At 73.1% G+C, this 56,890-nt stretch carries 53 protein-coding genes (1 of these 53 cut by a window edge); 29 read left to right on the forward strand and 24 right to left on the reverse strand.

The genetic code is table 11. The features are described 5' to 3' along the window. Together BM339_RS52895 and BM339_RS40660 are read left to right on the forward strand one after the other, a co-directional pair. The coding region (locus BM339_RS52895; RefSeq protein ID WP_143118795.1) for a transposase at window positions 1–320 on the forward strand (320 nt) is incomplete at its 5' end. Between the two features lie 95 nt (window positions 321–415). After that, a complete protein-coding gene (locus BM339_RS40660; RefSeq protein WP_143118796.1) occupies window positions 416–3,259 on the forward strand; it encodes an ATP-binding protein in 2,844 nt (947 codons plus the stop codon). Window positions 3,260–3,387: 128 nt separating this feature from the next. On the opposite strand, the gene BM339_RS40665 is transcribed toward BM339_RS40660, so the two are convergent. Beyond that, window positions 3,388–4,416, reverse strand: a complete 1,029-nt coding sequence (locus tag BM339_RS40665) for a PHP domain-containing protein (protein WP_075024315.1) — start codon at window positions 4,414–4,416, stop codon at window positions 3,388–3,390. Between the two features lie 83 nt (window positions 4,417–4,499). Here BM339_RS40665 and BM339_RS40670 point away from each other — a divergent pair, with 83 nt between their 5' ends. From BM339_RS40670 to BM339_RS40715, 10 genes are all read left to right on the forward strand, one after another. Continuing rightward, window positions 4,500–5,777, forward strand: coding sequence for a sensor histidine kinase (locus BM339_RS40670; protein WP_021597628.1), 1,278 nt, complete (start codon window positions 4,500–4,502; stop codon window positions 5,775–5,777). Next, window positions 5,774–6,439: a response regulator gene (locus BM339_RS40675; protein WP_021597627.1), complete on the forward strand. Its 666-nt coding sequence runs from the start codon at window positions 5,774–5,776 to the stop codon at window positions 6,437–6,439. The genes BM339_RS40670 and BM339_RS40675 overlap by 4 nt, the downstream gene beginning before the upstream one ends. Window positions 6,440–6,590: 151 nt before the next feature. Beyond that, the gene (locus BM339_RS40680; RefSeq protein WP_075024316.1) at window positions 6,591–7,541 is read left to right on the forward strand and encodes an alpha/beta hydrolase; all 951 of its coding nucleotides are present in this window, start codon (window positions 6,591–6,593) and stop codon (window positions 7,539–7,541) included. Beyond that, window positions 7,534–8,790, forward strand: a complete 1,257-nt coding sequence (locus BM339_RS40685) for an acyltransferase family protein (protein WP_256255761.1) — start codon at window positions 7,534–7,536, stop codon at window positions 8,788–8,790. The genes BM339_RS40680 and BM339_RS40685 overlap by 8 nt, the downstream gene beginning before the upstream one ends. Then, window positions 8,790–9,716, forward strand: coding sequence for an alpha/beta hydrolase (locus BM339_RS40690; RefSeq protein ID WP_075024383.1), 927 nt, complete (start codon window positions 8,790–8,792; stop codon window positions 9,714–9,716). The genes BM339_RS40685 and BM339_RS40690 overlap by 1 nt, the downstream gene beginning before the upstream one ends. 71 nt (window positions 9,717–9,787) lie before the next feature. Further along, window positions 9,788–10,957, forward strand: coding sequence for a PucR family transcriptional regulator (locus BM339_RS40695; protein ID WP_024936643.1), 1,170 nt, complete (start codon window positions 9,788–9,790; stop codon window positions 10,955–10,957). Window positions 10,958–11,071: 114 nt separating this feature from the next. Next, window positions 11,072–11,986, forward strand: a complete 915-nt coding sequence (locus BM339_RS40700; protein WP_021599356.1) for an ACP S-malonyltransferase — start codon at window positions 11,072–11,074, stop codon at window positions 11,984–11,986. Beyond that, window positions 11,983–12,951 (forward strand): beta-ketoacyl-ACP synthase III, encoded by a 969-nt coding sequence (locus BM339_RS40705; RefSeq protein ID WP_021599355.1) that lies wholly within the window; start codon window positions 11,983–11,985, stop codon window positions 12,949–12,951. Before BM339_RS40700 ends, BM339_RS40705 begins: the two co-directional genes overlap by 4 nt. A 56-nt stretch (window positions 12,952–13,007) precedes the next feature. Beyond that, complete coding sequence (locus BM339_RS40710; protein WP_021599354.1) at window positions 13,008–13,262, forward strand: acyl carrier protein; 255 nt, start codon at window positions 13,008–13,010, stop codon at window positions 13,260–13,262. Window positions 13,263–13,342: 80 nt separating this feature from the next. Then, window positions 13,343–14,650, forward strand: coding sequence for a beta-ketoacyl-[acyl-carrier-protein] synthase family protein (locus BM339_RS40715; RefSeq protein WP_021599353.1), 1,308 nt, complete (start codon window positions 13,343–13,345; stop codon window positions 14,648–14,650). A gap of 238 nt (window positions 14,651–14,888) precedes the next feature. On the opposite strand, the gene BM339_RS40720 is transcribed toward BM339_RS40715, so the two are convergent. Then, a complete protein-coding gene (locus BM339_RS40720) occupies window positions 14,889–15,383 on the reverse strand; it encodes a DUF3145 domain-containing protein (protein WP_075024318.1) in 495 nt (164 codons plus the stop codon). A gap of 331 nt (window positions 15,384–15,714) precedes the next feature. Between BM339_RS40720 and BM339_RS40725 the strand changes: the two genes are divergently transcribed. Genes BM339_RS40725 through BM339_RS40740 form a run of 4 tightly spaced genes read left to right on the forward strand, consistent with a single transcriptional unit; the run spans window position 15,715 to window position 20,419 of the window. After that, window positions 15,715–16,902, forward strand: coding sequence for a S8 family peptidase (locus BM339_RS40725; protein ID WP_244938394.1), 1,188 nt, complete (start codon window positions 15,715–15,717; stop codon window positions 16,900–16,902). Window positions 16,903–16,935: 33 nt separating this feature from the next. Beyond that, complete coding sequence (locus tag BM339_RS40730) at window positions 16,936–17,460, forward strand: RNA polymerase sigma factor (protein ID WP_111829738.1); 525 nt, start codon at window positions 16,936–16,938, stop codon at window positions 17,458–17,460. Continuing rightward, window positions 17,457–17,906 (forward strand): hypothetical protein, encoded by a 450-nt coding sequence (locus BM339_RS40735; RefSeq protein WP_083598454.1) that lies wholly within the window; start codon window positions 17,457–17,459, stop codon window positions 17,904–17,906. Before BM339_RS40730 ends, BM339_RS40735 begins: the two co-directional genes overlap by 4 nt. Further along, window positions 17,903–20,419, forward strand: a complete 2,517-nt coding sequence (locus BM339_RS40740; RefSeq protein ID WP_256255763.1) for a CHAT domain-containing protein — start codon at window positions 17,903–17,905, stop codon at window positions 20,417–20,419. The genes BM339_RS40735 and BM339_RS40740 overlap by 4 nt, the downstream gene beginning before the upstream one ends. Window positions 20,420–20,434: 15 nt before the next feature. On the opposite strand, the gene BM339_RS40745 is transcribed toward BM339_RS40740, so the two are convergent. The 3 genes from BM339_RS40745 to BM339_RS40755 form a co-directional block, all read right to left on the reverse strand. Then, window positions 20,435–21,265 (reverse strand): sulfurtransferase, encoded by an 831-nt coding sequence (locus tag BM339_RS40745; RefSeq protein WP_075024319.1) that lies wholly within the window; start codon window positions 21,263–21,265, stop codon window positions 20,435–20,437. Window positions 21,266–21,335: 70 nt separating this feature from the next. Further along, entirely contained in the window at window positions 21,336–22,472 is a 1,137-nt protein-coding gene (locus tag BM339_RS40750) for an alkaline phosphatase family protein (protein WP_256255764.1), read from the reverse strand. Between the two features lie 177 nt (window positions 22,473–22,649). Continuing rightward, window positions 22,650–23,231, reverse strand: coding sequence for a DUF5998 family protein (locus tag BM339_RS40755; protein ID WP_024936637.1), 582 nt, complete (start codon window positions 23,229–23,231; stop codon window positions 22,650–22,652). Window positions 23,232–23,316: 85 nt separating this feature from the next. Here BM339_RS40755 and BM339_RS52380 point away from each other — a divergent pair, with 85 nt between their 5' ends. After that, on the forward strand, window positions 23,317–23,622 hold the full coding sequence (locus BM339_RS52380; protein ID WP_143118799.1) for a hypothetical protein: 306 nt from the start codon (window positions 23,317–23,319) through the stop codon (window positions 23,620–23,622). A 2-nt stretch (window positions 23,623–23,624) separates the two neighbouring features. Here the strand turns inward: BM339_RS52380 and BM339_RS40760 are convergent, their stop codons facing one another. Beyond that, window positions 23,625–26,063 (reverse strand): bifunctional acetate--CoA ligase family protein/GNAT family N-acetyltransferase, encoded by a 2,439-nt coding sequence (locus BM339_RS40760; RefSeq protein WP_075024321.1) that lies wholly within the window; start codon window positions 26,061–26,063, stop codon window positions 23,625–23,627. Window positions 26,064–26,230: 167 nt separating this feature from the next. Here BM339_RS40760 and BM339_RS40765 point away from each other — a divergent pair, with 167 nt between their 5' ends. Beyond that, window positions 26,231–27,154, forward strand: coding sequence for a carbohydrate kinase family protein (locus BM339_RS40765; RefSeq protein WP_021599641.1), 924 nt, complete (start codon window positions 26,231–26,233; stop codon window positions 27,152–27,154). 149 nt (window positions 27,155–27,303) lie between these two features. After that, window positions 27,304–27,492, forward strand: a complete 189-nt coding sequence (locus BM339_RS40770; RefSeq protein WP_021599642.1) for a hypothetical protein — start codon at window positions 27,304–27,306, stop codon at window positions 27,490–27,492. Between the two features lie 45 nt (window positions 27,493–27,537). On the opposite strand, the gene BM339_RS40775 is transcribed toward BM339_RS40770, so the two are convergent. Then, a complete protein-coding gene (locus BM339_RS40775) occupies window positions 27,538–28,563 on the reverse strand; it encodes a LysR family transcriptional regulator (protein WP_218163892.1) in 1,026 nt (341 codons plus the stop codon). 470 nt (window positions 28,564–29,033) lie between these two features. On the opposite strand from BM339_RS40775, the gene BM339_RS40780 reads away from it, so the two are divergent. After that, window positions 29,034–30,152: a serine hydrolase domain-containing protein gene (locus BM339_RS40780; RefSeq protein WP_075024323.1), complete on the forward strand. Its 1,119-nt coding sequence runs from the start codon at window positions 29,034–29,036 to the stop codon at window positions 30,150–30,152. 6 nt (window positions 30,153–30,158) lie between these two features. Continuing rightward, the gene (locus tag BM339_RS40785; protein ID WP_075024324.1) at window positions 30,159–30,665 is read left to right on the forward strand and encodes a pyridoxamine 5'-phosphate oxidase family protein; all 507 of its coding nucleotides are present in this window, start codon (window positions 30,159–30,161) and stop codon (window positions 30,663–30,665) included. A gap of 183 nt (window positions 30,666–30,848) precedes the next feature. On the opposite strand, the gene BM339_RS40790 is transcribed toward BM339_RS40785, so the two are convergent. Next, window positions 30,849–32,942, reverse strand: coding sequence for a RecQ family ATP-dependent DNA helicase (locus tag BM339_RS40790; RefSeq protein WP_075024325.1), 2,094 nt, complete (start codon window positions 32,940–32,942; stop codon window positions 30,849–30,851). A gap of 196 nt (window positions 32,943–33,138) precedes the next feature. On the opposite strand from BM339_RS40790, the gene BM339_RS40795 reads away from it, so the two are divergent. From BM339_RS40795 to BM339_RS40805, 3 genes are read left to right on the forward strand one after another with little or no spacing between them, the layout of a single operon-like run. Continuing rightward, complete coding sequence (locus BM339_RS40795) at window positions 33,139–34,467, forward strand: threonine/serine exporter family protein (RefSeq protein ID WP_021595623.1); 1,329 nt, start codon at window positions 33,139–33,141, stop codon at window positions 34,465–34,467. Window positions 34,468–34,506: 39 nt separating this feature from the next. After that, a complete protein-coding gene (locus tag BM339_RS40800; RefSeq protein WP_021595624.1) occupies window positions 34,507–34,833 on the forward strand; it encodes a hypothetical protein in 327 nt (108 codons plus the stop codon). Window positions 34,834–34,843: 10 nt separating this feature from the next. Next, window positions 34,844–35,995, forward strand: a complete 1,152-nt coding sequence (locus BM339_RS40805; RefSeq protein ID WP_075024388.1) for a DUF6745 domain-containing protein — start codon at window positions 34,844–34,846, stop codon at window positions 35,993–35,995. A gap of 82 nt (window positions 35,996–36,077) precedes the next feature. On the opposite strand, the gene BM339_RS40810 is transcribed toward BM339_RS40805, so the two are convergent. The 10 genes from BM339_RS40810 to BM339_RS40855 form a co-directional block, all read right to left on the reverse strand. Then, on the reverse strand, window positions 36,078–36,464 hold the full coding sequence (locus BM339_RS40810) for an ATP-binding protein (protein ID WP_033333332.1): 387 nt from the start codon (window positions 36,462–36,464) through the stop codon (window positions 36,078–36,080). Between the two features lie 140 nt (window positions 36,465–36,604). After that, window positions 36,605–37,459, reverse strand: coding sequence for an STM4011 family radical SAM protein (locus BM339_RS40815; protein ID WP_021595627.1), 855 nt, complete (start codon window positions 37,457–37,459; stop codon window positions 36,605–36,607). After that, entirely contained in the window at window positions 37,459–38,754 is a 1,296-nt protein-coding gene (locus tag BM339_RS52010) for an STM4012 family radical SAM protein (protein WP_256255766.1), read from the reverse strand. Before BM339_RS52010 ends, BM339_RS40815 begins: the two co-directional genes overlap by 1 nt. Continuing rightward, window positions 38,751–39,551: an STM4013/SEN3800 family hydrolase gene (locus BM339_RS52015; protein WP_075024326.1), complete on the reverse strand. Its 801-nt coding sequence runs from the start codon at window positions 39,549–39,551 to the stop codon at window positions 38,751–38,753. Before BM339_RS52015 ends, BM339_RS52010 begins: the two co-directional genes overlap by 4 nt. Then, entirely contained in the window at window positions 39,539–40,621 is a 1,083-nt protein-coding gene (locus BM339_RS40830; RefSeq protein ID WP_075024327.1) for an STM4014 family protein, read from the reverse strand. Before BM339_RS40830 ends, BM339_RS52015 begins: the two co-directional genes overlap by 13 nt. Then, on the reverse strand, window positions 40,618–41,571 hold the full coding sequence (locus tag BM339_RS40835) for an STM4015 family protein (RefSeq protein ID WP_075024328.1): 954 nt from the start codon (window positions 41,569–41,571) through the stop codon (window positions 40,618–40,620). Before BM339_RS40835 ends, BM339_RS40830 begins: the two co-directional genes overlap by 4 nt. Next, window positions 41,568–42,539 carry an STM4015 family protein gene (locus BM339_RS40840; RefSeq protein WP_021595632.1) on the reverse strand — a complete coding sequence of 324 codons (972 nt, stop codon included), beginning with the start codon at window positions 42,537–42,539 and terminating at the stop codon, window positions 41,568–41,570. Before BM339_RS40840 ends, BM339_RS40835 begins: the two co-directional genes overlap by 4 nt. An 87-nt stretch (window positions 42,540–42,626) precedes the next feature. Beyond that, on the reverse strand, window positions 42,627–43,442 hold the full coding sequence (locus tag BM339_RS40845) for a MetQ/NlpA family ABC transporter substrate-binding protein (protein WP_075024329.1): 816 nt from the start codon (window positions 43,440–43,442) through the stop codon (window positions 42,627–42,629). A gap of 20 nt (window positions 43,443–43,462) precedes the next feature. Beyond that, entirely contained in the window at window positions 43,463–44,119 is a 657-nt protein-coding gene (locus BM339_RS40850; RefSeq protein WP_075024330.1) for a methionine ABC transporter permease, read from the reverse strand. Further along, window positions 44,116–45,120, reverse strand: coding sequence for a methionine ABC transporter ATP-binding protein (locus tag BM339_RS40855; protein WP_075024331.1), 1,005 nt, complete (start codon window positions 45,118–45,120; stop codon window positions 44,116–44,118). The genes BM339_RS40850 and BM339_RS40855 overlap by 4 nt, the downstream gene beginning before the upstream one ends. A gap of 544 nt (window positions 45,121–45,664) precedes the next feature. Between BM339_RS40855 and BM339_RS40860 the strand changes: the two genes are divergently transcribed. The 4 genes from BM339_RS40860 to BM339_RS40875 all read left to right on the forward strand — a co-directional run bounded on the left by BM339_RS40860 (window position 45,665) and on the right by BM339_RS40875 (window position 48,408). Continuing rightward, the gene (locus BM339_RS40860) at window positions 45,665–46,240 is read left to right on the forward strand and encodes a hypothetical protein (protein WP_021595638.1); all 576 of its coding nucleotides are present in this window, start codon (window positions 45,665–45,667) and stop codon (window positions 46,238–46,240) included. Between the two features lie 33 nt (window positions 46,241–46,273). Further along, window positions 46,274–46,855 (forward strand): TetR/AcrR family transcriptional regulator, encoded by a 582-nt coding sequence (locus BM339_RS40865; RefSeq protein WP_075024332.1) that lies wholly within the window; start codon window positions 46,274–46,276, stop codon window positions 46,853–46,855. 76 nt (window positions 46,856–46,931) lie between these two features. After that, the gene (locus BM339_RS40870; protein WP_075024333.1) at window positions 46,932–47,681 is read left to right on the forward strand and encodes an SDR family NAD(P)-dependent oxidoreductase; all 750 of its coding nucleotides are present in this window, start codon (window positions 46,932–46,934) and stop codon (window positions 47,679–47,681) included. A gap of 37 nt (window positions 47,682–47,718) precedes the next feature. After that, window positions 47,719–48,408, forward strand: coding sequence for a class I SAM-dependent methyltransferase (locus BM339_RS40875; protein WP_021595641.1), 690 nt, complete (start codon window positions 47,719–47,721; stop codon window positions 48,406–48,408). 558 nt (window positions 48,409–48,966) lie between these two features. On the opposite strand, the gene BM339_RS40880 is transcribed toward BM339_RS40875, so the two are convergent. The 5 genes from BM339_RS40880 to BM339_RS40900 form a co-directional block, all read right to left on the reverse strand. Beyond that, window positions 48,967–49,572 (reverse strand): response regulator transcription factor, encoded by a 606-nt coding sequence (locus BM339_RS40880; RefSeq protein ID WP_021595642.1) that lies wholly within the window; start codon window positions 49,570–49,572, stop codon window positions 48,967–48,969. Further along, the gene (locus tag BM339_RS40885) at window positions 49,569–50,693 is read right to left on the reverse strand and encodes a sensor histidine kinase (protein WP_075024334.1); all 1,125 of its coding nucleotides are present in this window, start codon (window positions 50,691–50,693) and stop codon (window positions 49,569–49,571) included. The genes BM339_RS40880 and BM339_RS40885 overlap by 4 nt, the downstream gene beginning before the upstream one ends. Before the next feature lie 42 nt (window positions 50,694–50,735). Continuing rightward, complete coding sequence (locus tag BM339_RS40890) at window positions 50,736–51,380, reverse strand: ABC transporter ATP-binding protein (RefSeq protein WP_021594750.1); 645 nt, start codon at window positions 51,378–51,380, stop codon at window positions 50,736–50,738. 92 nt (window positions 51,381–51,472) lie between these two features. After that, complete coding sequence (locus BM339_RS40895; RefSeq protein WP_075024335.1) at window positions 51,473–52,750, reverse strand: alpha-amylase family glycosyl hydrolase; 1,278 nt, start codon at window positions 52,748–52,750, stop codon at window positions 51,473–51,475. A gap of 35 nt (window positions 52,751–52,785) precedes the next feature. Then, entirely contained in the window at window positions 52,786–53,949 is a 1,164-nt protein-coding gene (locus BM339_RS40900; protein ID WP_075024336.1) for a lactate 2-monooxygenase, read from the reverse strand. 147 nt (window positions 53,950–54,096) lie between these two features. Here BM339_RS40900 and BM339_RS40905 point away from each other — a divergent pair, with 147 nt between their 5' ends. Then, a complete protein-coding gene (locus BM339_RS40905) occupies window positions 54,097–56,586 on the forward strand; it encodes a DNA gyrase/topoisomerase IV subunit A (protein WP_075024337.1) in 2,490 nt (829 codons plus the stop codon). Between the two features lie 193 nt (window positions 56,587–56,779). Here the strand turns inward: BM339_RS40905 and BM339_RS40910 are convergent, their stop codons facing one another. Then, a protein-coding gene (locus BM339_RS40910) for a flavoprotein (protein WP_075024338.1) crosses the window boundary here: on the reverse strand, window positions 56,780–56,890 show its 3' end. Its footprint extends 438 nt past the window's final position; 111 of the gene's 549 nt are visible here — the last part of the coding sequence; the start codon falls outside the window, past its right edge; the stop codon is at window positions 56,780–56,782.

Consider the following 56,890-nt stretch of genomic DNA (forward strand, 5'->3'; position numbering starts at 1 on the left):
CCTGCCGGTTTGTGTTCGCCGACGCCGGTTTCGCCGGACGGCTGGTCGGCTGGTCCGCCCAGACCCTCCGCACCACCATCGACATCGTCCGCAAACCCGCTGATCAGAAAGGGTTCGCCGTACTGCCCAGACGGTGGGCGGTAGAGCGGACTCTGGCGTGGTTGACCGCGCACCGGCGGCTGGCCCGCGACTACGAACGCGACCCCGCCACCAGCGAAGCCATGATCCGCTGGGCCGCCATCGGCCTCATGACCCGCCGCATGGCCCGCGGCGGGCAGCCCGCCGTCCGTCAACGCCGGCGCCCCCTCGAATACCTATAACAAGATCCTTCTCAAACACGCACTCACACCTGACCCACGCCGGGGCGCTGCTCTTCTCCGAGGACCCGACCGGAACCAGCCCCACCGCAGTGGTCATGTGCACGCGCTACCACGGCCCCGACCGTGCCGCCGACCGGGAGCCGCTGACCGTCACAGGGACAGTGATCGAGCAGATCCTTGGCGCCTACATGTTCGTGGCCGAACACGTTCGCGCGGGGGAGGCGCCGACCGCCGGCCAGGCTCAGACCACTGACCTCTATCACTTCCCCATGGTGGCGGTGCGGGAGACCATCGCCAATGCGCTGGCACACCGCGACTACACGGCCGCCAATAGATGCGTTCACGTGCGGCTGTTCCCCGAACGCCTGGAGGTCACCAGCCCTGGTGAGTGGCTCGGCCGCAGCCTTAAGGACGGTGTCGAGTATTCGCTGTCGGCCCTGGAGAGCCACTCCATCAAGCGCAATTTTAGGTTGGCGCACGTACTGTCCTGGATACGGCTCGTAGAGGGCGAAGGCAGCGGCATCCCGTCGGCGTTGAAAGATTGCCGTTCCGTGCGTGCACCAGAGCCGACCGTGGTCCAAAATCAGGGTTTCGTCACGGTCACCCTGCGGCGCCGGGAATCCGATCCGCAGACCGGCCCGGCCCGGCTGCCGATCCCCATTCAGCTTCCGCCCAACATCTCCGACTATGTCGGACGTGACTATGCGCTGGCAATGCTTGACGCCTTGCTCCCCGATGCGTCGAAAGAAACGGCCGGCCCGCGAATCCAGCTGATCTCAGGGCTCGCGGGCGTCGGGAAGACGGCCACGGCCGTCCATTGGGCGCACCGCGTCCGCGACAGGTTCCCCGACGGGATCCTCTTCGCGAACCTCGGGGGCGCCCGTTCCGGCTCTCCGGCCGAGCCGACCGAAACGATGCGCCGCTTCTTGCACGCTTTCGGCGTGCGACCGGACGACGTCCCTGGCGACCTCGACACGATGACGTCGCTCTACCGCTCCCTGCTGCACGATCGACGAGTCCTCATACTTCTTGATGACGCGGTCTCCATCGATCAAGTACGGCCGCTGATCCCGGCAGGCCCGGGGTGCGCGGCACTGGTGACCAGCCGCGGCCCACTGGACGAACTGGTGGTGCGTGACGGCGCCCAGGTGTTGCCCCTCGGGACGCTGAGCATGGAGGAGGCGAAGGAGTTCCTGGCACGGCGGCTCGGCCGGGACCGGGTCGCCGCCGACCCCGAAGCGGCCGCGACGCTGGTCCGCTTCTGTGCAGGGCTGCCGTTGGCCATGGCCGTCGTCGCGGCCCGCGCGACCCGCCATCCCAGGCGCCCGCTCGGCGAGTTGGCCGGGGAACTGGTCGACGCCACTGACCGGCTGGACGTGCTGAGCCTCAGTGACGGCGCCCTGAGCCTCCGGACGGTGTTCAACCAGTCCTACGGTGAGCTTTCCACTCGGGCAGCAGCGGTGTTCAGACTGCTGGGCGTGCATCCCAGCCCCAACATCGGGCTCGGCGCGGCGATCGCGCTGACGGGCCTGAACCTGCGGGAGGCGCGGGACTCGCTCGACGAGCTCGTCACCGCGGGCATGCTGGACGAGCCGGTCCCGCTTCGCTACCGATCACACGATCTTCTCCATGATTACGCGGCCGAGCTCGCGGCGCAGACCGAGAGTCAGGAGGTCACGCAGGAGGCGATCCGCCGGGTCGTGGACTACTACCTCCAGGCGGGAACCGAGGCGGCCAGGCTCCTCAACCCGCGCCGGGAGCCCATCGTCACAGCGCCGCCAGCCGTGGACGTCCTTGTCGATACGATCGAGGACTACGACCAAGCGATGGGCTGGTTCAGTGTCGAGGTCTCAGGCCTGGCGAGCATTATCGAATGCGCCTCCCAGGCTGGGCTCGAACGGCACGCCTGGCAACTGGCCTGGGTACTCGCCCCCTTCCTGGACGTGCGAGGTCACTGGACGCTCATGCTCGACTGCCAGCGCACAGCCCTCGCCTTGGCGGAACAATTCGACGACCTGGCTGCGCAGGCTGCATCGCACCGGCTTCTCAGCCGCGCTTACAGCCGTATCGACCACGACCGGGAGGCAATCGACCATCTCGCCAGAGCGCATGACCTCTACCGAGACCTCGACGACCTCAACGGCCAGGCCAACACCGCCTATGACCTCGCCGAGATCCATCACTTGAGACGCCAGTACCCCGAGGCTGTGGGGCACGCTCGCCGCGCGGTGGGTCTGTACGAGCGCATCGGAGATACCTCAGGCGTCCGCGACGCCCTGCAACTAGTGGGCCAGATCACCTACGAGCGGGTGGGCCATGAGGGCGCTCCGCGTGATGCATCCCCAAGCGACTCGCACACTTCCCTGCCGACTGTACACCGTACGATCGTGATCGCTGATGTCGTCGGATTCAGCTCCCGCCGCCGCACCAGCCATGATCGAAGCCTGCTGCGGACCGAGACGTACCGGGCGCTTCACGATGCCTTCGTAAAAGCGGGCATCCCGTGGGACAGCTGTTACATCGAAGACCGGGGAGACGGGGTCTTGATCCTGGCCCCGCCGGAAGTCCCGAAGTCGTTCTTCGTAGAACGTCTCCCGGAGACCCTCTCCCGAGAACTGATCAAGCACAATCAGGTACATCCGTCCGCGCAAGAAATCCGGCTACGCGTGGCATTGCATGCGGGCGAGGTCCATGCCGATCAGCACGGCGTCGCCGGCAGTTCCCTGAACCACGCCTTCCGCATACTCGAAGCGTCCGAGCTCAAGGAGGCCGTCGCCACGTCGCCGCCGGCGCCTTTGGGGCTCATCACGTCGGATTGGTTCTACCGCGAAGTCGTTCAGCCCAGCGAGGCCGTCGATTCAGAGAGCTTCCGTCGCGTCGATGTGCATGTCAAGGAAACGCGAAGCCAGGCGTGGATCAGGGTGTTGCACGAACCCTAGCGACCCCACCAATGAACGACCACGCAGGTCTCGGCCGAGCAGCGCGCCGGAGCCGCCGTGCCTACTTATCGTCACCGAGGCCGTCGAGTCCCTGCCCCGGTGACCCTCGCCCGGACCGTCGATCAGGCTCAGAGCTTCGCGCGTGTCCAGGCGAGCAGGGCGTCGGCCGGGAGCGTGTTGACGATCTGCGATTCGGGGACGCCGCACCGGGCGGCTCGCTCGCAGCCGAAGGGCTGCCAGTCGAGCTGCCCGGGCGCGTGGGCGTCGGAGTCGATGGAGAACCGGCAGCCCGCCTCGACGGCGAGGCGCAGCAGGCGCTTCGGCGGGTCGAGGCGCTCCGGGCGGGAGTTGATCTCGACGGCGACGTCGTAGGCGGCGCAGGCGTCGAAGACGAGGGCGGCGTCGAACTCCGACTCCGGCCGCAGGCCGCCGCGCTTGCCGCCGGCTTTGACGATCCGCCCGGTGCAGTGGCCGAGGACGTTCACGCGCGGGTTCGCGATCGCGGCGACCATCCGCTTGGTCATCGCGACGCGGTCCATGCGGAGCTTGGAGTGGACGCTCGCGACGACGACGTCCAGGCGTTCGAGCAGGTCGGGGTCCTGGTCGAGGGTGCCGTCCTCCAGGATGTCGACCTCGATGCCGGTGAGGACGCGGAAGGGCGCGAGCTCCTCGTTGAGCTCGGCGACCTTGTCGAGCTGGCGGCGGAGGCGGTCGGCCGACAGGCCGTTGGCGACCGTGAGGCGGGGCGAGTGGTCGGTGAGCGCGAGGTACTCGTGGCCGAGGGAGCGGGCGGTCTCGGCCATCTCCTGGATCGGGGACCCGCCGTCCGACCAGTCGCTGTGGGTGTGCAGGTCGCCCTTCAGCGCGGCGCGGAGCGCGGCCGTCGTCTCGTCCAGCGGGTCGCCCTCGGTGGCCTCCAGGCGCCGCAGGTAGACGGGGGTCTCGCCGCGCAGCGCCTCCGCGATCACCAGGGCGGTCACCTTGCCGATGCCGGGCAGGGCGGTCAGCGTCCCGTCGCGGGCGCGGCCGGCCAACTCATCGGGGGACGTCCGCTCGACGAGGTCCGCGGCGCCGCGGAACGCCCGGACTCGATAGGTCGGCTCATGGGCGCGCTCCAGCAGGAACGCGATGCGGCGCAGCGCTTCGACGGGCTCCACGCCTCGCACCGTACCCAGGTATGACCCGGCTCGTCCTACCGCGGTGGCATCCGGGCGGGGTCGCGCTTCTCTAGCCTGGGGTCATGGCCGGGGAGAACCTCACGCTGCGGAGCGTGCTGCGGGACGTGCTCCTGGCCGCCGCGCTCACCGGGCGAGCGGACCCGGCCCCGCTGAACCGGCCGTGGCCCCTCCTTCTGCGCTGGACGCGCTACATCGGTGTGGGGCGGCTCCCCTACGGCATCGTCACGAACCTGGTCGGGCTCGCGCTCACGGTCGGGCTCATCGCCGGGACGGTGTCCCTGCTGACGACCGAGACCCTGCGGCGCGGCATCATCGTGTCCGACGGGACGAAGCTGTTCATCGCGATCGCGGTGACGGCGCCGCTCGCGCTGCGGGACCGGCATCCGCTCGGCGCGTGGCGGCTGAGCTTCCTTGCGATGGCGCTGATCAACGTCGACGGCTGGCTGACGGTCCCGTACGTCCCGGCGGGCACGTTCGTGGCGATCGTGTGCGTGTACACGGTCGCGGTCCGCTGCTCCCGCGACATCACGCTCGGCGTCGGGATCATCTCGTTCGCGGGGGTGTGGCTCAAGGACCCGGAGACCGGGCCCGCCGCGTCGGTGCTGCTCCTGCTGCCGCTGACCATCGGCTACGCCGTCCGGGTGCGGCAGACGGCGCGGCGCGAGCTGGCCGAGCAGGAGCGGCGGCACCTGGACGCCGAGGCCGTGCTGACCGAGCGGCAGCGCATCGCGCGGGAACTGCACGACGTCGTCGCGCACCACATGTCGATGATCGCGATCCAGGCGGAGGCGGCGCCGTACAAGGTGGAGGCCGTCCCGGACGAGACGCGCCGGGATCTCGCGGAGATCCGCGCGACGGCGCTGGACGCGCTGACGGAGCTGCGCCGCATCCTCGGCGTCCTCCGCGCCGAGGACGGCGCCGAGACAGCGCCGCAGCCGAGCCTGGAAAGGATCGACGAACTGGTCGCCAACGCGCGCGGTGCGGGCCTGCGCGTGGAGACGCGGTTCAGCGGTGACCTGGGCGGGCTTCCACCGGGCGTGGGCCTCACCGCCTACCGGATCCTGCAGGAGGCGCTGAGCAACGCCATGCGCCACGCGCCCGGTTCCCGAGTGGACGTCGAGGTGTCCCGCGACGACGGTCTAGTGTGGCTCGGCGTCGTCAACGGCCCGCCCGGCGACGGCCAGGACGCCGGCTCCCCCCTTCCGGGCGGCGGCCACGGGCTGGTCGGGATGCGGGAGCGGGCCGCCGCGCTGGGCGGCGAGCTGACCGCCCGCCCCACCCCCGAGGGAGGATTCGCCGTGACCGCGACGCTGCCGGTGAAGGCGCGGGAGGCGACGTGACCATCCGGGTCGTGATCGTCGACGACCAGGGGATGGTGCGGACCGGGTTCGGTGTGCTGCTGAACGCCCAGCCCGACATCGAGGTCGCCGGCGAGGCCGGCAACGGCGAGGAGGGGCTGCGCCGCGTCGCCGAGCTGCGGCCCGACGTGGTGCTGATGGACGTCCGGATGCCGGTGATGGACGGCCTGGAGGCGACCCGGCGGCTGCTCGCGGGCGCCGCGGACGGCGCCCCGAAGGTCCTCATGCTGACGACGTTCGACCTGGACGACTACGTCTACGAGGCGCTGCGGGCCGGGGCGAGCGGTTTCCTGCTGAAGGACGCGTCCGCGACGGAGCTGGCGGACGCGGTGCGGGTCGTCGCGGCGGGCGACGCGCTGCTGTCCCCGTCGATCACGAGGCGGCTGATCGCGGAGTTCTCCCGGCTGGGCGCGCCGCGGGCGCCGTCCCGCAAGCGGCTGGACGAGCTGACCGAGCGGGAGACCGAGGTCCTCGCCCTGGTGGCGCGGGGGCTGTCCAACGGCGAGATCGCCGAGCGGCTGGTGGTCGCCGAGCAGACGGTCAAGACGCATTTCGGGCGCATCCTGATGAAACTCGGGCTGCGCGACCGCCCGCAGGCGATCGTCTACGCGTACGAGGTGGGGCTGGTCCGGCCGGGTGACTGATGCCCGGGGCGCCCTTCGTCACTCCAAGGTCGCACCTCGTCGCCCCCAGGTCGCACCCTGAAGACCGCTCCGCCGGTTGATCTGCGCTACAGCCTCCGATCCCTACCTTCCTGATCAGTGCCCCACTCGCTGACCAGGAAGGACGCCCCGGATGCCCAGCGTCCGCAAGACCGTCGCCGTCGTCGCGGTGCTGGCCGCGGCCGGTTCGACGGCCGGCGCGGCGGGCCGCGCCGATGTCTACGCGCCTCCGTCTCCGGTGCCCGCGCTGTCGGCGTCCACGCTGGACGCCCGCTACCAGGCCACCGCGCGGGACATCACGCGCGCCCTCGGCATGGCGCGGCACTTCGATGACCCGGAGCGGGCGCGGGCGCTCTCCGCCCTCCTGGCGCCGGGCCGGCGGTTCCTGTCGTTCGACGCGCGAGGCGCCGGGCGGGCGGTCGAGGTCCTGGGCGACCTGGAGCACGCCGAGCGGATCGCGGTCGTGATCCCCGGCGCGGACAACTCGCTGAGCAACTTCGACTCGCCCAAGTTCGTCGGCGGTGGCAGCCGTGCCCTCTACCGGCAGGCCCGCGCCGACGCACCGCGCGCACGGATCGCGGTGATCGCCTGGCTCGGCTACGGCTCGCCCTCGACGCGGAGCACCGCCGTCCTGACGAGCGGGCGCGCCCAGCATGGCGCCCGCGACCTCGGACGGCTCCTCGCCGGCGTGCACCGCATGAACGCGCACGCCCGGTTCGCCCTGCTCTGCCACAGCTACGGCACCGTCGTGTGCGGGAAGGCCGCGCGGCGGCTCGCGCCCCTGCCGGTGGACGAGATCGCGCTGTTCGGCAGCCCCGGCACCGGCGCCGGGCACGCGGCCGGCCTCGGGACGCCCGCGCGCGTCTGGGCGGGACGGAGCAAGGGCGACTGGATGCGGTACGTCCCGAACGTCGGCTTCGCCGGTGTCGGGTTCGGCCCCGATCCCGTCTCCCGCGACTTCGGCGCGCTGCGCTTCGACGCCGGGACCGGCCCGCACAGCGGCTACCTCAAGCCCGGTTCCCTCGCGCTGCGCAACCTCGCCCTGATCGCCCTCGGGCGGGACGCGGAGGTCACCCGTGTCTGAGCCGCAAGGGCGGGACCGCGCCGTGGACGCCCTGCGCGCCCTGGCGATCCTCGGCGTCGTGCTCGGCCACTGGCTGGTCACCGCGTTCGTCGCGGACGGCCCGGCCCACCACCTGCGCGTCACCAGCCCGCTGAAGGCGATGCCGGAGCTGGCTCCTCTCTCCTGGGTCCTCCAGACGCTCGCCGTGTTCTTCTTCGTCGGCGGCTACTCGGCCGCGCGCGGACTGCGTCACGGCGAGCCGTGGACGCCCCGCCTGCGACGGCGCCTGGTGCGGCTCGCGCGCCCCCTTCCCGTCCTGGTGCTCGCGTGGGTCCCGGTCGCCGCGGCCCTGTCGTGGGCCGGGTTCCCGGCGGACAGCGTCCGGGCGCTGATCAAGCTCGTGCTGAGCCCGCTCTGGTTCCTCTGCGTGTACGTGGCGCTGACGTCCCTCACCCCGCTGGTCGCCGCGGCCTGGAACCGGCTGGGGCTCTGGGGCGCGGTGCTCCTCACGGGCGCGACCGCCGCGATCGACCTCGGCCGCTTCGCCCTCGGCGCTCCCGGCTGGACGGGCTGGGCCACCGTCCTCACCGCCTGGCTCGTGCCGTTCTACCTCGGCATCGGGTGGGCGGACGGGGCGCTGCGCTCGCGCCGGGCCGGGCTCGTCCTGCTGGCCGGGGGCGGCACGGCGACCGCCCTGCTCGTCCTGCTCGCCGGATACCCGGCGAGCATGGTCGGCGTCCCCGGCGCCGCCGTGTCCAACCTCAGCCCGCCCACGCTCGCGGCGGTCGCGTTCGGGCTCGCCCAGACGGGACTCGCGGTGCTTCTCCACGGGCCGCTGACCCGGTGGACGCGCCACGCCGGCGCCCGGTCGGTGGTCTCGGCGGCCAACCGCTCCGCGATGACGATCTTCCTCTGGCACCAGACCGCGCTCATGACCGTCACCGTCGGCGCGCTCCTGACGCTCGGACCCGTGAACGGCCTGCACGGCAGCCCCGGACGGCCAGAATGGATCTTGGCGCGACTCCCCTGGCTGGCGGTGTTCGCCGGCGTGCTCGCCCTCCTCGGGCTCGTGGCCGCCTTGGGCGGACGTCCGAGGCGTCCCGTCTGGGGAGGTGTCCCGGGACTGGTAGAAAGGCGACAATGCCGCCGCTCCTCACGACGACCTCGCCGCCTTCTCGACGACCGCTTCCCCGGCCACCCCGTTCCCGGAGGCCGCGCACCCGACGTCTCCGAAGGGCCGTGGCCTGCGCCGCGTCCATCGGCGTGGTGATGCTGACGACCGCGGGAACCGGGCACGCCGACCCCTACGCCCCGCCGGTCGCCGTCCCCAAGCTGTCGCCGTCGACGCTGGACGTCCGGTTCGCGGCCGAGCGCCGCTCCATCGAGCAGGCGCTCAAGACCGCGCAGGAGGTCGGCGACGCCGACCGCAGGAAGGCGCTCGGCGACTTCCTCCAGCCCGGACGCCGTTTCCTCTACTTCGACCCGCGCGGCGGCGGGCGCGCCATCGAGGTCATCGGCGACATCACCAGGGCGCGGCGCGTCGCGATCCTCGTCCCAGGCGCAGACACCACGCTGTCCACGTTCGACCGGCGCGGCGGCAAGCCGTGGTCGACTCCGGGCGGAGGCGCACGCGCCGTCTACGCACAGGCCCGCTCCGTGTCGCCGGACCCGGGGCTGGCCGTCGTCGCCTGGCTCGGCTACCCGGCGCCCAAGACGTTCAGCAGCGACGTCCTCACCGACGAGAAGGCCGCCGAGGGCGCCGTCCGGCTGCGCCACTTCATGACGGGCGTCCGCAGCGTCAACCCCCGCGCGAGCGTGGGCCTGCTGTGCCACAGCTACGGCTCGGTCGTCTGCGGTAAGGCTGCCTCGGACGGCCCAGACAACGCCGCCTGGCGCCAGGTCACCGACATCGCCCTGTACGGCAGTCCCGGAACGACCACCTGGTCGGCGTTCGCGCTGGGCGCCACCGCCCGCGTCTGGGCGGGGCGCGGCGCCACTGACTGGATGGAGGACGTCCCCCACGTCCGCATCTTCGGACTGGGACTCGGACCCGACCCGGTCTCCCCCTCCTTCGGCGCGCGGGTCTTCGACGCGGGGCCCGGCGGGCACAGCGACTACCTCGCCCCGGGGTCGGTCTCCCTGCGCAACCTCACCGCCATCGCGCTCGGACGTCCCACCGGGGTGACGCCGGGCTGACGCCCGGGTGATCGGGGACACGATGCATGCTTTCGGGCGGGCCACCGCCGGGGTGGTGGCACTCTGGGGAGGTGAACACCGCGAACGAGGCCGAGATCCGCGAGCAGACCACCCAGCGCCTGGAGAAGGCCATGGGGACGTTCGGCACGGCGGCGCTGAGCCGGATGGAAGAGCAGCTCCCCTGGTTCCGGCGCATGCCCGCCGACCAGCGGTCCTGGATCGGCCTCGTCGCCCAGGCCGGCATCGCCGCGTTCGTGGAGTGGTTCAAGAGCGCCGAGCGGTCCCGGCCCGCCATCGCCGGCGAGGTGTTCGGCACCGCGCCCCGCGAGCTGCTGCGCTCGGTCAAGCTCCAGCACACCATCGACATGATCCGCGTCATCATCGACGTGGTGGAGACCCGGCTGGACGAGCTCGCCGCGCCCGGCGGCGAGGCCCAGCTGCGCGAGGCCATCCTGCGCTACACGCGGGACGTGGCGTTCGGCGCCGCCCAGGTGTACGCGCGCGCCGCCGAGACGCGCGCCGCCTGGGACGCGCGGCTGGAGGCCCTCGTCGTCAACGCCGTGCTGCGCGGCGAGGTCGACGACGGCATGCACTCCTGGGCCGCCGCGCTCGGCTGGACCTCCAAGCCCGTCACCGTCATAGCGGGGATGACCCCGGAGGACGAGGAGCCCGAGGTCACCATCGACCAGATGCAGCTGGCCGCCCGCCGCGCCCGCTCCGACGTCCTGGCCGGCGTCCAGGGGCACCGGGTCATCGTCATCGTGGGCGGCGACACCGACCCCATGGAGGCCGCGCGGCCGATCGCCGCCAAATGCGGCCCCGGGCCCGTCGTCGTCGGCCCGCAGGTCGCCGACCTCTACGACTCCACCCGCTCCGCGCGCGCGGCCGTCGCCGGCCTGCGCGCCGCCGCCGGCTGGCCGGACGCGCCCCGCCCCGTCCAGGCCGCCGAGCTCCTCCCCGAGCGCGCCCTGGACGGCGACGCCGAGGCGCGCCGCCACCTCGTGGAGGACGTCTACAACCCGATGCTCGCCGCCGGCGCCCCGCTCCTCGACACGCTCACCACCTACCTCGAACAGGGGTCGTCGCTGGAGGCGACCGCGCGGCTGCTGTTCGTCCACCCCAACACCGTCCGGTACCGGCTGCGCCGCGTCACCGAGCTGACCGGCCTGGCCCCCACCGACGGCCGCAACGCCTTCACCCTGCGCATCGCCCTGGCCCTCGGACGCTTCCAGGCCCGCTGAACCGGCCGGTACGCCTGACCAGCGCGGCTTGTAGAGGTCGTACAAACCGCCCTGACCAAAGTTGGTCGCGATCCGCATCGTGGCGGAAGGGACGATCACGGCAGGCTGGTCGCTGTGATACTCCTCGCATCGCCCGGCCAGGGCGCCCAGACCCCCGGCTTCCTGCAGCCATGGCTAGAGATACCCGGAGTCGCCGACCGTCTCGCCTGGTGGTCGGCCGTCACGGGTCTCGACCTGGCCCGCTACGGGACGACCGCGGACGCCGAGGAGATCCGCGACACCGCGGTGGCGCAGCCGCTGCTGGTCGCCGCCGCGCTCGCCGCCTGCGAGGTGCTGTACGAGGACGCCGTCCCGGACGCGGTCGCCGGGCACAGCGTGGGCGAGCTGGCCGCCGCCGCCATCGCCGGGGTGCTGACCCCCGAGGCCGCGCTGGTCCTCGTCCGGGAGCGGGGGCGGGCGATGGCCGAGGCCGCCGCCGTCACCGAGACCGGCATGACCGCCGTCCTCGGCGGCGACACCGAGGAGGTCCTCGCCTCCATCGACAAGCACGGGCTCACCCCCGCCAACGTCAACGGCGCGGGCCAGGTCGTCGCCGCCGGAACGCTGGAGCGGCTCGCACGGTTCGCCGACGAGCCGCCCGCCAAGGCCCGGCTCCGGCCGCTGCAGGTCGCGGGCGCGTTCCACACCGAGCACATGGAGCCCGCCGTCGGCACCCTCGCCCGGCTCGCGCCCGGCGCGCCCGTCGCCGACCCCCGGGCGACGCTGCTGCAGAACCGCGACGGCGCCGTCGTCACGTCCGGACGCGACTTCCTCGCCCGGCTCGTCGACCAGGTCAGCGCCCCCGTCCGCTGGGACGCGTGCATGGCGACGATGCGCGACCTCGGCGTCACCGCGATCATCGAGCTGCCGCCCGCCGGGACGCTCACCGGCCTCGCCCGCCGCGAGCTGAAGGGCGTCGAGCTGGTCGCCCTCAAGACCCCCGCGGACCTGGACAAGGCCCGCGAGCTGATCAAGGCGCACGCGTCATGACCGCCGCACTGCGCATCCCCGAGGCCGCGCCCGGCGCCCGCATCCTGGCCTTCGGCGACTACCGGCCCGCCCGGATCGTCACCAACGACGAGCTCGCCGAGACGGTCGACACCGACGACGAGTGGATCCGCACCCGCGTCGGCATCGCCGAGCGCCGCATCGCCGGCGACGACGAGGGCATCGTCGAGCTCGGCGTGCACGCGGGCGGCAAGGCCCTCGCCAACAGCGGCCTCGACCCGTCCGACATCGACCTGGTCATCCTCGCGACCTGCTCCGCGGAGTCGCCGATGCCGGGCCACGCCGCGCAGGTCGCGCACCGGCTCGGCATCGACGCGCCGGGCGCCTTCGACCTGAACGCCGCCTGCGCCGGCTTCTGCTACTCCCTCGCCACCGCCAGCGCCGCCGTCCGCGCCGGGAGCGCCCGCAACGTGCTGGTCATCGGCTCGGAGAAGATGTCCCAGTGGATCGACTGGACCGACCGGTCCACCTGCATCATCTTCGCGGACGGGGCCGGCGCGGCGGTCGTGGCGGGCAGCGAGACGCCCGGCATCGGACCGGTCGTGTGGGGCAGCGCCGGCGACAAGTACGACAAGATCATCATCGAGGACCGCAACTCGTTCATCCGGCAGGAGGGCCAGGCGGTGTTCCGCTGGGCCACCACCGCCATCGCGCCGATCGCGGCGGAGGCGTGCGAGCGCGCCGGGATCACGCCCGCCGACCTCGCCGCCGTCGTCCCGCACCAGGCCAACCTGCGGATCATCGAGGCGATCGCCCGCAAGGTGAAGGCCACCAACGCCGTCGTGGCCGACGACATCGTGCAGTCCGGGAACACCTCGGGCGCCTCCATCCCGCTCGCCCTGTCCCGCATGATCGAACGCGGCGACGTGCCGTCCGGCGCCCCGGCCCTGCTGGTCGGGTTCGGCGCCGGGCTGTCCTACGCTGCCCAAGTCATCCAGATCCCGTAGGCCGTCACGCCTGCTCGCAGGCTCTGGACCAACCCACCGAAGGAGAAAGCGGAACCATGGCAGACGTCGCCACCGAACAGCAGATCCTGGACGGCCTCGCCGAGATCATCGACGAGATCGTCGGCATCGACAAGTCCGAGGTCACCCCGGAGAAGAACTTCATCGACGATCTCGACATCGACTCGCTGTCGATGGTGGAGATCGCCGTCGCCGCGCAGGACCAGTTCGGCGTCGAGATCCCCGACGACGAGCTGCGCAACCTGAAGACGGTCAAGGACGTCGTCAACTTCGTCCAGAACCTCCAGAGCTGAGCCGCGGGGACGGCGCGCCGCCCGCCCGGGAGGCGGCGCGCCCGACCCTCCCCCCTCACAGTCCGCAAGGAGAGCCCACCATGAGCAAGAGCCAGACCAGAGTCGTCGTGACGGGTCTCGGTGCAACGACGCCACTCGGCGGAGACCTCCCGTCGACCTGGTCCGCCCTGCTCGCCGGAGAGTCCGGCATCCGCCCGCTGGACTGGGAGGGCGTCGAGGACCTGCCGGTCCGCTTCGCCGCGACGCTCAAGGTCGACCCGTCCGAGGTGATGCCGCGGCAGAACCTGCGGCGGCTCGACCGCAACCAGGCGATCGCGCTGATCGCCGCCCGCGAGGCGTGGAACGCCGCCGGGTTCGCCCCGCCGACCGGCGGCAAGCCGCAGAAGGGCATGGACCGGGCCGGCGTGGACGGCGGCTTCACCGTGGACGGCGAGCGCCTCGGCGTCGTGTTCTCCAGCGGCATCGGCGGCCTGCACACCGCCCTGAACAGCTACGACGTCTTCCGGGAGAAGGGCTGGTCGCGGGTCTCGCCCTTCACCGTCCCGATGCTGATGCCGAACGGAGCGTCCGGGCACGTCGGCATCGAGTTCGGCGCGATGGCCGGCTCGCACGCCCTGGTCAGCGCCTGCGCGTCCAGCGGCGAGGCGGTCGGCTACGCCATCGACATGATCCGCGCCGGCCGCGCGGACGTGGTGATCTGCGGCGGCACCGAGTCGTGCATACACCCGCTGCAGATGGCCTCGTTCGGCGCGATGCGCGCGATGTCGACCCGCAACGAGGAGCCCGCGCGGGCGTCCCGGCCCTACGACAAGAACCGCGACGGGTTCGTGCTCGGCGAGGGCTCCGCGGTCATGATCCTGGAGTCGGAGGAGCACGCGCGCGCACGCGGCGCCCAGATCCACGGCATCGCGGCGGGCTGCGGCTACTCCGGCGACGCCTACGACATCGTGCTGCCCGACCCGTCCGGCGCGGGGCAGGCCAAGGCGATGCAGCGGGCGCTCAAGGACGCCGGGCTGGAGCCCGCCGACCTCGTGCACATCAACGCCCACGCCACCTCGACCCCGGCCGGCGACGTCGCGGAGCTCGCGTCGATCAAGGCGGGGCTCGGCGAGGACGCGGCCCGGCAGGTGGTCATCACCGCGACCAAGTCGATGACCGGGCACCTGCTCGGCGGCGCCGGCGCGCTGGAGTCGATCTTCACGGTGCTGGCGCTGCGGGACGGCATCGTCCCGTTCGTCGCCAACCTGGAGGACCTCGACGACGACGTCGACCTGGACATCGCGCGCGACGAGCCGCGCAAGCTGCCGGACGGCCCCGCCGCGGCGCTGAACAACTCGTTCGGGTTCGGCGGCCACAACGTGTCGGTGGCCTTCCAGCGCGCCCTCTGATCCCCCGTACGGCGACGGCCCGGTGAGCCTCTCGGCTCACCGGGCCGTTTCGCGTCCGCCGCCGCGCCGCGACCACCGGCGGGCGCCATGACCACCGCCGCACGCCGAGACCACCGGCGGGCGCCGTGACCGCGGGTGGGCGCCGTGACCGCGGGTGGGCGCCGCCCGGGGGCGAAGCGTGCGAGTTGCGGGACGGGCATGCTCCACGCCGGCGGCTTCCGGCCGCGCGGGCGGACGGTCACACAGCAGCGTGGAGCCAGCGGACGGGCGCGCCGTCGCCCGCCCTGCGGAAGGGCTCCAGCTCGTTGTCCCACGGGGTGCCGAGCAGGCGGTCGAGCTCGCTCTCCAGGCTGGTCTTGCCGACGGCGGCGTTGGCCATCACGGCGCGGAGCCGGTCCTCGGGGACCATGATGTCGCCGTTGGCCCCGATGACCCCGGTGAACACCCCGAGCGACGGGGTGAAGCTGAAGCGGACGCCGTCGGTGCCGGGCGTCGGGTCCTCGGTCGCCTCGAACCGCACCAGTTTCCAGTTCCGCAGCGCGGAGGTGATGCCCGCGGCGGTGCCGGGCCGTCCCTCCCAATGAAGCTCGGCGCGGAGCGTTCCCGGCGCCGCAGGCTGATCGGCCCACTCAAGGGAAACGGGCACCCCAAGGACACCTGCGGCGGCCCACTCGATGTGCGGGCTCAGCGCAGGTGGCGCGGAGTGGACGTAGAAGACGCCACGTGCGGTCACCGGACCTCCTGGATCTGTACCGAGGCTCGTCTTCCCCTACGGCCTCGTACGTCCCAAGTCGGCGTCCGCGTCCCTCATTGTGCATCATCGGCCCGTGTCGCACCACCGTGGATTCGCTGTTTGTCGAACACTTGATCACGGGATGCTCGCCGTTCACCCGGCTCGCGCGACAAGGGTAGGCCTTCGCGGGCCGGCCGCGGGCGCAAAGCGCACAAGGCGACCTCATCTTTCGCGCGACCGCAACTGAATACTTTCGGTTGATCCCTTGTCACGCACCGTCGCCGATCCGGCACCATGGGCGCAGGGACGGTCCGGGGAAGGCAGGGACTCAATGTTCGACCAGCAGGCACGGCTGGACCGGATGCTCGCGCGGCACGCGGACGCGGTCGTGGTGGAACCGCTGCCGGGACGGCCGGCGCTGATCCGCCGCGACGAGATCCTGGTCGCCGGGCGGGACGCCGCGGCCGCCGAGGACCTGGTCCGCCGATGGTGCGACTCGCGGCACGACGGCCGCGGCACCACCCGGCTGCGGCTGCGTCCCCCGGCCAAGGTGGACGTGTGCGAGCTCGCGTCCGCGCTCGGCTCCGGTGGACGGCACCGCCGGCTGAGCGCCTCGCCGAACCATCTCGTCCTCGGGCAGCCGATGTGGTGGAGCGGGCCCGCGGACCGGCCCCGTCCGGCACCGCCCGTGCCCGCCCCCGAGGCGGTCGCGGCACGGCGGGACGTGACCGTCGCGATCCTCGACACCGGCCTGGCGCCGCATCCCTGGTACGCGGAGACCGAGTGGTACCGCGAGCAGCGCGCCGAGGTGGCGGAGGTCCTGGACGCCGACCTGGACTTCGACCTCGACGCGCAGGCGGGGCACGGCACGTTCATCGCGGGCGTCGTCCTGTCGCAGGCCCCGTCCGCCGAGCTGTGGGCCCGGCGCGTCATCGGCGGTGACGGGGTCGGCGACGAACTCGACGTGATCCGGGCGCTGGAATGGCTCGCCGAGCGGAAGCGCGCCGACGTCGTCAACATCTCGCTCGGCTGCCACACCTATGACGACCGGCCGTCGCCCGTGCTGGCGCAGGCGGTCGCCGCGCTCGGCCGCCGCACGGTGGTCGTGGCGTGCGCGGGGAACGCGGCGACGGACCGCCCGTTCTGGCCCGCCGCCATGAAACCGGTCATCGCCGTCGCCGCGCTGGACGACGCCGACCGGGCCTGGTTCTCCAACTACGGCTGGTGGGTGGACGCGTGCGCGCAGGGCGTCGGGGTGGCCAGCACCTTCGTGCGGTTCGACGGACGGCGGACGGCCGAGGGCGGGATCGACCCGGACCGGTTCGACGGCTACGCGACCTGGAGCGGCACCTCGTTCGCGGCGCCGGTCGTGGCCGGGCGGATCGCCCGTCTCGCCGCGGTGGAGGGCATCGACGCCGCCGCGGCGGCCGATCGCGTCCTCGATCCGGCGCGGCATCGGGTTCGCGCGGATCTCGGCACCGAAGTTCACGCTTCGTCAGTGTCCGATGCCCTAGGGTGAACGAGGAGCGGGGGGCCTCGGGAGGAGACTTCGGTGGCCCACAGGGACGGTACGGACGAGCTGGTGGTCCGGGCACGCGACGGCGACGGTGACGCGTGGGCCCGGCTGGTCGAGCGGCACAGCGGGCTGTTGTGGTCGATCGCCCGCTCGCACGGGTTGAACGACGCCGATTCGGGCGACGTGGTGCAGACCACCTGGCTGCGGCTGGTGGAGCGGATCGACGGCCTGCGCGAGCCCGCCGCTACGGCGTGCTGGCTGGCCACGACCGCGCGCAACGAGTGCCTGCGGCTGCTGCGCCGGCGCGGCCGGGAGCTGCCGGCGGTACCCGCGCCGCGCGCGCCCGAGCCCGGCCCCGACCGGGTCGTCGCGGCGCGCGAGCGGCTCGGCCTGGTCGGCGCGGCGCTGGAGGCGCTGCCGCGGCGGTGCCGCACGCTGCTGCGGCTGTTCGCGCTCGCGCCGACGCACGCCGAGCTGGCCGCCGCCCTCGGCATCCCCCTCGGCAGCGTCGGGCCGACACGGGCGCGCTGCGTGGAGGCGCTGCGGAGGCTCGTCCCGTGAACGACGACGAGCTCATGGCGCAGGTACGGGACGCCTTCGAGATCCTCGACCCGGTGCCCGCGGACGTCCTGGCGGCGGCTCGCGCGTCGATCGCGTGGCGGACGCCGTCCGCGGCGCTCGCGGAGCTGGCCCTCGACCGGGGCGGGCGCGCGGCGGCCGGGGTCCGAGGCGGCGCGGGCCGCACGCTGACGTTCGCGTGCCCGGACCGCACGGTGGAGATCGAGGTGACGCGGGACGGACGGCACCGCGAGATCACCGGGCGGCTCGTCCCGCCCGCGGCGGCGCTGGTCCAGGTCCGGCACCGCGACCTGACGGCGGGCGCGCTCACCGCGCGCGCCGAGCCGGGCGGGCTGTTCTGCCTGCCGCGCGTCCCGTCCGGGCTGGTCAGCCTGGTCTTCCGGCTGGACGGCGGGGCATCGGTCGTCACGAGCTGGGTCCGGCTGTGACAGGCCGGGACGAGCGCGCGCTCCTGCGGATGGCCGCCATGGACCCGGCGGCGGCCTTCGCGCGGGCGAAGACCCTCCTTGAGAGCGGCGGCGGAATCCTCGCCTTGCGGGTGGCCGGGCTGGCGGCCAAGGAACTGGGGAGGCTGGAAGAAGGGCTCGCCTTCCTGCATCGTGCTCTGGAACTGGCGTCCGGGTCCGACCCGTATGCGGCGGCTCAGGTGCGGATGAACCTGGTCGGCCTGCTTACCGCACGCGGGGACGTCACCGAGGCGTTGGCCAACGCGTCCCGTGCGGAGACCGCCCTGCGCGGTCTCGACGCGGATCGCCTCGCCGCGAACAAGGCGTGCGCGCTGGCGCGGGCCGGACGGCTGGACGAGGCGCACGACGTCGCGGCCGGCGCCCTGCCCCGCCTCCGCGAGGGACGCGACCCCGCCGCGCTCAACGGGTTGCTGACCAATCTGGGTCTGGCGCGGGCGTTCCGCGGTGACCACGTCGGTGCGGAGGAGGCGCTGGTGGAAGCCGTCGCCGTCGGGGAGGCGGCGGGGCTGCGCCACCAGACGGCCATGTCGAAGGGGAACCTCGCGTTCGTGGCGTCGCGGCGCGGGGACGTCCCGCGCGCGCTCGACCTGTTCGCCGAGGCCGAACCCGGCCTGACCGGCGAACGCCTCGCGCAGTGCCGGTTCGACCAGGCCGAGACGCTCATCATGGCCGGCCTGCCGGGCGAGGCCCGCCCCGTCCTGACCGCCGCCCTGGACGCGGCCATCGAGCACGGCTACGGATGCGACGTCGCGGACGGCTTCCTGCTCCTCGCGCACGCCGAGCTGGCCGACGGCAACGCCGAACGGGCCACGGAAGCGGCCGAACAGGCCCGCACGACGTTCGCCGAGCAGGAGCGCACCGGATGGATGCTCCTGGCCGAGCATCTGCTGCTCAAGGCCCGGTGGGCGTGCGGTGAGCGTTCCGCCGTCCTGCTCCGCTCCGCCGTGGCCGTGGCCGACCGGCTGGAAGGCGGCGGCTGGTCCGACGCCGCCGACGAGGCCCGGATCGTCGCCGCGCGTGTGGCGCTGTCGCTGGGACGTCCGGCGGGGCATCTGCTCACCTCCGTCGGACGGTCCCGCGGCCCAGCGCCCGCCCGGATCGCCGCCTGGCACGCGCTGGCCCTCGAACGCGCGGCGCGCGACGACCACAGCGGCGCGGTGGCGGCGGTCAGGAACGGCCTGGAGGTGACCGAGGAGCACGCGGAGGTGCTCGACGCGCTCGACCTGCGCGCCCGCGCGGCGGGATGCGCCGCCGAGCTGGCCGGGTTCGGCCTCCGCCTCGCCGGCTCGGCGCGGGAGCTGCTCGCGGTGGAGGAGCGGCGGCGGGCGATCGCGCGCCCGGTCCGGGTCCGGCCGCCGCGGGACCCCGAGCGCGCCGCCGCGCTGGCCGCGCTGCGCTCCCTCAGCGTCGACCACACGGCCGACACGGCCCGCGGCGGCCTCCCGTCCGCGCCGCCGGCCCGGATGGCCGAGCTGGAGGCGGCGATCCGCGCCCGGACGCGGCGCCGGCCGTCCGGCGCGTCCCCGCCGCGCTCGGGGGCGGCCACCGAGATCGCCGCGGCGCTCGGCGACCGCGCCCTGGTCGAGCTGGTCGACATCGGCGGCGAGCTGCACGCCGTCACCGTCGCCGACGGCCGGCCGCGCCGCCACCACCTCGGGCCGTGCGAGGAGGCCCTCCGCGAGATCGGCCTGCTGCGCTTCGCCGCCCGCCGCCTCGCCGAGCGGGACGACACCGCGGCGCTGTCCGCCCTCACCGCCACCGCCGGACGCCTCGACCGGCTCCTGCTCGCCCCGCCGCGTCCCGTCCTCGGCGACCGGGAGCTGGTCATCGCCCCGACCGGCGCCCTCCACGGCCTGCCGTGGGCGGTGCTCCCCTCGCTGGCCGGACGCCCGCACGCGATCGTCCCGTCCGCCGGCGCGTGGCTGCACGCCCGCACGCGCGCGCCGTCGGGCGGGCACACCGTCCTCGTGGCGGGCCCGGACCTCCACCACGCCGGCGAGGAGATCGCCTCGCTGCACCGCCTTCACCCGGAGGCGGTCGTCCTGGACGGCGACGGCGCGCGGGCGGAGACCGTCCGGGACGCCCTCGACGGCGCGGCGCTGGCCCACATCGCCGCCCACGGCGAGTTCCGCGAGGGGAACGCCCTGTTCTCCCGCCTGCGCCTCGCCGACGGCCCGCTGCTGGTCCACGACCTCGACGAGCTGGCCGCGCCGCCGCGCCTGGTCGTCCTGTCCGCCTGCGACATCGGCCGCGCGGACGGGGGCGACGCCGTCCTCGGCATGGCGGGCGCCCTGCTCGCGCTCGGCACCGCCACGGTGATCGCCAGCGTCACCCCGGTCCGCGACGAGGCGACCCCCGCGTTCATGGCGGCCTTCCACGCCTCCCTCGCGGCCGGCCTGAGCCCCGCCCGCGCCCTGGCCGCGATCCCCCGGGCGCCGGCGACGGCCGGGTTCCTCGCGATGGGCGCGGGCTGACGCCGGGCGGGCCGGTCAGTTCTCGCCGGTGGCGATCGGGTTGGACGGGTCGGTCACCCAGTTCGACCAGGACCCGACGTAGAGGGCGGCGGGGATCCCGGCGAGGGTGAGGGCGAGGATCTCGTGGGCTGCGGTGACGCCGGACCCGCAGTAGGCGCCCACGTCGAGGGCGTCCGTGGCGCCGAGCTGCGCGAACCGCTCGCGGAGCAGTTCGGGGGGCAGGAACCGGCCGTCCACCCCGACGTTGCCGGACGTGGGGGCGTTGCGGGCGCCCGGGATGTGCCCCGCGACCGGGTCCACGGGCTCCTGCTCGCCGCGGTAGCGCTCGGCGGCGCGGGCGTCCAGCAGCACCCCCGCCGTCGCCAGTTCGGCGGCGCCCTCGGCGTCCAGGACGGGCAGCCGGCCCGGGTTGGCGATGTAGTCGCCCGGTTTGGGCTCCGGCTCCGCGGTGGTCACCGGGAGGCCCGCCTCCGTCCAGGCGCGGTAGCCGCCGTCCAGGACGCGGACCCGGTCGTGCCCGAAGTAGCGCAGCGACCACCAGACCCGCGCCGCGGACGTGGAGTCGGCGTCGTCGTAGGCGACGACCATGCTGTCCGCCGAGACGCCGGCGCGGCGCATGGCGGCCTCGAAGACGACGGGTTCGGGAAGGGGATGCCGGCCGCGGGGGCCGGGCGGGCCGGCCACGTCGCGGTCGAGGTCGACGAACACGGCGCCGGGCAGGTGCCCCCTGCGGTAGGACTCGATCCCCGGCGGTCCCGCCAGATGCCATCGGACGTCCAGCAGGACCACGGGCGTCTGCCGCCGGAGCAGCCGGTCCAGCGCGGGCACTTCGATGAGAGGGTGCACATCGCCAGTTTGACCGCCGATGCCCCGATTAGGGAGGGGCGAATCGGGACTCATCTCAACTCCCCAGGTATCAGGGCCGGGACGTGCCGAGCAGCGGCACCAGTTGCTCGGCCGGGACGAGGGAGCCGTGCATGCCGACCATCCTGTTCAGCCATGGTTCCCGCTCGGTCGCGACGATCGCGAGGTCGGCGTGCGGGACGGCGACCACGTCGCCGACGCGCTCCAGCATCCCGTCGCCGACCGGACCGAACCAGCCGCGCGCGACGGCCTCCTCGCGCGGGACGACCCACGCCCGCCCGTCCAGCGTCTCCGTCCACGCGGCGAGCACGTCGCCGTGGGCGCCCGGCTCGCTGTAGACGTACCGGGCGCGTGCGTCCCCGCCGAGGAGGGCGACACCGTCCCGCAGTTCCGGGACGGTGTCCGCGTCGATGCGCTCGGCGGGGTCGACCATGCCGTGGTCGGCCGTCACGTGCAGGGCCGAGCCCGGCGGCAGCACCTCGGCGATGCGCTGGGCGAGCATGTCGACGAACCGGAGCTGGTGGCGCCAGTCCGCCGAGCCGACGCCGAAACGGTGGCCGGTGGAGTCCAGGTCGGGGTGGTAGGCGGTCACGTAGGACCGCTCGCCCCGGCGCAGGGCCAGCTCGGTCCGTCCCACGAGCTGGCCGAGGCCCTCGGCGGCCAGGTAGGCGGCGCCGCGGGCGGTGGCGCGGCTCAGCCCCGAGCGCTTGTACTGGCGGAGGGAGACGTAGCCGACCTCGACCCCGTCCGCCGCCGCCCGCTCGTACGCGGTCGGGACCGGCTGGAACTCCGCCGGGTCGGGGTCGTCGTCCTTCCAGTGCAGGCAGTTGAGCAGCCGGCCGGCGCCCGGGATCGCGACCTGGAGGCCGAGCAGCCCGTGCTCCCCGGGCGGGACGCCGGTCGCCAGCGAGGCGAGGCTCGTCACGGTCGTCGCCGGGAACCCGGACGTGATCGGGCCGCCGGCCATCGCGTTCAGGAACGGCGCCTCGCCGGGATGCGCCCTGAGCTGCTCCCAGCCGAGACCGTCCACGAGGAGGACGCACACGCGCGACACCTCGGGAACCCCCAGCACGTTCACCGCACCCGGGACGCCCAGCGACGCCAGCACGGAGGGCGCCAGATCGGCAAGGGCCCCGCCCCCGTACCGCGGCACGGGCGCCTCCACCACCGAAAGCTCCTCAGCAGTCACCACACCACCCCCTCACGAGAGGACAACCCCCCGCACCAACGAACCGCCCGCCGCCCACCGCTCCCCGGAAGCCCCGCTCCAGTCACCGGACCACCTCCTCGCGGGAGGACGACCTCCCACACCCCCCGCACGAGCGGACCGCCCGGCGTCCTCCGCTGCGCGGAGGCTCCGCTCCGGTCACCGGGCGGTCGCGGTCGACAGTTCCTCGGCGAAGGCCAGGACCTGGCGGACGGCGTCGGCGCCGTCGGCGGCCTCGCTCACCCGCAAGGACAGGTCGTCGGCCGTGACGCTGCCGGTGTAGCCGTGGTCGGCCTCGCAGTTCTCGTCCCCGCACGTCGCGGGCTCCAGGTCGATGTGCGCGATGGCCCCCCAGCCGATGGTCAGCACCACCTCGGTGGGCGGGACGCCCGGCACGTAGGACGCCGGGTCCGGGACGACCCGCGTGACCGCGACCGACTGGACGCGCTCCAGCTTCACCGCCTCGGTGGTGGTGGACGCGTGCGGCCGGGTCATCCCCTCGCCCGGCGGGTGCTCGTCGGTGTGGCACACCAGCAGCCGGCTCGCCGACAGCACGAGCACGGTCACGTGCCTGCGCACCTCCATCGCGGGGTCGAAGGTCGCCTCGTGGTGGACGACGTAGGCGGTGACGTGCTCGTCCCCGACCGCCGACTCGACCGCGTCCGCGACCAGGGCCGGGTAGTAACCGCTGCGCTCGATCGCCGTGCGCAGCCCACTGACGGTCGCTCGGGTTTCCCTCATGGCCCCATCCTGCCCTGTCCGGGACGGACGCGCACATGACCCGGGGTGCGCGGTGATCCGGGCGCGGGCGGGGTAGGGGGTGGGCATGGACGAGCATCCCCTGCCGACTCCGCCGCCGGTGCCGCCGCCGACGCCGGACCCGGCCCCGCCCCCGCAGCCACCGGTGCCGCCCACGCCGCCGCCCGGCCCCGCGCCGCAGCCGCCGGGGCCCGTTCCGCCCGGTCCCGCGCCCGAGCCGGTGCCGCCGGGCCCGCCGCCGGAGCCCACGCCCCCCGGTCCGGCGCCGGAGCCGACGCCGCCCGCGCCGCCTCCCGAGCCGATCCCGCCGGGGCCCGAGCCGGATCCCGTCCCGCCGACGCCGGAGCCGAGCCCGCCGCCGCCCCCGGGCTGACGTCAGAGGCGGCGCGGCCCCAGCTCTGGCCGCGGCCCGAGCGGACGTTCCAGGGTGAGCGTCGCCGAGCGCACCGTCGCGCCCGCGCCGCCGGCCACGACCGGGTCCAGCTCCAGCAGCGCCACCTCGGGGAGGTCGTAGCCGAGGCGGGACGCGCGCAGCAGCAGGTCTTCGAGGGCGGCGGTGTCGACGGGCTCGGCGCCGCGGTGCCCGAGCAGCAGCGGCGCGGTGCGGATCGCGCGGATCATCTCCGCCGCCTCCGCGTCCGCCAGCGGCGACAGCCGGTAGGCGCGGTCGTCCAGCAGGTCGGCGGTCTCGTCGGCGATCCCGAAGGAGATCAGCGCGCCGAACGAGCGGTCCTCGCGGACGACGATGCGGGTCGGCACCCCGTCGCCGCCGTCGGCGACCTCGATGCCGTAGCAGCCGAGCAGCTCGGCCGCCTGCTTGGGGGTGGCCTCGACCGGGCCGCCGTCCCCGAGCCATCCCGCGACCAGCTCCCGCGCCCGGTCGCGGTCCACGTCCTCCAGCACCGGCGTCCGGCCGGTGGGACGCTGCCGCCACAGCGCGTACCTGATCACGTACGCCAGCGCCCGGACGGCGTCCTCCGGGGAGGCGTAGGACGGCACGGACCCCTCCGCCGCCGTCCCGTCCGGGCCGGGCACGCGCAGGTCGGCGGGCATCCCCTCGGTGCCGAGGTAGGTCGCCACGATCGGCTTGCGGCCCTCGGCGGCCAGCCGGAGGATCTTCTCGGGGACGCGCACGTCGTAGCCGCCGATCGTCGGCGGCGTGAACAGCGCCACGACCGCGTCGACCGTGTCGTCGTCCAGCGCCCCGGCGAGCGCGGCCTCGTAGTCGTCGGCGTCCGCGCGGGGGCCGAGGTCGATGCGCGGCCGGACGTCGAGGCCGAGCGCGACGGCCTCGTCCTGCGCCAGCAGGCCGAGCGAGTTGGAGTTGTCGATGATCGCGATGCGGTCGCCGGCCGGGAGCGGCTGGTAGGCGAGCACCTGCGCCACGTCGAACAGCTCCGCGAGGTCCTCCACCCGGATCACGCCGGCCTGCTCGAACAGCGCGCTGACCGCGTGGTCGGGCAGGGTGAGCGCCCGCGCGGCGTGCCCGAGCGGGACGCCCTGCGTGCTGCGGCCGCTCTTCACCGCCACGATCGGCTTGCGGCGGCCGAGCCTGCGCGCGAGCCGCGTGAACTTGCGGGGGTTCCCCAGCGACTCCAGGTAGAGAAGGACGGCCTTGGTCTCCGGGTCCTCCTCCCAGTACTGCATCAGGTCGTTGCCGGACACGTCGGCGCGGTTCCCGGCGGACACGAACGTGGACAGGCCGAGGCCGCGTTCGGCCGTCCGCTGCAGGATGGCGATGCCGAGCGCGCCGGACTGGGAGAAGAACCCCACCGGGCCCCGTCCCGGCAGGGTCGGCGCCAGGGTCGCGTTCAGCCGCACGTCCGGGTCGGTGTTGGCGATGCCGAGGCAGTTGGGCCCGACGACGCGCATCCCGTACGCGCGGGCGAGCCGGACCAGCCGCTCCTGGGCGGCCCTCCCCTCGTCCCCCACCTCGCCGAAGCCGGACGACACGACGACCAGGCCGCGCACCCCCTTGCCCGCGCACTCCTCCACGACCTCGTGGACGGCGTCGGCCCGGACGGCGACGACCGCGAGGTCCACATCGTCCGGGATCTCCAGGACGGACGCGTACGCGCGGACCCCGGCCACCGCCACGGCCGTCGGATGCACCGGGTACACGGGGCCGGAGAAGTCGCCGGACAGCAGGTTGCGCAGGACGGTCTGCCCGACGCTGTGCTCGGCGCGGCTCGCCCCGATCACCGCCACCGACCGCGGGAACAGCAGCCGCTGGATCGACCGCGACTCGGCGCGGTGCTCGCGCGCCGTCATGACCTCCAGCGACGTCTCCGTCGGCTCCAGGTCGAGGACAAGCTCGATCACGCCCTCCTCGAACCGCTGCTCCGCCCGGTAGCCGGCCTCCCGGAAGACCCGCGTCATCCTGCGGTTGTCGGGCAGGACGCTCGCGACGAACCGGCGCACGCCCCGTTCCCGCGCCGCGGCGGCGATGTGCTCCAGCAGCACCGGGCCGACCCCGCGGCCCTGGTGCGCGTCCTCCACGAGGAACGCGACCTCCGCCGTCTCCGGGCGGTCGGCCAGCCGGTCGTACCGGACGACCGCCACCATCTCCCCCGCGATCGTGGCGATCAGCGCGACCCGCCGGTCGTGGTCGACGGTCGTGAAGTGCTCGACCTCGCGGTCGGACAGGCGCGGGCGCGGCGAGAAGAACCGGTAGTAGATCGACTCCGGGGACAGCCGGGCGTGGAACGTGCGCAGCAGACCGGCGTCCTCGGGCCGGATGGGGCGCAGATGGGCCGTCCCGCCGTCGCTGAGGACGACGTCGGCCTCCCAGTGGTCCGGGTAACGCTCGGTCACGTACCCGAGGGTAAGGCACGGGGGCGCCGCCGCCCGTGCGAGAAAAAACCGGCTTCCTTGGTTTCGCTGCGCGTTCGAGACCTAATCGGGGCGCGAGAGCTGTTACGGTCAACCACACGCCCGGAATTGCCGCTCGCGCGGGCCGTGTTGATCGAGGTGATGACTCCATGACGCGCGTGGTCGTGGTCGGCGATCTTATGACCGACACCGTGGCGCGTGCCGCCTACCCCTTGGCCAAGGGGAGCGACACGCCCGCCGCCGTGACGATCCATGGTGGCGGCTCCGGCGCCAACGTGGCCGCATGGCTCGCCGTGGAAGGGACCGACGCCGCCTTCGTCGGCCGCCGCGGCTCCGACATCGCCGGCCGGAACCGGGACATGGAACTGATGGGCTACGGCGTCGACGCCCGGCTCGTCATGGACCAGGAACGTCCCACCGGCACCTGCGTCGTCATGGTCACCCACAAGGGCGACCGGACGATGTTGTCGGACCCCGGCGCCAACGGCGCGCTGCTCCCCGAGGACATCGAACGCTGCAAGGACCTGTTCTCCCAGGGCACCCACCTGCACCTGTCCGGCTACTCGCTGATCAACGAGGGCTCCCGCAAGGCCGCCATCCACACCCTCGACCTCGCGCGCAAGGCGCAGATGTCGGTCTCCGTGGACGGCGGCTCCTCCTCCCCGCTCAAGCGGATGGGCGCGGAACCCTTCCTGGAGTGGACGCAGGGCGCCCGGCTCCTCGTCGTCAACGCCAAAGAGGCCGAGATCCTCACCGGCCGCGACACCCCCGCGCAGGCCGCCAAGGTGCTGACCGCCTGGTACCCGCAGGTCGTCATCAAGAGCGGCGCCGACGGCGCCCTCTGGTACACCAACGGCCGCCCCGAACCGATCACCGTCTCCGCCGAGCCCGTCGACAAGATCGTCGACGGCACCGGCGCCGGAGACGCGTTCGTCGCCGGCCTGCTCCCGCCCTGGCTGGACGGCAAGCAACCCGCCGACGCCCTCACCGCCGGCTGCCGCCTGGCCGCCCGCGCCATGCAGCACCTGGGCGCCCGCCCCACCCTCGACGTGGTCGACAACCAGATCAAGTGACCGGGCTCGCGTGGGGTCCAGGGGCCTCCCCTGGACCCTTCGGCCGCTGGTCTCCGCCGCGTCGCGGGGTGCCGATCAGTTGTCTTGACGGGCTGTGTCGTAGCGCTGCCGGCCGGCGTTGATCTGGTGCCGGCGTTCACGCGGCCACGGTGACGATCGCCTCGGGTGTCGTTCCCGGCGGGGGCGAAGCCGATCCTGATGCCATCGGTGCCCGCTACCACCGCCTGTACCGGCGGCCCGATCAGGTCGAGGAGGTCATCGGAGACCCGGACGCGTTCCGCGCGCTCGTCGCCGAGCTCGATGCCCGGCCGAGCCCATCACCGATCACCGGCGGCTAGCCGCGAGTTCCGCCCCTCACACGCGCGCAAGGAGTCGTGTCGTGGTCAGGCGAGGGGGGTGTAGGTGCGGACGTCCTCCTTGACCGCGTCCCAGAGACGGTTGAGGGGATGGCCCGCGTCGTAGCGTTCGAGGTCGGCGCGGCGGACGAAGGCGCCCGTCATGAGCTCGGCCTTGGGCTCAAGGTCGTCGTGCAGGCCGATGGTGCGGAGGGGAACGGCGTCCGAGTCCTCCTGCGCGGCCATTCCGCGGCCGATCGAGCCGGTGACGATCATGCAGCCGCGGACGAATCCGGACCTGAGCAGCGACAGCCCGTAGTGCACGTCGTCGATGTCGGCGACGACGTTGAGGCGCTCGCGGAAGTTCGTCCCGTACCAGGTGGCGAGCAGGTCGGCGACGAGCCCGGCGGGCGGCACCACGAGCGGGACGCGGCCGAGGCCGCTGGTCTCCACGGCCGCGTCCGGCAGCTCGGACTCCGGCAGGTTGGTGAGCAGCAGCGCCTGGCCCCGCGCGTACTCGATGACCTCGTACTCCTTCAGCCGCAGGTCGCCCTCCTGGGTGCTGACGATGCTGCCGCAGATGAGGTCGACCTGGCGGTTCTCCAGCCGCGACCACACGTCCTTCGTGCGGACGTGCAGGACTTTGAACTCCACTTCGCGCTGCCGGAACTCCTCCGAGACGCGGTTCCAGGCCCGGGAGACGATCGGCAGCGTGAACTCGGTCGTGCCGACGGTCAGCATGCGGCCGAGCCGGCGCCGGCTCAGATGAATGGACTCCAGCCATTTCTCGAAGGTGCCGCGCGCCAGTTCCACCGTCGCCTCACCGGTCGGGGTGAAGAGGAAGTCCCTTCCGCGGCCCTGCCGGACGGTGAGGACCTCACCGCACAGGGTCTGGCTGGTGCGGTTCAGCGTGTCGAGCTGCTTCTGGACGCTCGACTGCTCGCGTCCGAGGACACGCGCGGCCCTCAGCGCCGACCCCGTCTCGTGAACCACCAGGAGGGTCCGGAGCTGGTCGAACGTCATGTCGAGAAGCCCTGGCGGGCCGTCGAGAAGGGCGTCGAGGGTCGGTGACACGGGGAGGGACATTACTACCTCTTCCGGCGCCCCGCGGAAATGGCCGCGCGGTCAACTGAACGGGAAATGATGACATTTCCGCCTGAACTTATCCCAAGATGTTCTCCCAAACAACTGGACAGACTTTCCTGACCTCTAGAACACTTTCACCTCGACGGACCACTCCCTTCGCCGCCGTCATCCGTCCCACCAGGACGGCGGCGTTCCCGGGCGAGCCCCGGCGGTGCCGGCCGCCGGGGCCGCCGCCCGGTGCCCGACTCCCGTTCGCCGCGGCCCTTCTCCGCCGCGGCGCCGGGACCGGACGCCGGCCCGTGCGCGGGGCCGCGCGCACGGGCCGGCCCCAATCGTCCCGCCCGCGCCAACGGGGGCGCGCGGGCGGACGCCCCCACCCCACCCGCAACCTCCCCGGCCGTGGGTAGGAGGAGAGTGTGGGCGGTCAAATGAGAGGCGTGGATGAGGATTGTGGCCTTATGAGCGGCGATGACGTGGAGGGCCGGGTTCAGGCGGTGGTCGATGGGCTCGTGGCGTCCGGTAGCGAGGTCGGCTTGCAGGTGGCGGTGGTCGCGGACGGGCGGGTGGTGGCGGACGTGGTCGGGGGCGTCGCCGACTCGCGGCGGGGGCCGGCCGTCGCGCCGGACACGCTGTTCTACGCCGCCTCCACCGCGAAGGGCATCGCCTCGGCGGTTGCGCACGTGCTCGTGGAGCGTGGGGAGCTCGACTACGACCTGCGTGCGGTGGACGTCTGGCCGGAGTTCGGGGCGCACGGCAAGGAAGGGGTGACGCTTCGCCACGTGCTGCTGCACACGGCGGGCGTCCCCGGGCCGCCGTACGACACCACGGTCGAGGATCTGTGCGACTGGGAACATATGTGCGCGGTGCTCGCCGCGTCCGAGCCCTGGTGGGAGCCGGGGACACGCTTCGGCTACCACGCCCAGACGTTCGGCTTCCTCCTCGGCGAGATCGTGCGGCGGGCGACCGGGCGGACCCTGTCGTGGTGGCTGAGGGAGGTCCTCACACGTCCGCTCGGTGTCGAAGACGAGGTGCACTTCGGGGTTCCGGACGTCCTGCTGGATCGTGTCGCCCGGCAGGAGCCGCCGGAGGGGGCGCCGCCCGAGCCTCCGGCGCCGGGGTCTCCGGCGGACAGGGCGATCCCGCCGGGCATCAGGTCCGACGCCGCGTATGCCAACCGGGCCGACGTCCTCGGCTCCGACATCCCGTCCGCCGGGACCATGTCGGCACGCGGGGCGGCCCGCGTCTACGCGGGTCTCCTCGGCCATGTCGACGGCGTCGGTCTCGTCTCCGCCGCCCGCCTCTCCGACATGGCGGCCGTGAAGTACCAGGGCATGGACGAGGTGATGGGCATACCGACCGAATCGGCCTTCGGTTTCAGCACCTTCCGGCCCGGTGGCGCGCAGGGCCGGCCCGGAACGACGTTCGGCATGGTGGGGATGAACGGCTCGGCCGCCTACGCCGACATCGACTCCGGGGTGGCCGTCGCGGTCATGCGCAACCGCTTCGGGTTCGACCTCGCGGCGGTCTCGCAGATCGACCGCATCGTGATGGAAGCCTTTCCCACCCGATCGGAGTGAGCGACCATGCAGAACCCGGTGACCCGGCTCGACGAGCGCTTCAGTGATCCCGCCGCCGGAGCGACGCCGTGGGCGACCACACGCGAGGCGTTGGAGGGCGCCCAGCTCTTCTGGATCACGACCGTCCGGTCCGACGGGCGCCCGCACGTCACGCCGCTCGTGGCCGTGTGGCTCGACGACGCCCTGTACTTCACGACGGGGCCCGAAGAGCAGAAGGCCCTGAACCTCCGCGCCAATGCCCATGTGGTCCTGACCACCGGCCGCAACGACTGGGACCGGGGGTTGGACGTGATGGTCGAGGGCGAGGCCCGGCGCGTCACCGACCGCGCCCTCCTCGAACGCCTCGCCACCGCCTGGGCCGCCAAATGGAACGGCGAGTGGCAGTACCAGGTGACCGACACCGGCTTCGCCCACGAGGTGGGCGAGGCGCTCGTCCTGGCGGTGCGGCCGACCAAGATCCTCGCCTTCGCCAAAGGCACCTTCGGCCAGACCCGCTACCTCCCCACGGACTGACCCCCCGCACCCGCAGCAATCGATGCGCGATGCGCGGTGCGGGTGGGTCCACGAGGGGTCACTACGACGCCGCCAGCACCAGGGAAGGGCCCGCGCCATCGCCGGTGTCCTCGTGGACGCGGGTGGCGGCGGTCATGGTCCACCCGTCTTTACGTGGTTGCCAAATGAGAGGGGCGGGTTGGGTTAGGAGGGGGTGGCCAGGGTCAGGGGGAGGATTTCGGTGGCGCCTGCTTCTTTTAGGAGGCGGGTGGCTGTGGTCATGGTCCAGCCGGTTTCTATGCGGTCGTCTACTAGGAGGGTGGGGCCCTGGTTGGTTGCTAGGGCGGTGGCGAGGTCGGTGGGGACGGCCAGGGAGTGCCAGACGGAGCGGAGGCGTTGGGCGCTGTTGTGGCGGCGTGGGGTCGGGTCGCCTCGTGGGGTCAGCTCGCCCAGGTACGGCAGGCGGCCGATCCGGGCGATGCTCTGGCCGAACGTCGTGACCAGGCGGGGGCGGGAGCGGGAGCCGATCGTGACGACGCCCGTGGGGCGGGCGGGCCAGTCCCAGGCGGCGAGGACCTGGACGACGGCGTCCACGAGGTCGGCGGGGACGTCGGTGTCGTCGGCGGCGAAGAGGTCGCGCAGGCGGTTGCCCCAGCCGATGTCGGTGAGGCGGCCGAGGGCGCGGCCGGTCTCGGCCTGGAGTTCGGGCTTGATGCGGCCGGAGACGCCCAGGTCGTCCTTGACGCCGGTGGGCCACATGCGGCGGGGGGCGATGTCGACCCCGGGACGGTGCAGCCGGTCGCGGGCCCGGGTGACGCTCTCGCGGGTGACCTCGGCGGGCCGGTGGCGGCCCGTGCAGTTGTCGCAGCGGCCGCAGGGGGCGGCGGCGGGGTCGTCCAGCTGGGTGCGCAGGTACTCCTCGCGGCAGGCCGTGGTCGAGATGTAGTCGAGCATGGCCTGCTGCTCGCGCCGGCGTTCGGCGGTGACGCGCTCGTAGCGTTCCCGGTCGTAGGACCAGGGCTCGCCGGTGGACGTCCAGCCGCCCTTGACGCGGCGGACGGCGCCGTCCACGTCGAGGACCTTCAGCATCATCTCCAGCCGGGCCCGGTTCAGGTCGACGAGCGGCTCCAGCGCGCCGGTGGAGAGGGGCCGGTCGGCGGCGTCCAGGACGTCGAGGGTGGCGCGGACGATGTGCTCCGGCGGGAAGGCGAGGCTGGCGAAGTAGGCCCAGATGTCGCGGTCCTCCCGGCCGGGGAGCAGGATCACCTCGGCGCGGTCGACGCCGCGTCCGGCCCGCCCGATCTGCTGGTAGTAGGCCACCGGGGACTGCGGCGCGCCGACGTGGACGATGAAGCCTAGGTCGGGCTTGTCGAAGCCCATGCCGAGGGCGCTGGTGGCGACGAGGGCCTTGAGCTTGTTGTCCTGGAGGTCCTGCTCGGCCTGGAGGCGTTCGGCCTGCTCGGTCTGGCCGGAGTAGGCGGCGACCTCGTGGCCCCGGTCGCGCAGGTAGCCGGTGATCTCGTGGGCGGCGGCGACGGTGAGGGTGTAGACGATGCCGGAGCCCGGGAGGTCGCCGAGGTGCTCGCCCAGCCAGGCGACGCGCTGCTCGGCGGTGGGCGGCGTCACCACGGCGAGGTGCAGCGACTCGCGTTCGAGGGGGCCGCGCAGGACGAGGGCGTCGGCGCCCGCGAGCTGCTCGGCGACGTCCTGGGTGACGCGGGCGTTGGCGGTCGCGGTGGTGGCGAGCACCGGGATCCCGGGCGGCAGGTCGGCCAGCAGGGTGCGCAGCCGCCGGTAGTCGGGGCGGAAGTCGTGGCCCCAGTCGGAGATGCAGTGCGCCTCGTCGACGACCACCAGCCCGGCGCCGGCGGCGAGCTTGGGCAGCACGAGGTCGCGGAAGTCGGGGTTGTTGAGCCGCTCGGGGCTGACCAGCAGGACGTCGACCGCGCCCGCCTCGACCTCGGCGAAGATCTGGTCCCAGTCGCCGGTGTTGGACGAGTTGATCGTGCGGGCGTGGATGCCCGCCCGGTCGGCCGCGTCGATCTGGTTGCGCATCAGCGCCAGCAGCGGCGAGACGATCACGGTCGGGCCGGCGCCGCGCTCGCGGAGCAGCCTGGTCGCCACGAAGTACACGGCGGACTTGCCCCAGCCCGTCCGCTGGACGACCAGGGCCCGGCGCCGCTCGACGACGAGCGCGCTGATCGCCGTCCACTGGTCGTCGCGGAGCCGCGCGTGGTCGCCCGCGAGGGCGCGCAGGCAGCGTTCGGCCTCGTCCCGGAGTCCGTCCGAAGTGCTCATGCGTCCTTGGTACCAGCGCTGTGGAAGACACCGCACCAGAATCACGTTCTGTGCAAAGGGTAAGGCCGGGCGGCGCGGATTTCGGACACCGGGGACGTGGGTAGCCTGCCAGTCAAGATCGGCTTCCAGGGCGGAAAGGGGCACGGGCAGGGGTATGGGCGCGGCTGAACGCTTGCGGCGGACGTGGCAGGTCCTGATGGACGGGTCGACCCCGGAACCCCACGAGGAAGAGCCCGGCGAGGTCGTCGATCCCCGGGCCGTCGACCTCGTCCTGCGGGTCGGTGAGCTGCTCCTGGCCAGCGGCGAGACGACGGAGCGCGTGAACGAGGCGATGCTCGGCCTGGCCGTGGCCTACGAGCTCCCCCGCTGCGAGGTGCAGGTCACGCTGACCAGCCTCCTGGTGTCGGCCCACCCGGGCGGGGGCGCGCCGCCCATGACCGGAACGCGCGCCATCCGCCGCCGGACTCCCGCCTACTGGCGGCTCACCGCACTCCACCAGCTCGTGCAGGACGCGTCCATCGGCATGCTGGAACTGGACGACGCGCACAAGCGGCTCGCGCAGATCAAGCGGGGCCGCCCCCCGTACCCGGCCTGGCTGCTCGTGGTGTCGCTGGGGCTCATCTCCGCGTCCGGCAGTGTGCTGTCCGGCGGTGGACCGCTCGTCGCGACCACCGCGTTCGTCGCCACCCTCCTCGGCGACCGCGCCGCCGCCTACCTGGCGCGCCGCGGCGTCGCCGAGTTCTTCCAGCTGGCGGTGGCCGCCGCGATCGGCGCCACCGCGGCGGTGCTGGTGGTGGCGATGGGCAATCCCGGCCAGGCCGCCACGATCGTGACCGGCGCGATCCTGGCGCTGCTGCCGGGGCGCCCGCTCGTGGCGAGCATCCAGGACGGCATCACCGGTGACCTGGTCAGCGCGGGGGCGCGGGTGCTGGAGGTCTTCTTCATGATCGCGGCGATCGTCGCCGGGCTCGGCGCGGTCGTCTACCTCGCGGTCAGCCTCGGCGTGCCGATCGACGTCCGCCACCTGCCCACCCCGTCGGCGAAGCTGGAGCCCGTCGCGGTCATCGCCGCCGCCGCGATCTCGCTGACGTTCGCGGTGTCCCTGGCGACGCCGCGGGACGTGCTGGCGGCCACCGCGCTCGGCGGCGCGCTGATCTGGGTGCTGTACGTGCTGGCCCGCGGGTGGGACGTGCCGCCGGTCCTCGCCTCGGCCGTGGCCGCCACGATCGTCGGTGTGGCGGCGAGCTGGCTCGCGCGCAGGCACGGGCAGCCCGTCATGCCGTACGTGGTCCCGGCGATCGGCCCCCTCCTGCCGGGGACCGCGCTCTACCGGGGCATGGTCGAGCTCAACACCGGCTCGCCGCAGGCGGGCGTGCTGAGCCTCATCACCGCCGTGTCGGTGGCCCTCGCGCTCGGCGCCGGCGTCAACCTCGGCGGCGAGCTCGTCCGGGCGTTCCAGCGGGTGGGCCTGAGCGCGTCCGGGCGCTGGGCGCGCCCCGCCGCCCGCCGCACCCGCGGCTTCTGAGCCCGCCGTTTTGTCGGTGGCGGACGTTACGTTCGCCGCATGTACCGACAGGGAGACGTCCTGATCCTGCCCGTGCCCGAGGAGGCGGTCCCGCAGTCCGTGCGCGGCCTGCCGCCGTCCCCGCGCGACGGGAGGGGCCGCATGGTGCTCGCGCTCGGCGAGGCGACGGGGCACGCGCACGCGCTGACGGCGCCGGGCTCGCTGCTGCGCACGCCCGACCCGCTCGTCCCGGACCACCTGCACCTGCCGTCCGGCGGGCGGCTGGTGCACGAGGAGCACGCGCCGATCACGCTGCCCAAGGGCTGGTACCGGGTGATCCGGCAGCGCGAGTACGTGCCCGGGTCCGTCCGCGTCGTGGCGGACTGAGGTGGCCGCGATGCTCACCGGAACGGTACGCGAGACGCACTTCGTGGTCGGCGACTGGCAGGCGGTGGCGTTCGCCGCCGCTCCCGCCGACCGTGCCCGGGCCGAGGCGGGCGTGGCCGCCGCCTACGCGTCCGCGGGGCTGGACGCGCCGGAGCGGTACGTCTGGGTGCCCTCCCCGGCGCGGGGGGCCGTCGCGGCGGCCGTCATCGCCGGGCATGGCGAGGCGCTGGAGGCGGCCGGTCTCGGCGGCCTCGTCGAACAGGCGCGGGCCGACCTCGGTGACGGCGAGGCGGGCGGGAGCGTCCTGCCGGAGGTGCGCACCCGCCCCTGGGAGGAGGAACGTGCGGCCGCCTGCTCCGAACAGGGGCCGGAGCAGTGGCCGCGCACATGGGCGGAGACCGGCGGCCTGCTCTGGAACCAGGTGCAGGCGCTGGTCGCGCGGGTGCGCGGCGCGATCGGCGAGCAGGCGCACGGCCGGCCGGGCGGCGCCGGGAACCGGGAGGAGACCCCGCAGCAGAGCGCGGCGGAGTCCCTGCTGCGCGCCGTCACGCTCGACGCGGTCCTGGGCCAGCACGATGCGCCGTGGCTCGCGCTGTTCGAGTCGCTCGGGCGGCTGGACGGCCCGCTCGCCGGCCTGGCGGAGGCCGCCCGTTCGGCGGGATGGTGGTGGCCCTACGAGCGGCTGGCGATCCTCACCGAGCGGCCGAGCGAGCTGCACCGCGACGAGCCGGGCCGGCTGCACCGCGGCGACGGCCCCGCCCTGGCCTACCCGGACGGGTTCGCGCTGCACGCCTGGCGCGGCATGCCGATCCCGCACGACTTCGTCGCGTCGCTGGCCGGCCTCACGCCCGACCGCATCTCGTCGGAGCAGAACGCCGAGCTGCGCCGCGTCATGCTGGAGATCTTCGGCTACGACCGCTACCTGGCCGAGACCGGCGCGCGTCCCCTGCACCGGGACGAGACGGGCGTCCTGTGGTCGATCGAGCTGCCGGGCGACGAGCCGGTGGTGATGGTCGAGGTGGTCAACTCCACTCCCGAGCCGGACGGCACGCACCGCACCTATTACCTGCGCGTCCCGCCCGGTACCCGCACAGCACGCGCGGGGGTCGCCTGGACGTTCGGCGTGGACGAGGACGACTACCGCCCAGAAAAGCAGACCTGAGCCCCTCGACGGCCGGGGCGCACCCGGCCCGGCGGGCGTCCCCTGGTCGCACTTCCCCAGTAACCAGAGGACGCCCGCCCGTTCACGACGTGATGGTCTGCGCCCAGGTGACCTTCCCTCCGGCGGTCGAACGCCAGCCCCAGGAGCGCGCGAGGGCGCCGACGAGCATGAGCCCGCGCCCGCCTTCGGCGTGGAGGTCGACGATGGGCGCGGCGGGGCCCTCGGGGTTGTCGTCCCACACCTCGACCATGGCGGTCGCGTCGTCGAGCAGGTAGAGGACGAGCGTGATCGTGTTCGCGTGCCGGATCGCGTTGGTGACGAGCTCGCTGGTGATGAGCTCCAGGTCGCCGTTGACGTCGGCGCGGTTCCAGCCGTCCAGCGCCGCGCGCACCGTGTCGCGCGCGGCCCGCACGGCCGCGTCCACGGGTTTCAGCGCGAGGATGAAGTGGGGTCGTTCTCGATGGTCCACGGAACCGCCTAGGCTCGCCGGCTAACGCAAGCATGCGCCCTCCGGGGCGGTCGTGCACGGGATCCGCGCGCTCCGGGATGACCGGCTCGGGCCGACGCCCGGCCGCCGGGGCCGAGCCGGCAGCCCGGGGGCCGGAGGGGTCAAGCCTGCCCGAGCAGGGCGGGGATGCGTTCCAGGACGCCTCCGGCGAACGTGCCGTAGAGGCCCAGCGGTTCGAGGTGGACGTAGCCGATGTGGCAGTCGCAGGTGTCCAGCGGGCAGGGGCGCGGCGCCAGGGCGTCCCGGAACGAGCCGTCGTAGAGGTTGCCCAGCACGGACGGGACGAAGTGGCAGCGGCGCACCGTGCCGTCGCCGTCCACCGACACGACGCTGTCGCCGGTCCGGCACGGGAGCCCGCGGCTGGCGTGCGGGCGGCGGCTCACCGGGAACAGCGGGTCGATCTCCGTCCAGGACGCTGCCTCGGCGTCGTCGTAGACGCGTCCCTCGGCGGCGTTGACCCACAGGTAGGTTCCGTCCGGCAGGTCGGCGCGCAGGCGGCGGGCGGCGCCGAGGTGGTCGGGCTGCCCGACGATCCCGACGCTGAAGCGAACGCCGCGGGCCGCCAGGTCGCGGCACTTGCCCAGGAACCGCTCGTACGGGACCTGGCCGGGGTGGTAGGTCGCCCACAGCGCCAGCCGCGTGAGGTCGGCGCCGTCCGTCCAGGACACGCGGTGGCTCAGGTTCGTCTGGATCGCGACCCGTTCGACGTGCGGAAGGTGACTCAGCTCGGTGAGGGCGCGCCTGTACCAGGACCGTACGAGTCCCTCTCCCCACGGCGTGAACAGGACGGAGATGCGATGGTCGCACTCGGCGACCCACTCTGTGAAGCGTTCGAGCGCGGCACGGTCGGCGCGGAGTTGCTCCGGTGTGTCGCGGCGCTTTGCGAAGGGGCAGTACGGGCAGTCGTAGTCGCAGCTCGCGAGCGGCCCCCGGTAGAGGATCGTCAGGTGTTCCATCACCGCGCCTCGTAGGAGTCCATCAGCGCTTGGACACGGGACGAGAACAGGGCCGGGCCGATGGCATCGGAGTAGGCGAGCCCTTCCGGTGTCAGTCGCACAGTGCTTTCGGACGTCTCCAGCCACTCGCGGTCTGCGAACGACTTGAGATCGGCGGGGAAGTCGTCCAATGGGTCGGAGCCGAAGCGTGCACGGTAGGCGTCCCGGTCCATCCCCTCTGCCTGCAGAAGGGACTGGATGAGATGCCGGCGCCGACGTTCTTCGTCATCCACCTCGAAACCCACACGGGCGGTGGTGAAGTCGGTCTCGCGCACGTAGTCGTCGATGATGGAACGCACCTGACCGGCTCCGACCGCGTATTCGAAGGAGTAGTGCAGGCGCGACGTGTAGGAGCGAGCCCCGCATCCCAGCCCGACCATGCCGTCCGTCTGGCAGCAGTACTCCGTCCCACCCGCGTCAGCGGAGGGCAGCCGGAACATGCGCATCGACACCTGCTCGTAGCCCTCGGCCAGAAGGTGGTCACGTCCGATCCTGTAGAGGGTGAGGCGCTGGTCGTCCCAATCGCGGGCCCTGCGTCCCAGGCCGGTCAGCGGACGGACGTACAACGGGTACAGGTAGACCTCCTCCGGACGCCACGCCAAGGCGGCGTCCAGGGACCGCGTCCATGTCGCGGGCGTCTGCCCGTCGATGCCGTAGATGAGGTCGATGTTGAGGGTCGGGAAGCCGACGGCCCTGATCCGGTCCAGCGCGGCCTCCACTTCGGCGCGCTTCTGCGGGCGGACGGCCGCACGCGCCTCCTCGTCCAGGAAGCTCTGCACCCCGATGGAGACGCGTGTCGTCCCGCGGTCGGCGAGGACGGTCAGCCGGTCCGTGGTGGCGGTCGCCGGGGACGTCTCCACGCCCAGCGGACCAGAGCCGAAGCCGTCGAACCGTCCGGCGATGTCGCAGAGCCGTTCCAGTTCAGGCGCCGTGAGATAGGTGGGGGTTCCGCCGCCGAACGCTGCGGTGGCGAACACCGGTCCGTCGCGCCCGCCCTCGTCCAGGGCGTCCAGGACGCTCGTGGCCTGCCGGTCGAGCGCGTCCAGGTAGGCACCGGTCAGCTCGTCGGGGGCACCGGTGCGGGTGAAGAGGTTGCAGAAGCCGCACCGCATCTCGCAGAAGGGCACGTGCAGGTAGAGGAAGAGCGCGTCCAGCCGCTCCCCCGCCCACACGTCCCGGAGGGCGGGCGCGGGTCGCAGCGGGCGGTAGGCGGTCTTGTGCGGGTACGCGTACACGTACCCCTGGTAGGGCTTCACGACAGAACGAACTCCCCGTAAGGAACGGTCCAGACGACCTCGTGGCCGATGCGGTGACCCACATGGCCGTCCTCCCCGTACGCCGTCCCGTGGTCGGAACAGACGATGACGAAACAAGGACGGCGCATCAGCTCGAACAACCGGCCGATATGGGTGTCGACATGCCGGAGCGCAGCGGCGTGGCTCGCGCGCGTGTCGCCGTCCGAGCTTGCCGCACCCTCCAGGTAGAACCAGTTGGGCTGATGCAGGGACGCGACGTTCAGGAACAGGAACAGGCGGCGCTCGGCGGGCTGCCGCGCCACGATGTCGGCGACGCGGTCGATCTGGTTGGGCAGGGCGTCCGGATCGGTGACGCCGAACGCGCGTTCCCAGTGGCTTTCCGCGAACAGCGACGGCAGCGCCGAACCGAGCGGCGTCAGCTTGTTGAAGAACCCGACGCCGCCCACGCAGACCGTGTGGTAGCCGGCCGCGCAGAGACCGGACGGCAGGTCGGCGGCGTCGAACGTCCACGTGCCGGGGGCGGTGGTCTCGCTGCCCGGGAACGCTCCGGCGAACAGGCGCGGATGCGGCCCGGGCGACGCGGGAGTCGGGAGGAACCCGGCCAGCATCGCGGCGTGCGCGGCGTAGGTGAAGCTGCCCGGCGTGTGGCGGCGCTCCCAGCGGCCGCCCGGCAGGAGCCCGGTGAGCGTGGGCGTCCCGCCCGACGCGGCGAGTTCGGCCGCCACGTCGTAGCGCAGCGTGTCGAGGGTCACCAGCAGCACGTCGTGGCTGCCGATGACCTCGTTCATGTCGTACATCCGGTGACGATCTCCGGCAAGGCGGCCTTGACCTGGGCAGCATAGGTATCGAGCCCCTCGGCGGAGCTTCCGGGCAAGCCGGTCAGACCCGGGAGCAGGTCACCGAAGGCGTTCACCTCGCACACCGAGAACCGCTTCAGCCCGTGCCCCACAAGGAGATCGACCCCGACCATCGGGCTGGACGGGAAGCAGGCCGCCGCCCGCGCGCACACGTCCAGCGCCCGGCGCCAGCCGTTCTCCCCCAGCGCGCTCCGCACGGCGCCGAGATCTCCCCTGGCGCCGCCCAGATGCAGGTTGGTCATCGGGGAAAGGCTCGTCCGGACGACCGCGTGCGTGGGTTCCCCGTGGACGACGACCACGCGCAGGTCGAACACGCGCCCGCCGAGAGTGGCCTTCGGCAGCCACCGCTCGACGTGCAGGCCGTCCGGCGCGAGCAGGTCGATCAGCGCCGCGACCTCCTCCTCGGTCTCGTACGAGCGCACGCGCAGGGAATTGAACAGCCGGTCCCCCGCCATGAACGCCGACGTCACGGCCCTGACCCGGCCCGGAGCGGTCTGCAGGGCGACCACCCCGGAGGCGGACGAGCCGTGCGCCGGCTTCACGAACACCCGCCGCTCCCCCGCCTCGTCCATCCGCGAGCGGAGCGCCGCGTACCCGTCGACATCGGACAGGGCGGCCGGGACGGGCACCCCGGCCGACAGCAGGCGGGCGTGCGAGCGCCGCTTGTCGAACATCACCCCGATCTCCTCGACGTCACCGAGGATCCACGCCCCGGACGCCGCGGCCGACGACGCCAGGCGGCGCAGAGCGGCCGTGAACGTCCGGTGCCAGCGGGCCCCGCCGCCCACCCGCGCGGGCTCGCCGGGACCGCGCAGCAGCGCGTCGGCCGCGGGATCCTCACCCGGAGAGTCGATGCGGACCTTGTCGCCCGCCTCGAAGGCGAGCGGGGCACCGCTCAGCACGTCCGTCCAGGGGATGAGCCGCGGCTCGGGCAACCCGGCGGAACGGCACGCCCGCGCGAACAGCGCGGGACGCCGGTCACCGGGCGTCCCGACCACCGCGAACGTCATTCCGACACCGCGACGTAGAGGGCGCTTGAGGCCCATTCGTCACCGACCCACTCCGCATTGCCCACAGCGTCGCGGAGGTCGAGCTCGACGCCCGGCAGGGCGGCCTTCAGCCGCTCCACCATCGGCTCGCTCAGGAAGGCATGGTGGAGATCAAGCTTCCGCAGGTGGGTGAGGGGCTGCCCGGCCAGAAGCGCCTCGGCGCCCCGGTCGCTGAGCATCCCCATCGCCAGGCTGAGCGACTCCAGCCGCGGGACGACCGGTGCGCTCGCGAGGGCCTCCGCCAGTGCGTCCTGGAACGGGCCGTTCTCCAGGCCGAGGTGCCTCAGCGAGGGGAAACGCTCGCCGGTCAGGACGGGCGCGTAGTCGTCGGCCTCCGACGACCCGGCATACCACTCGGACCCGATCCACAGGTCCAGATGCTCCAGGGCGGGCAGATCGCCGGCCATCACCGTCCGGACGACCTCGGCCGGCAGCCCGCCCGACTCGATCCGCAGCACCTTCAGCCGCTCGCTGCGGATCGGCTCGAACCGCAGGTCCGACGCCCCGCGGATCTCGAAGTGCTCCAGGCCCGGGTACGCCGCGAACAGCGGCGAGATGTCACCGTTCTTGATCCAGGAGATGTGCAGGTCCCAGTCGAGGATGTCGCCGAGGAACACCGCCCGCAGGTTCGGCAGGCGCCCGGCGTTGCCGACCAGCCAGTCCACCGGGGAGAACTCCTCGGGATCGAACCCCCAGAAGCCGATGACGAGGTGGGTGACCTTCGCGGTGTCGACCGTCTCCAGGAAGAGGCCGAGGTTCTCCGGGACCTCCGCGCCCCACACGCCGTTGTCGGCGACGTGGTGGTAGACGCCCCAGGCGACGTCGCCCGGCGCGGGCAGCGGGCCGTCCGGCTCGCCGTCGAAGGTGTGCACGGGCAGGCCCGCGAAGGTGGAGAGCCGCTCCTGGATCATTCGGAGACCGCGATGTAGTGCCAGTCGGTGTCGTTCGTCTCCTGGTGGTCCAGGTCGACCTCGACGCCCGGCAGCGCCGTCCGCACCCGCTCGACCATCGCATCGGACAGGAAGTGGTGGTGCAGGTCGAGCCTGCGCAGGTGGGTGAGCGGCTGGCCGGACAGCAGCGCCTCCCCGCCCTGGTCGGTCAGGATGCCCATCGCCAGGCTGAGCGACTCCAGCCGCGCCACCACGGGCGCGCCCGCGACGGCCGCCGCGATCTCGTCCTCGATCTCGCTGTCCTCAAGGCCGAGGTGGCGCAGCGCGGGCAGCCGCTCGCCGCTCAGGAGCGGCGCCAGGTCGGCGACGGTCGTGTCACCGCCGTAGCCGTCCTCGCCGAGCCACAGGTCGAGGTGCTCCAGGTTCGGCAGATCGCTCGCTGCGACGGCCCGCACGATCGTGGCCGGCAGCCCGCCCGACTCGAACCGCAGCACCTTCAGCCGCTCGCTGCCGACCGGTTCGAGGACGAGCCCCTGGGAACCGCGCACGTCGAACCGCTCCAGGCCGGGGAACGCGGCGAACAGGGGCGTGATGTCGGAGTGCTCGATCCAGGAGATCTCCGCTTCCTCGCCGGTGATGTCCCCGAGGAACAGGGCCCGCAGCTTCGGGAAGGACGCGGCCGCCTCGGTCAGCAGCGCCACCGGGTCGGCGACGCCGTCGTCGTAGGACGCGCCCCAGTACCCGATGATCAGCGCGGTGATCTCGGTGGTGTCGACGGTCTTCAGGAACCGGGCGAAGACGTCACCGAACCCCTCCTCGTCGAAGGACGTCCCGACGAACCAGGCGACCTCGCCCGCGGGCGGGAGGTCCGCTCCGGCGACCGGACCGGACCCGGCCCCGTCGTCGTCCTCCTCCTCGGCGCCGGTGTCCTCGTTGAACGTGGCCACCGGCAGGCCGAAGTACTCCTCAAGGTGCTCGTATACGCTCATGGTTCCCTTTCGCGAGATCGTCGGCACATGTCCTATCAGGACGGGCGGACATCCGGCGCCGCTTTCCGCGCGGAAGGGATCACCGGCTCAGGACGCGATCAGCACCGACCCCTTGTACTTGTCCTCGACGTACTTCCTGACCTCCGGCCCCTGGAGCAGTTGGACGAGCTTCTTCACGCGCGGGTCGTCCTTGTTCTCCGGCAGCGTGACGATCCCGTTGGCGTACGGGTTGCCCTCGGCCTTCTCCGCGACGAGCGCGTCCTTGTTCGGCGCCAGCCCGGCCTCGATGGCGTAGTTGCCGTTGATCACCGACAGGTCGACGTCCTCCAGCGAGCGGGGCAGCTGCGCGGCCTTCAGGGGCTTGAACTTCAGGCCCTTGGGGTTGCTCGCGATGTCCCGCTCGGTCGCACTCGCGCGCGCGCCCGGCTTGAGGGTGAGCAGGCCGTTGTCGGCGAGCAGCTTCAGCGAGCGCCCCTCGTTGGCGGGGTCGTTCGGGACCGCCACGGTCGCGCCCTGCGGGACGGCCCGCAGGTCCTTCACCTTCTTGGAGTACACGCCGAGCGGTTCCAGGTGGACGGGCGCGACGAACGCCAGGTTCGTCCCGGCCTTCTTCTCGAACTCCTCCATGAACGGCACGTGCTGGAAGTAGTTGGCGGTGACCTGCTTCTCCTTCAGCGCCGTGTTCGGCTGCTGGTAGTCGTTGAAGGTCACGATGTCGAGTTCGAGGCCGGCCTTGCCCGCGAGATCGTCCTTCACGTAGGTGAGGATGTCGCCGTGCGGGACGGGGTTGACCGCGACCTTCAGCGGGGCGTCCGGGTCGTCCGACGCCGACGACGAGCCGCAGGCGGTCAGGCCCGCGAGGAGCAGGGCGGAGGCCAGCGCGGTGGTGATCTTGCGAAGCACGAGGAGTGCCCTTCTGTGCGTTACCTGTGGGTGAGGCGGCGGGCGACGAGGTCCCCCGCGGCCTGGATGAGCAGGACCAGGACGATCAGCAGCGCCACGGTCGCGACCATGACCTTGGTCTCGAAGCGCTCGTAGCCGTAGACGACGGCGAGGTTGCCGAGCCCGCCGCCGCCGACCGTCCCGGCCATGGCCGTGTAGCCGATCAGCGCGATGACGGTGACGGTCAGGCCGGACACCAGGCCGGGCCGCGCCTCGCGCAGCATGACCTTGCCGACGATCTCCCGGCGGGTGGCGCCCATCGCGTCCGCCGCGGCGAGCACGCCCGGGTCGACCTCGCGCAGCGCGATCTCGACGAGCCGGGCGTAGAACGGGATGGCGCCCACGGTCAGCGGGACGATCGCGGCGGCGTTGCCGATGCTGGTGCCGACGACGATCCGGGTGAACGGGATGATCGCCACCATCAGGATCAGGAACGGCAGTGAGCGGCCGACGTTGACGACCACGCCGAGCACCGCGTTGAGCGGCGGGGCGGGCAGCAGGCCGCCGCGCTCGGTCACCACCAGCAGCACGCCGAGCAGCAGCCCGAAGGCGGCGGTGAGCAGCGTCGCGACGCCGGTCATGTAGAGGGTGTCCACGGTCGCCGGCCACAGCAGCGGCATGACCTCGTCCCAGCTCATCGGGCGTCCTCCTGTGGGGGGTTCTTCAGCTCCACGGCCAGTCCGGACTCGCGCAGGAACGCGAGCTGGGCGGCGTTGAGCGACGGGTCGCCGGGCAGTTCGAGCTGGAGCCGGCCGACGCGCTCGCCGTCGACGCTCTCCACGGCGCCGCCGAGGATGTTGACGTCGACCGAGTACTTGCGGGCCAGCGCCGACACGACCGGCTCCCCGGTCGCCTCGCCGGTGAACGTGACCTCGATGACGGTCGTGCCGTCGCGGGGCTCGGCCGGCGGCAGCGGGAACAGGCCGCGGGCGAGCTCGGAGCCGGGCCGGGCGAGCAGCCCGCGGACGGGTCCCGACTCGGTGAGCCTGCCGTCCCGCATGACCGCGGCCGAGTCGCAGATGCGCTTGACCACGTCCATCTCGTGGGTGATCAGCAGGACGGTGAGGCCGAGGCGCCGGTTGAGGTCGCGCAGCAGCTCCAGGATCGACGCGGTCGTCTCCGGGTCGAGCGCGGACGTCGCCTCGTCCGACAGCAGCACCTTGGGGCGTCCGGCCAGCGCGCGGGCGATGCCGACGCGCTGCTTCTGCCCGCCGGAGATCTGCGCCGGATGGGCCCTGGCGTGCTCGGTCAGCCCGACGAGGTCGAGCAGCTCGGCGACCCGGCGCGCCCGCTCCGCGCGCGGGACGCCCATGACCTCCAGCGGGAACGCGACGTTCCCGGCGACCGTCCGGCTGCCGAGCAGGCCGAAGTGCTGGTGGATCATGCCGATCCCCTGGCGTGCCCTGCGCAGCTCCCCGCCGCGCAGGGCCAGCAGGTCCCGGCCGTCGACCACGATGCGGCCCTCGTCCGGACGTTCCAGGAGGTTGACGCAGCGCAGCAGGGTGCTCTTGCCGGCGCCGCTGCGGCCGAGCACGCCGAAGACCTCGCCCTCGGCGACGGCCAGGTCGACGCCGTCGACGGCGGTCACCTCGCGGCCTCGGTCGCGGTGGACCTTACGCAGTTTTTCGATCTGAATCACAGGGAATCACCCATGCGGAACGGGGGCCACCGGACGGGCGGCGTGGATCAGGACGGGGCCGGGCGGCGCGGGGCGCTCAGGAGAGACCGGGCGGGTACGGCGCGTGGCCCAGCAGATGGCGTTCGATGCTCATGCGTGACTCGGGTGTCGGGACGGGCTCGCTTCGGGGCGCGAGGCTCAGGCAGGGGCCCTCAGCGGTCACACATTCGCCGGCAACACGTACGCCGCATGGCCCGCGGCATGGGCGGGCGGTGCTCGCGGCACGGGCGTACGGAAGGCATGTCAGCAGTTAACCGGCTCTACGCCGCTGACCGCAAATCCATCCGGTGTGACACCGATCGCTCTCCGTTCCCCGGCGGCGAGTGCCCTGGCCGCGCGGGTGAGCACAAGATCGTCCAGAGGATGAAGTCCGGATGGCAAAGCCTTGACGGGAGTACCTCAGACGGGTGAAACCAGACGAGCCGGACCTCTAGAGTGAGTGCCACGTGGGGGCCCTCTCGCGAGAGGGCCCTTTGCCCTGCCTGCATGATCAGAGGTCCCCCAGATGAACGACCACGAGGTGCACGAGGAGTGCATGCGGCTCCTCAGGGACGGCCTCCCCGTCCCCGCTCCCGCCGCCTTCGAGGAGGGCCGGGACTTCCTTCCGCTCGGGCTCGACATGGACGGCGACGTCGCCGTCGTCACGTTCCTGCACCAGTGGGGGGACGCCGCGTCCGCGTTCATCGAGGGCTGGACGTTCCATCGCCGCGACGGCGAGTGGCGGGAGCTGGGCGGCGCCGGCGGGTCGGCCCCCGCCGAGCCGCTGGCACGGCGCTCGTCGGGCGAGATGGGGCGCCATCTGCTGAAGTACGGCTCCGGCCGGACGGTCCGCAACTCCAACCGGCTGCTGCCGTGGGGCGCCAAGTGGGTGAACGAGGCGCGGCTGCGGGCCTCGGCGGAGGTCGTGCGGGTCCGGGTGGGCAAGCGGATCCTGGACGTCCCGGAGCACGGGCACGTCGTGGTGGTGTGGGGCGCCCGCCGCGGCCCGGTCGTCGAGGCGCTGGCCGCCGACGGGTCCGTCCTGGACGCCCTCGACCTCGACCGCCCGTTCGTCGCGGCGCACCCCAAGGCCGATATTTGACCGTTCGTTCTGGAACGGTCTAAGGTCCGTGCCATGGCACGGACGAAGGAGTTCGACCCGGATGCGGTGCTGCAGCGGGCCCTGGAGCTGTTCTGGGAGCGCGGGTACGAGGCGACGTCCATGGCCGACCTCGTGGCCCACCTCGGCGTCGCCCGCGCCAGCCTGTACGCGACGTTCGGCGGCAAGCACGAGCTGTACTTGAAGGCCCTCGAACGCTACCTCCAGCTCACGGACCCGCAGATCGCCGAGGCGCTGTCGCGCCCCGGTCCCGTGCTGCCGGCGGTGCGGGAGCTGATCGAGCGCTTCGCCGAGGAATCCGGGCGCGACCGTCCGCGGCGCGGCTGCCTCGTCGTGAACACGGCCGTCGAACTGGCCGCGCACGACGCCGACGCCGCACGCCTCGTCGAGGCGAGCTGGAGTTTCCTGGAGGCGTCGCTCACCTCCGCCCTGATGCGCGCGCGGGCCCAGGGAGAGCTGCCTCCCGGCAAGGACCCCCGGGCGCTGGCCCGCCTGCTGCTCGTCCTCTTCCAGGGCATGCGCGTCCTCGGGCGCGCACCGGCCGACGACAACCGCCTCCGGGACGCGACCCACCAGGCCATCGCCCTCTTCGACTGAACGTCCCGCCGCCGCTCCGGCGGGGCTCTTTCCGGCCCTCATTCAAGAACGATCGATCCAGTATTGGGAGCCCACCATGCGATTCAGGGACGCGGTCGTCCTCATCACCGGCGGCGCGGGCGGCATCGGCCGCGCCACCGCTCGGGCGTTCGCCCGCGAGGGCGCCACGGTCGTCCTCGCCGGACGCGACGCGACCACCCTCGCCGAGGCCGTCAAGGAGATCGGCCCCGATCACGCCGACCACGTCGTCGCGGACGTGACCGACCCCGCCTCCACCGCCCGGATGGTCGAGACGGTCGCCGCACGCCACGGCGCCCTGCACGTCGCGGTCAACAACGCAGGGATCCTCGCCGGCGCCGGTCCCGTCGCCGACATCGACCCCGCCGCCTGGGACGCCGTCCTCGCGACCAACCTGACCGGCACGTTCCTCTCGCTGAAGCACGAGGTCGCCTACATGCGCGCCCACGGCGGCGGGACGATCGTCAACGTCTCGTCCAACATCGGTTCGCACGGGCGCCGCCCCGGGCTGGCGGCGTACGCGGCGTCCAAGGCGGGCGTCGGCGTCCTGACGCGCACGGCCGCCCTCGACCACATCGCCGACGGCGTCCGCATCAACGCCGTCAGCCCGGGAGCCAGCGACACGCCAATGTCGCTCCGGCCCGGGGAGACCCTGGCCGGCCGGGCGGAGCGGATGCGCGCGTCGGCCCCGTCCGGCCGCGTGGCGGACACCTCGGAGGTGGCGGAGACGATCCTGTGGCTGGCGTCGGACGCCGCGTCCCACGTGGTCGGGCACGACCTCGTCGTCGACGGCGGCGTCACCGCCTGACACGCTTCCGGGGCGGTTCATCGGGCAGACTCACCGCATGGCCCTCACACCCGACTACGACTCCGACCCGGAGCGCTTCCGCCTGGCCACCAGGGTCACCAGGAAGTACCTGATCGGGGCGCGGAGCCTGCACGACCACATCGCCTCGAAGCTGCTGCACTCGGGCGCGTCCCGCGTCCTGGACATCGGCTGCGGGGAGGGCGCCCTCGCCGGCGCGCTCCCCCACCCGCCGCCGTTCCGGCTCGTGGGCCTGGACGCGTCCGGCGTCCTGCTGCGGACCCACCCGTCCCCGCGCGTCCAGGCGGACGCGCTGCGCCTGCCGTTCCGGGACGGCACGTTCGACGCCGCCGTGGCTCTCAACATGCTCTACCACCTGGACGATCCGCGCGGCGCGCTCCGCGAGGCCCGCCGCGTCCTCGCCCCGGGCGGGCTGCTGCTGGTCACCGCGATCTGCCGCACCGACAGCCCCGAACTGGCCCCCGTCTGGCGCCCCGAGCCGACCACGTTCGACGCCGAGGACGCCCCGGCCCGCGTCTGCGAGGTCTTCGGCGAGGTCGAGGTGGAGCGCTGGGACGCCCCGCTGCTCACCCTCCCCGACCCGGCCGCCGTCCGCGACTACCTCATAGCCCGCCACGTCCCCCGCCCCCAGGCGGCCGAGGCCGCCACCCAGCTCAACACCCCCCTCCCCGTAACCAAACGAGGCTCCCTAGTCCTAGCCCGCCGCTGAACAACAGCCCCAGCCACCGCCGCAACCACGCAACGACCTCAACGCCTGCGATCGCGTCCGAAGGCAGGGGCAAGCGAAGCGAGACCCTGATCGCGCAGCGAGCCGCAAGGCGAGCCGGAGCGATCGAATCACCCGCACGTGCGGGACTGCCTGCACCCGCCACCCCGCTGACCTCAGCCGGCACCGCAACCACGCAACAACCCCAACGGCCGCGATCGCGTCCGAAGGCAGGGGCAAGCAAAGCGAGAACCTGATCGCGCAGCGAGCCGCAAGGCGAGCCGAAGCGATCGAATCACCCGCACCTGCGGGACTGCCTGCACCCGCCACCCCGCTGACCTCAGCCGGCACCGCAACCACGCAACAACCCCAACGGCCGCGATCGCGTCCGAAGGCAGGGGCCAGCGAAGCGAGACCCTGATCGCGCAGCGAGCCGCAAGGCGAGCCGGAGCGATGCAGCGATCGCCCGCAGTGCCCGACGATGGAGGGCCGCCAGGCCCGAAGGAGGAGGGCGCTGCAATAAACACAGCAGGGCCGCCAGGCCCGAAGGAGGAGAGAAGGCTAAAACCAGCCGAACTCGCGGGCGGTTCGGGCGGCGGTGTGGCGGTTGTCGGCGCCGAGTTTGGTGACGGCGGCCGAGAGGTAGTTGCGGACGGTGCCCTCGGAGAGGCCGAGGGTGCGCGCGATGCGGGAGACGGGGGCGCCGTCGGCGGCGGCGCGGAGGGTGTCGAGTTCGCGCGGGGTGAGGGGGCACTCCTCGGCGGCGAGGGCGTCGGCGGCCAGCTGGGGGTCGATGTAGCGGGCGCCGGCGGCGACCTGCCGGATGACCTCGGCGAGGCGCCGGCCGGGGGCGTCCTTGCCGAGGAAGCCGCGGACGCCGGCGGACATGGCGCGGCGCAGGTTGCCGGGGCGGCCGTGCGCGGTGACGATCACCAGGCGGCAGCCGGGCAGGTCGCGGGCGAGGCGCTCGGCGGCGGCGAGGCCGTCGAGGCCGGGCATGTCGATGTCGAGGACGGCGACGTCGGGCTTGAGGGCGAGGGCGCGTTCGACGGCCTCGTCGCCGCGGCCGACGTCGGCGGCGACCTCGATGCCGTCCTCGGTCTCCAGCAGCAGGACGAGCGCCTCCCTGATCAGCAGGTGGTCGTCGGCCAGCAGCACGCGGATCATGCGTCTCCCTTCGCGGGGACGGCGGCGGTCACCCGGAACGTCCCGTCGCCCGCGGGACCGGCCGCGAACTCGCCGCCGGCGGCGGCGAGGCGTTCGCCGAGGCCCGCCAGGCCGGTGCCGCCGGCGGACGCGCGGCGCGCGGCGCCGTCGTTGACGATCTCCAGCCGGACGCCGTCCCGGCCGGTGCGGACGGTGATCTCGCACCAGGTGGCGCTGGAGTGCCGCAGGACGTTGGTGGCGGCCTCGCGGGCCACCCAGCCGAGCGGCTCGTGGACGTGGGCGGGCAGCGACGGCGACACCTCGGGGCGTTCGCAGCGGATGCCGGCGGCGCGCAGGACGGCCGACATGCCGTCCAGCTCGGTGCGCAGGGACGTGGTGCGGTAGCCGCGGACGACCTCCCGGACGTCGCGGACGGCGTCCCGGGCCATGGTCTGGATCTCGGTCAGCTCCTTGCGGACGCGCCCGTCGTCGCGTTCCACGAACCGCTCGGCGACCTCGGCGCGCAGCGCGACGGCCTGGAGGCTGTGGCCGAGGACGTCGTGCAGGTCGCGGGCGAAGCGGAGCCGTTCCTCCCCCACCGCGGAGCGGGCCAGCTCGGCGCGCGCCTCGCGGAGTTCCTGGACGACGTGGAACAGCCAGACGGTGACGTATCCGGAGAAGGCGGCGAGGGGCACGCCCGTCACCTCGTACAGCACGGCGAGGGCCGGAAGACCCAGGAACACCCCGTACACGGGGGTCAGGACGGTCGCCGCGGCCGTCACGGCGACCGCCTCGCGCAGCGGGAGGACGACGGCGATCAGCCCGGCGGGGACGAGGAGCGCGTTGCCCCAGCCCTGGCCGGTGCCGAGCAGCGGCGGCAGCGCCCAGCAGATCGCGCCGATCGCGGCGAGGCCGACCCGGTGCGCGGGGGCGGTGCGGCGCATCAGGTTCTGCCACAGGAGCCGGGCGTAGAGGGCGAAGACGGCGCCGGTCCCGGTGAGGGCGATGATCAGGAGCCCCGGGTCCCTCCGGTGTGCGATCTCGTACCAGAGCGCGGGCAGCAGGAACCCGGCCAGCGTGAACGCCGTCATCCCCACGATGATCGCGGCGATGGCGGTGGGGCGCGGGATCCTGGGCTGCACGCGCCCAGCGTATGCGCGCGGCACGGGGACCGGGCGCGGCGCTCAGGCGGCCCGGAGGCGGGCGGCGTCCCGGCCGGTGACGAGGCGTCCCTCGTCCAGGACGCCGACCCGGTCGGCGCGGCACGCCTCGTCGGGGTCGCGGGTCGCGACCACCGCGGTGACGCCGTGCGCGGCCAGCGTCAGCAGGACGGACCACACTTCGCGCGCGGCGGCGGCGTCGAGGCCGGCGGTGGGTTCGTCGAGGAACAGCACGTCCGACCGTCCGATGAGGGCGAGGGCCAGGTCGAGCATGCGCCGCTGCCCCGCGGTCAGGCGTTCGAAGGGGACGTCGGCGAGGTGCGTGAGGCGCGCCAGCCGGAGGGCCTCGTCGCGGGTGAGCGGGTCGAGCGTCCAGCGCCGCCAGGTGTCGACGACCTCGGCGACGGTCAGCCCGGGGAACAGGCCGCCGTCGTGCCAGACGGTCCCGGCGCGGGCGGCGTCGCGATCGGTGTAAGGGTCCACGCCGCGGAGCCGCACGGTTCCCCTTGTCGGGCACCGTAGTCCCGCGAGGATTTCCAGGAGCGTCGTCTTCCCCGAGCCGTAGCGGCCCAGCAGCGCGTAGACCTCTCCCCGCGCCACCGTGAACGAGACGTTGCGGACGGCCTCGTTCAGGTCCAGGTCGCGTACCTCGATCACGGGTGCCTTCATGGCGTCCATGCTGTCCGGTGGCCGGTGCGGACGTGCAGTCACAGGCGTCAGAAGGCGATCGTGAGGAATTCAGGGGTGGCCACTGACAAATGTCATGGTTCGGCTATCGCCCACCCGGTGGGCGGGATGGCGGCGCCGTCCTTGGTGAAGGAGGCTTCGCCGGCGATGCACGTCCAGTCGGCGGCGGGCAGATCGACCCCCGCGGGTTCGTCGCCGAGGTTGAGGACGACCGCGAGCCGCTCTGCTCCGTGACCCACGGTGTAGGAGAGGGCCGTGTTGGTCAAGGTGGCCACCGTGGTCCGTGCGCGGACGAGCCATGGATGGCGGCGCCTCAGACCGATCAGCTCCTGGTGGAGGCGGTGGTGCGCGCCCCCATGGCCGGGGGTTTCGGCGGGACGGTCCGGGAAGGCCGGCCGTATGGCGTCGTCTCCGCCTTCGCGTTCTTCCTTGATGCCCTCGAAGGCGAACTCGTCCCCGGCGTAGATGGACGGGACGCCTCCCACGGTCAGCAGGATCACGAGCGCGTGGGGCAGGTGACGTTCGGATACGCGGCTGGCGATGCGGGTCACGTCGTGGTTGCCCACGAACGTCTGCGGGACGAACGAGGCCAGCATCCCGTTGTGGCGGTCGAGTGCATGGGCCAGTTCGTAGAGGTTGCCGTCGTTCAGGGAGCTCCAGACGGCCTTCCACAGCTCGTACTGGGTGACCGAGTCGACGCCGGTCTGGTCGACGAAGCTCGCGTAGTCGCCGTGGATGACCTCGCCGACGAGCCAGGCTTCGGGGAAGCGCGCGCGGACGCGGTCCGTGACCGTCCGCCAGAAGGCCGGCGGGACGGCGTAAGCGGCGTCCAGGCGCCAGCCGTCTATGCCGCGCTCCAGCCAGTGGGTCATGACGCCGGTGACGTAGTCGGCGACCTCGGGCTCCCCGTGGTCGAGCGTGACGAGACGGTCGTGGCCCTCGAACGTGCGCAGGTCCGGGTGGAACCACTTCCTGTACGGGGACGCCTCGCCCTGGGCCGCCACATCGGCGAAGGGCCTGAAACCGCGTCCGACATGGTTGAAGACGCCGTCGAGCAGGACCCGGACGCCCCTCTGGGACGCCGCGTCGATGAGCCTTCGCAGGTCGTCCTCGCTGCCGAGCCGTGGATCGACACGGTAGTGGTCGACGGTGTCGTAGCCGTGCGTCTCGGACGCGAACACCGGACCGAGCGCGAGCCCGTTGCAGCCGAGCCCGACGAGGTGGTCGAGCCAGCCTTCGAGCCGTGCCAGCCGCGGCGCCGGGGAGGCGTCGCCCGGCAGGGCCTCGCGTTCGGCGCCGGTGAACCCGAGCGGGTAGGCGTGCCACCAGATGGCGTGATCAGGCCAGCGCATGCGCGTCTCCCTACCCGCATCGCGGGCGCGTAAGTTCAGGCGCGCACGAGAATGTCCGGGTTCAGGTCGTCCGGCCGCTTGACGCCGGACAGGGCCATGGTCAGCTCCAGCTCGGCCTGGAGGCAGCGCAGGACGTGCTGGACGCCCGCCTGGCCGCCCAGCGCCAGCCCGTACGCGTACGGGCGCGCGACCAGGACGGCCTTGGCGCCCAGCGCGAGGGCCTTGGCGATGTCCGATCCCGTCCGGATCCCGCTGTCGAACAGGACGGTCGCCTGGTCGCGGACGGCGTCGACCACGCCGGGCAGCGCGTCGAGCGAGCCGACCGCCCCGTCCACCTGCCGCCCGCCGTGGTTGGAGACGATGACGCCGTCCATTCCGGCGTCCACGGCCTGGCGGGCGTCGTCGGGGTGCTGGATGCCCTTGAGGGCGATCGGGCCGTCCCAGTGCTCCCGCAGGAAGATCAGGTCGTCCCAGGTCAGGCTGGGGTTCCCGAAGTTGGCGACCCAGTGCAGGAGCGCGGTGTCCCGGTTGGCGCCGGTGACGGGCCCGCCGACGGCCTTCTGGAAGACCGGGTCGCTGAAGTAGTTCGCGACGCCGTTCCCCTTCAGGAACGGCAGGTAGGCCTGGTCCAGGTCGCGCGGGCGCCACGCCATCGTGAACGTGTCGAGCGTGACGACGAGGGCCGTGTACCCGGCCGCCTTGGCCCGCTCCAGGAAGCTGATGGCGAGCTCTCGGTCCTTCGGCCAGTAGAGCTGGTACCAGCGCGACCCGTCGGCGTTCGCCTCCGCAACGTCCTCGATGTTGTACGAGGCCGCCGTGCTCAGCACCATGGTCAGCCCTTCGGCGGCGGCGGCCCGCGCGACGGCCAGTTCGCCGTCCGGATGGAGGATCGACTGCACGCCGATAGGGGCGAGCAGGACCGGGGACGGCATCGCGGTCCCGAGCACGGTCACCGACAGGTCGCGCTCGGCGACGTCCCGCAGCATGCGCGGGACGATCCGCCACCGGTCGAACGCGGCCCGGTTCGCCCGCGCGGTCGCCTCGCTCCCCGCGGCCCCCGCCACGTAGCCGAACGCTCGCGCCGACAGGGACCGCTCCGCGAGGCCCTCCAGCTTCGTCAGGTCCGTGGGCAGCGCGGGCCGGACGTCCCCGAGTCCCTGCAGATAGATCGAGTTCTGGAAGTCGGCCAGGCCGCTCAAGGAAACCTCCACCGGAAAAACCGAAACCGTCGGTGCTCAATCTGCCAGGTCCGCGCAGGTGACGAAACGGGATCGATCCGCCGGGCCGGGCGCCACACCGGTGGGGCGGGGCCCAAGATGTCCCCGGGACCGGCCACAATGTGGGGCATGGCACGACGCGGATCCCAAGCCCCTCCACCGCCGCCGGACTTCGAAGAGAACATCGTCGACGTCGATGTCTCCGACGAGATGCGCGGCAGCTTCCTCGAGTACGCCTACTCGGTGATCTACCAGCGGGCGCTGCCCGACGCACGCGACGGCATGAAGCCCGTCCAGCGCCGCATCCTGTACTCGATGAACGAGATGGGGCTGCGCCCCGACCGCGGGCACGTCAAGTGCGCCCGCGTCGTCGGCGAGGTCATGGGCAAGCTGCACCCGCACGGCGACAGCGCCATCTACGACGCGATGGTGCGGATGGCGCAGCCCTGGGCGATGCGGATGCCGCTCGTGGACGGGCACGGCAACTTCGGCTCGCTCGGCGGCGACGACCTGCCCGCCGCCATGCGGTACACCGAGGCCCGGATGTCCCGCGAGGCGATGCTGCTGGTCCAGTCCATCGACGAGGACACCGTCGACTTCCGCCCGAACTACGACGGGCAGGAGCAGGAGCCGGAGGTGCTGCCCGCCGCGTTCCCGAACCTGCTGGTCAACGGCGCGTCCGGGATCGCGGTCGGGATGGCCACCAACATGGCGCCGCACAACCTCGGCGAGGTCATCGCCGCGGCCCGGCACCTGATCGACAACCCCGAGGCCGGCCTGGACGACCTGATGCGCTTCGTCCCCGGCCCCGACCTGCCCACCGGCGGCAAGATCGTCGGCCTGGACGGCATCCGCGACGCCTACGCGAACGGCCGGGGCACGTTCCGCACCCGCGCCACGGTCACCATCGAGAGCGTCACGCCCCGCCGCAAGGGCATCATCGTCAGCGAGCTGCCGTACGCGGTCGGGCCCGAGCGCGTCAAGGCGAAGATCAAGGAACTGGTCAACGCCAAGAAGATCCAGGGCATCTCCGACCTGAAGGACCTCACCGACCGCAACGTCGGCCTCCGCCTGGTCATCGAGATCAAGAACGGCTTCAACCCCGAGGCGGTGCTGGCCGACCTCTACCGGCTCACGCCGATGGAGGAGACGTTCGGCATCAACAACGTCGCCCTGGTCGACGGCCAGCCCCGCACCCTCGGCCTGCGCGACATGCTCCAGGTCTACGTCGACCACCGCATCGAGGTCGTCCGCCGGCGCTCGATGTTCCGGCGCAAGAAGCGCGAGGACCGCCTCCACCTGGTGGACGGCCTGCTCGTCGCCCTGCTCAACATCGACGAGGTCATCCAGGTCATCCGGCAGAGCGACGACGCCGCCCAGGCCAAGCAGCGCCTCATGCAGATCTTCGAGCTGTCGGAGATCCAGTCGCAGTACATCCTGGACACCCCGCTCCGCCGGCTGACCCGCTACGACCGCCTGGAGCTGGAGAAGGAGAAGGAGCAGCTCGCCAAGGAGATCGCCAAGCTGACCGCGATCCTGGAGTCGGAGCGCAAGCTCCGCGGGGTCGTCTCGAAGGAGCTGGGCGACGTCGCCAAGGAGTTCTCCACCCCGCGCCGGACGATCCTCCTCGAATCCTCGGGCCACACCGCCGCCGCGGCGGTCCCCCTGGAGGTCGCGGACGACCCGTGCACGGTGCTGCTGTCGTCGACCGGGCTCATGGCCCGCACCCACGACGCCGGCCCGCTGCCCGACAGCGGCCCCCGCGCGGCGCACGACGTGCTGACGTCGGTCGTCCCGTCCACGGCGCGCGGCCAGGTCGGCGCGGTGACGTCGCTGGGCCGGATGATCCGCGTCGACGTCCTCGACCTGCCGACGCTGCCGCCCTCGGCCACGCCCCCGTCCCTGGCGGGCGGGGCACCGGTCACCGAGTACGTCGACCTCGAACCGGACGAGACGGTCGTCGGCATCGCCGCCGTCGGCGAGGAGGGCGGCGGGCTGGCGCTCGGCACCGCGCAGGGCGTGGTCAAACGCGTCGTCCCGGACTTCCCCGCCAACCGCGACGAGTTCGAGGTGATCGGCCTCAAGGAGGGCGACCGCGTCGTCGGCGCCGTCCAGCTGCTCTCCGAGGAGCAGCACGTCGTCTTCATCACCACCGACGCCCAGCTGCTGCACTTCGCCGCGTCCCTCGTCCGCCCGCAGGGCCGGGCCGCCGGCGGCATGGCGGGCATCAAGCTGGGCGCGGACGCGAGCGTGCTGTGGTTCGGCGCCCTCGACCCGTCCCGCGAGGCCCGCGTCATCACGGTCTCCGGCTCGTCCTCGGCCCTGCCCGGCACCCAGACCGGCGCGATCAAGCTGGCCGACTTCGCCGACTTCCCGTCCAAGGGCCGCGCCACCGGCGGCGTCCGCGCCCACCGCTTCCTCAAGGGCGAGGACGTGCTGATCCAGGCCTGGGCGGCGCCGACTCCGCTGCGCGCCGGGGCCGCCAACGGCAAACCGGCGATGCTGAACGTCGCCATGGGCCGCCGGGACGGGTCCGGCGAGAGACTGGACAAGCCCCTGACCGCCATCAGCGGCCCGATCGGCGCCCCGCCCCCTGACGAGGAGACCCCCGACGAGTGACCCGTCAAGGCCCCGGACACCGCTCCGGGGCCTTGACTCAGCGTGAGGCGTCGTGGAGGTGGAGGGTCAGCTCGGCGGCGACCGGGGCCTCACCCGGCAGGTCGGGCTGGTAGAGCGCGATGCGGGCGTGCGTGCCGAGTTCCTCGCCGAAGACGTCGATCAGGACGTCGGAGGCGCCGAGGCGCGGGAAACCTCACGCGGAGGCGGGTCCGAGGCGGGTCAAGGTCTCGGACAGGACGTCGCGGAGCCGCGCCCAGGGGAACGTGCCCGCGGTCCCGCCCTCCGAGTCCGGCGCCGGCAGCCA

Source organism: Actinomadura madurae (assembly GCF_900115095.1).
GTDB lineage: Bacteria > Actinomycetota > Actinomycetes > Streptosporangiales > Streptosporangiaceae > Spirillospora > Spirillospora madurae.

Excerpts from the sequence above, each read along its gene's own strand:
- BM339_RS40660 (WP_143118796.1), top strand. The coding sequence starts at position 416 with ATGTGCACGCGCTACCACGGCCCCGACCGTGCCGCCGACCGGGAGCCG.
- BM339_RS40670 (WP_021597628.1), top strand. The coding sequence starts at position 4,500 with ATGGCCGGGGAGAACCTCACGCTGCGGAGCGTGCTGCGGGACGTGCTC.
- BM339_RS40680 (WP_075024316.1), top strand. The coding sequence starts at position 6,591 with ATGCCCAGCGTCCGCAAGACCGTCGCCGTCGTCGCGGTGCTGGCCGCG.
- BM339_RS40690 (WP_075024383.1), top strand. The coding sequence starts at position 8,790 with ATGCTGACGACCGCGGGAACCGGGCACGCCGACCCCTACGCCCCGCCG.
- BM339_RS40705 (WP_021599355.1), top strand. The coding sequence starts at position 11,983 with ATGACCGCCGCACTGCGCATCCCCGAGGCCGCGCCCGGCGCCCGCATC.
- BM339_RS40710 (WP_021599354.1), top strand. The coding sequence starts at position 13,008 with ATGGCAGACGTCGCCACCGAACAGCAGATCCTGGACGGCCTCGCCGAG.
- BM339_RS40715 (WP_021599353.1), top strand. The coding sequence starts at position 13,343 with ATGAGCAAGAGCCAGACCAGAGTCGTCGTGACGGGTCTCGGTGCAACG.
- BM339_RS40725 (WP_244938394.1), top strand. The coding sequence starts at position 15,715 with ATGTTCGACCAGCAGGCACGGCTGGACCGGATGCTCGCGCGGCACGCG.
- BM339_RS40755 (WP_024936637.1), bottom strand. The coding sequence starts at position 23,231 with ATGAGGGAAACCCGAGCGACCGTCAGTGGGCTGCGCACGGCGATCGAG.
- BM339_RS52380 (WP_143118799.1), top strand. The coding sequence starts at position 23,317 with ATGGACGAGCATCCCCTGCCGACTCCGCCGCCGGTGCCGCCGCCGACG.
- BM339_RS40765 (WP_021599641.1), top strand. The coding sequence starts at position 26,231 with ATGACGCGCGTGGTCGTGGTCGGCGATCTTATGACCGACACCGTGGCG.
- BM339_RS40780 (WP_075024323.1), top strand. The coding sequence starts at position 29,034 with ATGAGCGGCGATGACGTGGAGGGCCGGGTTCAGGCGGTGGTCGATGGG.
- BM339_RS40785 (WP_075024324.1), top strand. The coding sequence starts at position 30,159 with ATGCAGAACCCGGTGACCCGGCTCGACGAGCGCTTCAGTGATCCCGCC.
- BM339_RS40790 (WP_075024325.1), bottom strand. The coding sequence starts at position 32,942 with ATGAGCACTTCGGACGGACTCCGGGACGAGGCCGAACGCTGCCTGCGC.
- BM339_RS40795 (WP_021595623.1), top strand. The coding sequence starts at position 33,139 with ATGGACGGGTCGACCCCGGAACCCCACGAGGAAGAGCCCGGCGAGGTC.
- BM339_RS40800 (WP_021595624.1), top strand. The coding sequence starts at position 34,507 with ATGTACCGACAGGGAGACGTCCTGATCCTGCCCGTGCCCGAGGAGGCG.
- BM339_RS40805 (WP_075024388.1), top strand. The coding sequence starts at position 34,844 with ATGCTCACCGGAACGGTACGCGAGACGCACTTCGTGGTCGGCGACTGG.
- BM339_RS40815 (WP_021595627.1), bottom strand. The coding sequence starts at position 37,459 with ATGGAACACCTGACGATCCTCTACCGGGGGCCGCTCGCGAGCTGCGAC.
- BM339_RS52015 (WP_075024326.1), bottom strand. The coding sequence starts at position 39,551 with ATGTACGACATGAACGAGGTCATCGGCAGCCACGACGTGCTGCTGGTG.
- BM339_RS40830 (WP_075024327.1), bottom strand. The coding sequence starts at position 40,621 with ATGACGTTCGCGGTGGTCGGGACGCCCGGTGACCGGCGTCCCGCGCTG.
- BM339_RS40835 (WP_075024328.1), bottom strand. The coding sequence starts at position 41,571 with ATGATCCAGGAGCGGCTCTCCACCTTCGCGGGCCTGCCCGTGCACACC.
- BM339_RS40840 (WP_021595632.1), bottom strand. The coding sequence starts at position 42,539 with ATGAGCGTATACGAGCACCTTGAGGAGTACTTCGGCCTGCCGGTGGCC.
- BM339_RS40850 (WP_075024330.1), bottom strand. The coding sequence starts at position 44,119 with ATGAGCTGGGACGAGGTCATGCCGCTGCTGTGGCCGGCGACCGTGGAC.
- BM339_RS40860 (WP_021595638.1), top strand. The coding sequence starts at position 45,665 with ATGAACGACCACGAGGTGCACGAGGAGTGCATGCGGCTCCTCAGGGAC.
- BM339_RS40865 (WP_075024332.1), top strand. The coding sequence starts at position 46,274 with ATGGCACGGACGAAGGAGTTCGACCCGGATGCGGTGCTGCAGCGGGCC.
- BM339_RS40870 (WP_075024333.1), top strand. The coding sequence starts at position 46,932 with ATGCGATTCAGGGACGCGGTCGTCCTCATCACCGGCGGCGCGGGCGGC.
- BM339_RS40875 (WP_021595641.1), top strand. The coding sequence starts at position 47,719 with ATGGCCCTCACACCCGACTACGACTCCGACCCGGAGCGCTTCCGCCTG.
- BM339_RS40880 (WP_021595642.1), bottom strand. The coding sequence starts at position 49,572 with ATGATCCGCGTGCTGCTGGCCGACGACCACCTGCTGATCAGGGAGGCG.
- BM339_RS40890 (WP_021594750.1), bottom strand. The coding sequence starts at position 51,380 with ATGAAGGCACCCGTGATCGAGGTACGCGACCTGGACCTGAACGAGGCC.
- BM339_RS40895 (WP_075024335.1), bottom strand. The coding sequence starts at position 52,750 with ATGCGCTGGCCTGATCACGCCATCTGGTGGCACGCCTACCCGCTCGGG.
- BM339_RS40905 (WP_075024337.1), top strand. The coding sequence starts at position 54,097 with ATGGCACGACGCGGATCCCAAGCCCCTCCACCGCCGCCGGACTTCGAA.